This window comes from Xanthomonas cassavae CFBP 4642, from assembly GCF_000454545.1.
Taxonomy (GTDB): Bacteria; Pseudomonadota; Gammaproteobacteria; order Xanthomonadales; family Xanthomonadaceae; genus Xanthomonas; species Xanthomonas cassavae.
In genome coordinates this window covers 4,130,608-4,176,017 of the sequence record NZ_CM002139.1, presented here as the reverse complement: position 1 = coordinate 4,176,017, position 45,410 = coordinate 4,130,608, and the positions used below count along the sequence as shown (strand labels likewise).

Genomic DNA, 45,410 nt, shown 5'->3' with positions numbered 1-45,410 from the left:
TAAGGCAACGCTGATCAAGTCGGTCCCTATCGGAGAAAATATGCCCCTTCCTTCAAATCGGAACGACCGATGAAACAGCAGACATTGGCGATGGCGGCCGATCAGGGCAGTGGATTCGAGCAGCATCGTCGGCCGACGCGCCGGGATGTGTTCCTGTCGACGATGGAGCAGATCGTGCCGTGGTCGGCACTGTGCGCGGTGATCGAGCCGTACTATCCGAAGGCAGGCAATGGCCGGCCGCCGGTCGGCCTGGAACGGATGCTGCGGATGTATTTGGTGCAGCACTGGTTCAATCTGGCCGATGAGGCCTGCGAGGAAGCGCTACTGGACAGCACGGCGCTGCGGCGGTTCGTGGGGATCGACCTGGGCCGCGAGCGGGTTCCGGACGCGACGACACTGCTGAAGTTTCGTCGCCTTCTGGAGACGCACGAGCTGGGGGCGGAGCTGTTCTTGCAAGTGAACCGGGAATTGGAAGCACGTGGCCTGAAGGTGGGCACGGGCACCATCGTGGATGCGACTATCATCGGCGCGCCCAGTTCGACGAAGAATGCGGACAAGGCCCGCGATCCGGACATGCATCAGACCCGCAAGGGGCAGCAGTGGTACTTCGGGATGAAGCTGCACATCGGCGTGGATAGTCGTAACGGCCTGGTGCATAGCGCGGCGGTGACGGCGGCCAATGTGCATGACAAGCACCTGCTGGGAGACCTGCTGCACGGGGAGGAACGCCGGGTCTATGGAGACAGCGCCTACGCCAGCCAGAAGGCGCTGATCGGCACGCATGCACCGCACGCCCGGGACTTCACCAACCAGCGGGTTCGCAAGCGTGGCGAAGTGAATGAGGTGCAGCGCCAGCGGAACCGCAACAAGTCGAAGATCCGTGCCCGTGTCGAGCACGTGTTCGCGGTGGTGAAGCGGCTGTGGGGCTTTGCCAAGGTGCGTTATCGCGGGCTGGACAAGAACGCGAACCGCTGCTTCGTGGCCCTGGGCCTGGCGAACCTGTACCTGGCGCGGGTGCGTTTGGCGGGATAGTTGCGCCTGCGGGGCCGCAAAAGCGGCCCGCAGCGCCCGGAAACGGGCATGGAAGGACGGCTGATCGTAGATCCAAGTGCGTCATGAGCCGGATCGGCCAGTTCGCTGGCCGTTGCGACTACTTGATCAGCGTTGCCNNNNCGCCCGGAAACGGGCATGGAAGGACGGCTGATCGTAGATCCAAGTGCGTCATGAGCCGGATCGGCCAGTTCGCTGGCCGTTGCGACTACTTGATCAGCGTTGCCCTAGACCACACTGCTGCGAAGACACCTGCGCGCGATGGCGTGGGGCATCGTGCTTGTCGGTCTGCTGTGCCCGTGCATGCGGACTGACAATGGCAGGCAGCAGGGCAAGCCAAAGGAGGATGCGCATGGGGCGTGCTGCCGTCCTGGAGGCGTTACGCATGGTCGCCACAGCGGAAACAGGTAGTCGCGTGTCGAAAGTCATTGGCGCCGCGCCCTTGCAACGCTGCCGATCTGCAGACATCACCGATGCCGACACACCATCGTGCAATCGCATGGCCCAGACGCAAAAAACCCCGCCTGAGCGGGGTTTTTTGCGTTTTGCCGTGAGTCGTGGTGCCCAGGAGAGGACTCGAACCTCCGCGAAGTTGCCCCCGCTAGCACCTGAAGCTAGTGCGTCTACCAATTCCGCCACCTGGGCGACTCAGGGGGCGAATTGTGCAAGCTGCACGCGCGGCTGTCAACGCATCTTCCGCAGAAATATTTGCCGTCGCCGTCGCCGTCGCCGTCGCCGTCGCCCGCGCTGCGCGTGACCGGGACAGCGCCACCATCGGCGCAGGCGCGCAACATGCGTCCGCCGCTGCAGCCGCCGCTTACGGCAGCTGCGTGGCCTGCAAGGCGACCTCCACGCTCTGCACCGGTTCGCTGGCCGAGCGCGCCAGCTGCACGCGATACGTGCCCGCTGCGATCTTCCACTGCCGTGCCTTCGCGTCGAAATCGGCCAGCGTCTTCGGCTCGGCCACCACCTGCACGCGGCGCTTCTCGCCGGGCTTGAGCGTGAGCTTCTGCCAGCCGATCAGGCGCAGCGGGGTGGCGTGGCCCTCCGGCAGCACGAGGTAGAGCTGCGGTACCGTAGCGCCTTCGCGTTCACCGGTGTTCTCCACGTCGAAACGCGCGGTGAGCGTGCTGCCTGTTGCATCCACCTGCAGGTTGCCCATGTCAAAGCGGGTGTACGACAGGCCATGCCCGAACGGATAACGCGGGGTGAGCTTGCGTGCGGCAAACCATTTGTAGCCGACGTTGGCGCCTTCGATGGTGTAGTCGATGGTGTCCTCGCCGGGTTTGGCCGGCTTGAAGCCAAGGCCGGGAATCGACGGGCGTGGCAGCTGCGATTCGTCCACCGGCCAGGTCACCGGCAGGTGGCCGGACGGATTCACCGCGCCGGTGAGCAGGTTGGCGATCGCCTCGCCGCCGCCGATGCCCGGGTACCACGCCTGCAACACCGCCGGCACGCGCTCGGCCCAGGGCATGCGCACCGGCCCATTGGTTTCCAGGACCACCGTGGTTTTGGGGTTGGCCTTGGCCACCGTCTCGATCAGGGCGTCCTGGTTGTCGGGCAATTGCATGTCCGGCAGGTCCACCGATTCGGCCGCCCACTGGGTGGCAAACACGATCGCCACGTCGGCGGCCTTGGCCGCGCGTGCGGCAGCGGCGCGGTCGGCGCCATCCACGTAGTCGATCTGCACGTTCGGCAATGCGGCGCGCAGCGCCTGCAGCGGCGAAGACGGATGGATGATCACCGGGCCCGGCCAGGTGGTCGGGGTGAGGCCGGGCACCGCATTGCCGCCGTTGATCGTGTAGTCCACCCGCGAGGAGCCGCCACCGGACATCACGCCCTTGTCGGCATAGCCGCCGATGACCGCGATGCGGCGCACCTGGCTGGACAGCGGCAAGGTGGCCTGCTCGTTACGCAGCAGCACGCTGCCTTCTTCGGCAACCTGCTGCGCGGCCAGTTGCCCGGCCTTGCCATCGATGGGTTGGCGCTGAGTCGGGTGATCGAATGCGCCATGCGCGAACAGGCTGCGCAAGACCCGCTTGACCATGTCGTCCAGGCGCGCGCGCGGCACCACCCCGGCACTCACCGCCATGCGCAACGGCGCGTCGAAGAACACCGCCGCATCGAACACTTCGCCGGCCGATTGCTGGTCCAGCTCGGCCAGCGCGGCTCTGGAGCCGCTGTGCACGCCGCCCCAGTCGGACATCACGTAGCCGGGGTAGTGCCATTCCTGCTTGAGTACCTGGTTGAGCAGGTAATCGTGCTCGCAGCCGTAGATGCCATTGATCTTGTTGTAGGAGCACATCACCGAGGCGGGGTCGCCGATCTTGAGCGCGATCTCGAAGGCCAGCAGGTCCGATTCGTGCATGGCCTGCTCGCCGAGTTGCGCGCTGTGGAAGTTGCGCCGGGTTTCCATGTCGTTGAGCGCGAAGTGCTTCATCGTCGATAGCACATGCGCGCTCTGCACGCCGCGGATCGACTCGCCGACCATGCTGCCGGCCAGCAGCGGGTCTTCGCCGGCATATTCGAAATTGCGGCCGTTGCGCGGGTCGCGCTGGAGGTTGACGCTGCCGGCCAGTAGCACATTGAAGCCCTGCTGCCAGGATTCGCGGCCCATGGTCCGCCCGCCCTCAAAGGCCAGCTGTCGATTCCAGCTGGACGCGGTGGACGGGCCCGATGGCATCGCGGTGGCGTAGTCGCCCTTGCGGATGCCGCCGGGATTGGTCACGCCAACGCCGGCATCGGCCAGTTGCTGCGCCGGGACGCCCAGCCGTGGAATACCCGGCACATAGCCGGCCGAGCCCAGCGCGCCCTCGGGCTTGGGGATCTTGTCGGTGCCCAGGCCGAAGTAGCTGCGCAGCATCTGGAATTTTTCGTCTTCGCTCATCTGTGCGAGCAGCCGGTCGGCACGCTGGTCCGCCGTCAGTGCGGTATCCATCCACGGCTGCGGCGCGGCAGCCGTTTGCGCTACTGCCGCCGGTGCAGCCAGGGCCATGCCCAGGCTCATCACCACCGCCAGCACCAGCGGGCGCGAACGGGAGACGGGGTATGTAAACGTTTTCAGATCGGGATGTGGCACGGGGTGTCCTTTGTTGCGGGGTCATGTCAAAACAGGTCGGGCACCGCGGTGCCCGGATCGGAGGGCGCTCTGGCGCGCCTGGCCGCTCGCCGAACTGGCGGGGCCGTCAGAAGTCGGTCTGCGCGGTCCGCAGCACCGGATACAGCTGATAGCGCTCGTCCCAGGAGGAATGGCGCCGGGCGAAAAATTCCAGCCGCGCCTGCGGGTCGGCGGCAAAGGTCGTGTCGTTGGCCAGGCGCTGTTCGAACTGCGCCTTCAGTCCGGCATCGCGGGCCAGCATGTCGCGCGCCACGTCTTCGGCGACGTAGGCCTCCATGTATTCCTTGCGTTCGAAGGCGGTATTGAAAAAGCCCCACTGCAGCAACGAGTCCGGCGCCTGTGGTTCCAGCATCGCCATCACCAGGCGCGCCTTGGGTTGGGCGATGGGCACGAACAGCGAGCCGGCCGGGACGGCGCGGCGTTCCTCGCGCCATTGCCCACTGACTTCCACGGTTTGATGGCCTTCTTTGGAACGTGCCGCAAAACGGGTGTCTTCGGCACGGAAGCTCTGCACCGGGTAGTCGGCAGCACTGTCGATGGTGCGGAAGGCGACGCCGTGCAGGCGCAACTTCTCTGCGACGAAGGCGGCCTGCGCGGCCGGCACCAGATAGCCGCCGCGCGGCGCGTCGACCACCAGATCGGGGGCGATCTGATCGCGCAGCGGCACGTTCCAGATTTGCGGGGTGCTCTCGTCGTAGCGCGTCATCAATGCGCCGGAAATCGGCGAGGGCGTACGCGTGTACGCATAGCCGCGAAACGCCACGGTGCGCGCCTTGGGGCCGGCCGCAAAACTCAGTGGCTCGGACGTGCCGGCCAGGCGACTGGCGCGTTGGTCGGCAGCCAGCGCATCGGCGCGCCAGGCGGTGCCATGTCTGGCTGTCTGCTGCAGCACCGAGACGATGGCGTTGCGGGTCACCCGCACGCGCGTGGGGTAATCCTTCCACGAGTGCGTTTCCACCAGCATGCCGAAGCGATTGCGCAGCAGGAAATAGCCATGCGAGAAGCGCGGCGGCGACACGTCGTCGGCAAAGCCGGAGGTGGGATCGTCCTCGCGCACGAAGGAGGGGTAATACGGCAGCGGCAGCGAGCCCTGCTTGCGCAGGTCGGCCAGCACCGCATCGCGCCAACGGGTGCCGTCGCGCTGCAGGGCGGTGTCGCCCGCGTGCACCGGCTCCACCTGCACCGAGACGTCGTGCTCGAACTTGGCGCCGTCGGTGACGTGCAGGTCCACGACCATCAGCGGGTCCCATTGCTGCACCAGGCGCAGCATGGCCTGCATTTCCGGCGCGTCGGCCTTGAGGTAGTCGCGGTTGAGGTTGAGGTTCTGCGCGGTGGTGCGCCAGCCCATCTGTTCCGGCCCGCGCTGGTTGGGGCGGTTCAAGGCGCCGAAGCGCTCATGGCCATCGATGTTGAACACCGGCACGAACACCCACACCAGCTTGTCGAGCACGCCCTTGCCGGCCTTGCCGTCCAGCAGCTCGCGCAAGGCCAGGAAGCCGGCGTCCTTGCCATCGATCTCGCCGGCATGGATGCCGCCCTGGATCAGCACCACCGGCAGTTTGCGTTGCGCGGCGGCGTCTGCATCCAGCGCGCCGCTGGTGGAGACGACCAGCGCCTTCATTGGCCGGCCTTCGGGCGTGGTGCCGAACTGCATGCAGCGCACCGCCTGTGGATAGCGCTGCGCAAAGGCATCGCACAGCGCAATGACTTCGTCGTAGCGGCCGGTCTGCACGAACCCGCTGCGCTCGGCCACGCTGGTCAGCGGCTCGGCGGCAAGCACAGTGGAAACGGAAGTCGATAACAACAGGCCCAGGGCCAGGCGGGTGTAGCGGGGCATCCAGCAGTCCGGTGGTCCAGGAAAACGTTTGCAATGTAGCCGAGCCGGCGCGGCAGGCCAATCTGCACTGCGGCATGCGCGCATCGTTCGAGCGGCCACGACCACGTGCCGCGTCGCCAGCTGCGGGCGTTCGCTGCGCAGCGTTCTGCCGCCGCACCTGGTGCACGGTTGCAACCGGATGGATGCAGCACTGTGCAGCCGCATGGCGGCCAACCAGCTGGCGCCGGTACGATAGGGCCTGTCACCCGTTCGACCGGACCGCCTTTGACCACCACGACCTTGCCCGGCCCCACTGCCGGCGCGCGCCTGCCGCGCCAGATTCCTTTCATCATCGGCAATGAAGCCTGCGAGCGTTTCAGCTTCTATGGGATGCGCAACATCCTGGTGCAGTTCCTGATCACTTCGCTGCTGCTGCAGGAGATCAGCGGCCCCGGCCGCGAGGCCGAAGCCAAGCACATCCTGCACAGCTTCATGATCGGGGTGTATTTCTTCCCGTTGCTGGGTGGGTGGCTGGCCGATCGGCTGTTCGGCAAATACAACACCATCCTGTGGTTCAGCCTGGTCTACTGCGCCGGGCACGCGTGCCTTGCGATGTTCGAAGGCAGCCGCAACGGTTTCTTCGTCGGGCTGGGGCTGATCGCGCTGGGCGCGGGCGGTATCAAGCCGCTGGTGGCCTCGTTCATGGGCGACCAGTTCGACCAGTCCAACAAGCATCTGGCCAAGGTGGTGTTCGACGCCTTCTACTGGATCATCAATTTCGGCTCGTTGTTCGCCTCGCTGCTGATTCCGTTGGCGCTGAAGAACCTGGGGCCGTCCTGGGCGTTCGGCATCCCCGGCATCCTGATGTTCGTGGCCACGCTGGTGTTCTGGCTGGGGCGCAACCGGTACGTGCGGGTGCCGTTGCCGCCGAAGGACCCGCACGGATTCGGCGCGGTGGTGCGCACCGCGCTGCTGACGCGCGTGCCGGGGCAGGGCCGTCCGGGCCTGGTGCTGGCCTCGCTCTCGGTGGTGCTGGCGCTGGCGAGTTTCGCCTGGGTCCAGCCGCTGGGCATCGTCATCTGCCTGTGCATGGCGCTGGTGCTGTTGCTGGCCGGCATCGGCGGCGGCACCTGGTGGCAGCTGGATCGCGCGCGCGGCACGCATCCGGATGCGGCGGTGGAAGGGGTGCGTGCCTTGCTGCGGGTGCTGGTGATCTTCGCGCTGGTGACGCCATTCTTCTCGCTGTTCGACCAGAAGGCCTCGACCTGGGTGCTGCAGGGGCGCGAGATGACCATGCCGGCCTGGTTCACCGCGTCGCAGATGCAGGCGATCAATCCGCTGCTGGTGATGCTGCTGATCCCGTTCAACAATCTGGTGCTGTACCCGCTGCTGCGCCGGGTTGGCTGGGAGCCCACGCCGTTACGGCGCATGACCAGCGGCATCGCCTTCAGTGGCGTGGCCTGGATTGTGGTGGGGGCGATCCAGGTGGTGATGGATGGCGGCGAGCCGATGCATATCGCCTGGCAGATCCTGCCCTATGCCTTGCTCACCTTCGGCGAGGTGCTGGTGTCGGCCACCGGCATCGAGTTTGCCTACAGCCAGGCGCCGCCGTCAATGAAGGGTGTGGTGATGAGTTTCTGGTATCTGACCACCACGGTCGGCAACCTGTGGGTGCTGCTATCGAACGTGGCGGTGCGCAACGAGACGGTGACCGCGCATATCGCCGATACTGGACTCAGCGAAGCGGCGTTCCTGATGTTCTTCTTCGCGGCCTTCGCATTCCTGGCGGCACTGGCCTTCGGCCTGTATGCGCGCGGTTATCGCATGGTCGACAATTACCGTTCTGCCTGAGGTCCGCATGATTACCCTGATCTTGATCGCCATCACCGGCATCGTCTCCTGGATGGCGTTCAACAACCGCAAGTTGAACGACCGCCTGATCCTGTGGCCGCCGGCGGTGGACAAGCACAAGCAGTACGACCGGCTGGTGACCTACGGCTTCATCCATGCCGACCTGGGCCACCTGGTCTTCAACATGGTCACGCTGTTCTTCTTCGGCCGGGTGATCGAGAACGTGATGCTGCAGCTCACCGGCAGTGTGCTGACCTATCCGCTGTTCTATCTGGCCGCGCTGGTGGTGTCGATCCTGCCCAGCTACCTGAAGAACCAGAACAACCCCAACTATTTGAGTCTGGGCGCCTCCGGTGCGGTGTCGGCGGTGCTGTTCGCCTTCATCCTGCTGCAGCCGTGGACCATCATCCTGGTGCTGTTCATTCCGGCACCGGCGATCATCTATGCGGTGTTCTACGTGGGCTACAGCCTGTGGATGGACCGCCGCGGTGGCGATCGCATCAACCACAGCGCGCACCTGGCCGGTGCGGCCTTCGGGGTGATGTTCATGCTGATCATGGAGCCGCGGGTACTGCAGATCTTCCTGGAGCAGCTGTCCAACCCGCGCTTGGGCTGAGTGACAGCCCGCAACGGCGGGCGATGTCCCCCGGCGGGCGCGTGTCCCGGCGGCCTGGTGCGGGCCCGGGGTGCAGATGCCAGCCAGGCCAGGACCGCGGTGGTGCATGACGGGTCCTGGCCGATGCGGCAGTGTCGACCTCAGGCCGCAGTGCGTTCCTGATCGGTGGCGAGTGCCGAGCCGGACACTGCGCCGTAAGCCTGCTGCAGGCGCTGGTAGACCGTGTCGTTGAGCTGCGCGAAGTCGGGATTATGGGTGTCGCCGGCGATGGCGAACTGTAACAGCCCTTCCAGCAACGAGCTGTCGCTCTGCGCGTTGTTTCCTGCCGAATCATTGTGCATGCGGTGACTCCTCATAGGTAAGACGAGGGCGCCAGGCATGCCGGAGACCGGCTGCGGCGAGCGCCATCGAGTCAGCTATCGGCGCTGCTGCAGCGAACTTGAGCAGGTCATCGCCGAGCCGGGCGGCCGGTCACAGCGTGGATTCATTTTCACGCAGGCGCGGCGTCGCGCTGGTCACACTGGCGGTACTTGGAAGCGGTGCAGACCCTGATGAAGGCAGCGACAGTGCACGTCGACCATGACCCGACACAGCAGCATTTCGTCGTAGACACCGATGGACAACGCGCCGAGCTGGTGTACCGCCGCGACAGTGCAGGCATGACCATCGCCTACACGCTGGTGCCGGAGGCGATCGCGGGTCGCGGGATCGCTGCCGCGTTGGTCGAGGCCGCTCTGGAGTTTGCCCGGGCAGCCGGGCTGAAGGTGGTACCCGTGTGCAGTTATGCGCAGGCCTACGTGCGTCGACATCCACAGTTTCAGGATCTGCTGGCCTAACGGCCGCAGCAGCACGTCAATCAGGGGAGCGGGTGGGAATGGGGCGGTTGCTTGCAGGAAATGGGGTGCGGGGCCTGCTGATGCTGGCGCTGTTGACGGGTTGCACGCAGCGCGAACCGGCTACTGCCGAGCCGGCCGAACCGGTGGCCGATGCCGCTGTGGCAACGCCGCCGCCGGTCGAGCCGGCAATGGTGCAGAGCGGTCCGCTGGAAGACGTGATCGAGCATGCGCCTGCCTATATGGTGGGTATCAGCTACCCGCGCGGCCTGGATGCCTATCCGGAACTGACCGCGTTGATCCGCAGATACGCGCAGGACGCGCGCAGCGAATTGATGCAGGCCGTCTCCGGTCTCGGCAACGACAAGCCTGCCGCGCCCTACGAGTTGTCACTGGCATTCGAAACGGTGTTGCAGACCGCCGACCTGATCGTGATTTCCGCCGACGGCAGCCGCTATACCGGCGGTGCACATGGCGAGCCATTGGTCGCGCGTTTCGTGTGGCTGGTCAAGGAGCGCAAGCAGTTGACTGCGCAGGCGCTGATTCCGGATGCGGCAGGGTGGGGCAAGATCGGGAGTGCGGTGGCCGCACAGCTACACGCCGCTGCCACGCAGCGCGTGGAAGCCGACCGCGTGCCGATCGAAGAACAAGCCGAACAGGTGGCATCGGCCGATCGCATGATCGCCGAGGGCACTGCCGCGCAGGTGGACAACTTCGCGCAGTTCGTCCCGGTGTTGAATGCTGCCGGGCAGATCACTGCATTGCGTTTCGTGTTTCCTCCGTATCAGGTAGGGCCATACTCGGATGGCACGCAAACGGCCGACGTCACGGCATCCACATTGCTGCCGTGGGTCGCGCCGGAATATGTACATCTCTTCGCTCGCTGAGGTATCGCCCCGCAGTCGATGTGATTGAATGGCTCGACCATTCAGTAATGTACTCCAACAGGTGATATGAGTAGTTTCGATCCAACCGCAAACCGCGTGGACCACACCTGCGCGCGTTACCCGGAATTCCCGCGGGAACCGGCCGTCCTGGTGAGGTTGATCAAGCATCTCTACAAGCGAATGCACACGCAAAGCTGCGTGCGGCTCAAGCCGTACGGCATCAGCCCGCCGGAATACGACATCCTGATGATGCTCCACGGCACGCCGGAGCAGGCCATCACGCCCACCGAAGTGGCCGAGGCGGCCAGCGAGAAACCCGCCAACATCACCCGGCTCACCGATCAGCTCTGCGAGAAGGGCTTGATCGCCCGCGGTGGCAGTCCCGACGATCGGCGCAAGATCGTACTGACCTTGCAGCCGGCAGGGCTGGCCTTGATCGAAAGCCTGTTGCCGGAAGCGTGCACGCTGTTGGATGCGCAAACGGCCGGCATCAGCGATGCCGAACAGGTGCGCCTGGAGAAGTTGTTGAAGAAGCTGCTCGATGGCGTGGATACGGTGGAGCCCTAGCGGCGGTCAACGTGTCCTGGGTGGTTGGCGGGAAGGCGCGCGGCAGACGCGAGACGAGCGATACATGCCGACCTGACGGCCTTCGCCGCGCACTGGTGTTCGCCAGGCCCACCATGTCCGGTATGCGGCACGCCCCACGCCTGGGTATATCAAAAACGCCGCCCGGATCGCTCCGGGCGGCGTTGTGTTTGGAGCAAGGCTGCAGGCCGGGTTACGGCTTGGACTGCGGTGCCTCTGGTGTGGCGCCATCGCCACCCTGGGCGCTCAGGCCGCGCTTTTCGAGCAGCGGCTCGATCTGCGGCGCATGGCCGGCAAAGTTCTGGAACAGCTCCATTGCGTCCACGCTGCCGCCGCGCGAGAGCAGGGTCTTGCGGAAGCGGTCGCCATTGGCACGGCTCAGGCCACCATGTTGCTTGAACCACTGCTGGGTGTTGGCATCCAGCACTTCGGACCAGATGTAGGCGTAGTACCCGGCCGCGTAGCCGCCCATGATGTGGCTGAAATACGGCGTCTTGTAGCGCGGCGGCACCGGCGCATAGGCAATGCCATCTTGCTGCAGGGCCTTGGCTTCGAACGCCATGACGCCGGCCGCATCGGGCACGTCGCTGGCGCTGGCCTGGTGCCAGTTCTGGTCCAGCATCGCCGCACCCAGGTACTCGGTGGTGGCAAAGCCCTGATTGAACTTGGACGCAGCAATCACCTTGTCCAGCAAGGCCTGCGGCATCGGCGTGCCGTTCTGATAATGCTTGGCGTAGTTCTTCAGGATGGACGACTCGTCGGCCCACATCTCGTTGACCTGCGAGGGGAACTCGACGAAGTCGCGCGGCACGCTGGTGCCGGAGAAATACGGATATTTGACGTCGGAGAACATGCCGTGCAGCGCATGTCCGAACTCATGGAACATGGTGGTCACTTCGTCCCAGGTCAGCAGCGTCGGCTGGCCGGCCGGCGGCTTGGGGATGTTGAGGTGATTGGCCACCACCGGCTTGAACCCGGTCAGGTCCGACTGCGACACATAGGAGTTCATCCAGGCGCCACCGCGCTTGGATTCGCGGGCGTACATGTCGGCGATGAAGATCGCCAGCTGCTTGCCGTCGGCATCGAACACGTCATAGACGGTGATGTCGTCGCGGTAGGTCGGCAGGTCGGTGCGCTGTTTGAAGGTCAGGCCGTATTCCTGGTTGGCCGCATAGAACACGCCGTTTTCCAGCACGTTCTTGAGCTCGAAGTACGGCTTGAGCTGCGACTCGTCGAAGTTGTACTTGGCCTGGCGCACCTTCTCGCTGTAATACGCCCAGTCCCACGCTTCGAGCTTGAAGGTCGGCTTGCGCGCGGCCTTTTGTTCCTTGTCGATCATCGCCTGCAGGTCGGCGGCTTCGCGCTTGGCATTGGCAACCGCAGCCGGTGCCAGCTTGCCGAGCATCGCATTGACCGCTTCCGGAGTCTTGGCGGTCTGGTTTTCCAGCGAATAGGCAGCGTAGGTCGGGAAGCCAAGCAGCTTGGCCTTGTCGGCACGTAGCTTCATGATGCGCGACACCAGCGCGGTGTTGTCGTACTGGCCGCCATGGCTGCCGCGCGACACCGAGGCGTCGTAGATCTTCTTGCGCAGCTCGCGGTTCTTCAGCTGGGTCAGCGGCGGCTGGCCGGTGGTGTTGAGCAGCGCAATCACGTACTTGCCTTCGAGCTTGCGCGCCTTCGCCGCTTCGGCAGCAGCGGCGATCTGTTCGTCCGACAAACCATCCAGTTGCTTGACGTCATCGACAACGACGGCAGCGGCATTCACCTCGGCCAGTACGTTCTGGCTGAAGGTGGTGCCCAGCTTGGCCAGCTCGGCATTCATCGCCTTGAGCGTGGTCTTGTCTGCATCGGAGAGCTTGGCGCCGTCGCGCACGAAGTCGCTGTAGTACTTCTCGACCAGGCGCACACCTTGCGCATCCAGTCCCAGCTTGGCGCGTTGGTCGTACAAGGTCTGGATGCGCGCAAACAGCTTGCCGTTGAGCGAGATCGCATCGCGGTGAGCGGCGAACTTGGCCGAATAATCGGCCTGCAGCTTCTTGCGCGCATCGTTGGTGTCGGCACCGACCAGGTTGAAGAACACGGTGGTGGCGCGGTCGAGCGTGGCGCCGCTCTGTTCCAGCGCGATGACGGTGTTCTCGAAGCTCGGCTTGGCCTTCTGGCTGGCGATCCTGTCCACTTCCGTCAACTGCTCGGCCATGCCGGCATCGAAGGCGGGTGCGAAGTCGCTGTCGCTGATCTTGTCGAACTGCGGGTAGTGCAGCGGCAGGGTGCTGTCGGCAAAGAAGGGGTTGGCTTGGGTGGCGGCCTGCGTGGTGGCGGGCGCGCCGATGCTGTAGGACGGCATGGCAAGTCCCAGGGAAGCGGCCAGGGCAAAAGCGAGACGGGTGGTCAAGAGGGTTGCTCCAGAGTGCGAGCCGCCGAGGCTAACCCAGCCGGCCCGCATAGGCCTGTGACAAAAGGCATGCCCGGGCGGCGCTTGTGCATGGGGCAGGGCAAGCGCTGACGACCTGGCAAGGCGGGCGCGGCCTTGGGGCAGTGTGCTGCCATGGCGTTTTGCCGGGGTGGCATCGTGCGTGGACCGGCGTGGTGCAGTAGGCGTATCCGAGCATGCAGGGCGCAGCGCAGGGCGTGCCGCATGGCGACTACGGCATGACGCAGCTGCGCTGCAGCAACGCGGGCAGACGCGTTACCCTGCGGTCTTCCCACACATCGAGCCAGACATGCGCGATCTTTCCAGCTTCGAATTCACCGACCTGGACGGTCGCACGCAGGCGATGCGCGATTACCTGGGCAAGGTGGTGCTGGTAGTGAATGTAGCGTCCAGGTGCGGCTTTACCCCGCAATACGCCGGGTTGCAGGCGCTGTGGCAGCGCTACCGTGAGCGCGGGCTGGTGGTGATCGGATTCCCCTGCGACCAGTTCGGGCATCAGGAACCGGGCGACGAGGCGCAGATCCGGCAGTTCTGTTCGCTCGACTATTCGGTGGATTTTCCGTTGTCGTCCAAGATCGAGGTCAATGGCAGTGGAGCGCATCCGCTGTGGCAGTGGCTCAAGCACGAGCAACGCGGCGTGCTGGGGTCCGAGGCCATCAAATGGAATTTCACCAAGTTCCTGATCGGCCGCGACGGCGCGGTGCTGGAGCGTTACGCCCCGACCACCAAACCGGACGCGCTGGCTGCGGACATCGAGCGCGCGCTAGTTGAATCGTAGGAGCGCACCTGGGCGCGACGAGGCATTCTCGGGAACGCTTCATCGCGCCCGGGTGCGCTCCTACGACAGTGCATGCCGGCGTCGCGGTCTGCGTAAACGCCGCATCGCGCTGACGTCTCACGCGCGCCGCATCACTTCTCGACGAACGCACGCTCGAACACGTAATGCCCCGGCGTGCCGATGCGCGGCGAGGTCTGGAAGCCGCGTGCGTCCAGCAGCGTGCGCAGGTCGGCCAGCATCTGCGGGCTGCCGCAGATCATGAAGCGGTCGTTGGCCGGGTCCAGCGTGGGCAGGCCCAGCGTCTGCTGCATGCGGCCATCGGCCATCAGCTCAGTCAGCCGGCCCTGGTTGGCGAAGGCTTCGCGGGTCACTGCCGGGTAATACAGCAATTTGTCGCGCAGGATGTCGCCGAGGAATTCGTGCTGCGGCAGCTCGCGCTCGAAGTAATCGCGGTAGGCCAGATCCTGCACGAAGCGCACGCCCTGGGTCAGGATCACCTTGTCGAAACGTTCGTAGGTTTCCGGGTCCTTGATGATCGACAGCCACGGCGCCAGCCCGGTGCCGGTGCCCAGCAGGTACAAGTTGCGGCCCGGGTGCAGGTCGCCGATCAGCAGCGTACCGGTGGGTTTCTTGCCGACCAGCACCTTGTCGCCGGGCTGGATGTGTTGCAGCCGCGAGGTCAGCGGGCCATCGGGCACCTTGATGCTGAAAAACTCCAGCTGCTCTTCCCAGTTGGCACTGGCGATCGAATACGCTCGCAGCAACGGGCGCGTTTCGGTTTCCAGGCCGATCATCACGAACTGGCCGTTCTCGAAACGGAAACCGGGGTCGCGGGTGGTGGTGAAGCTGAAGTAGGCATCGGTCCAGTGACGGACCTCGAGCACCGTTTCGGCGCCAAAAGCGGAAGACATACCGGTGAGTGTCGTGGGAGGAGTACCGGGCAATTCTACCTCAAGCCCGCCAAATGAGATGAACTCTCATTTGGCGGGAATGGAGAATTGGGAATCGGGAATGGGGTGCAGTGCCGAAAGATCTGTGCCTCTTCAGGATCCGCAGGCTCAGTACCTGTCAGCCGCAGGAGCGCCGCTTCTAACGATTCCCGATTCCCGATTCCCAGCCTCACCGATACCCAGCCGCCTGCAGCTCGAACAACTCCGCGTAGCGCCCGCCCTGGGCCATCAGCTCTTCGTGGGTGCCGTTGGCCTCGATGCGCCCCGCCACCAGCACCAGGATGCGGTCGGCCATGCGCACGCTGGAGAAACGGTGCGAGATCAGCACCGCGGTGCGGTTGTCCGACAGCTCCTTGAAGCGCTGGAACACCTCGAACTCGCTGCGCGCGTCCAGCGCGGCGGTGGGTTCGTCCAGGATCATCAGCTGCGCGTCGCGCATGTAGGCGCGGGCGATGGCGATCTTCTGCCACTGCCCGCCGGACAGGTCCACGCTGTTCTTGAAGCGGCGCCCGATCAACTGGTCGTAACCCTGGGGCAGCCCGGCGATCAGCTCGCCGGCCATCGCGCGCTGCGCGGCGGCCTGGATGCGGCCGGTGTCGCCCATCGCATCCACCTGGCCCACGCCGATGTTCTCGCCCACGCTCAGGTGGTAACGCACGAAGTCCTGGAAGATCACCCCCAGATTGGCGCGCAGGTCGTCCAGATCGTAATCGCGCAGGTCGCGGCCATCGAGCAGGATGCGGCCTTCGTCCGGGTCGTACAGCCGTGCCAGCAGTTTCACCAGCGTGGTCTTGCCGGCGCCGTTTTCGCCGACCAGCGCCAGCACTTCGCCGGCGCGCAGTTCGAAGTCCAGGTGGCGCACCGTCCATTGCTCCGCCTCCGGGTAGCGGAAGCCCACGTCCTGAAACACGAAGCCCTGGCGGATCGGGCGCGGCACCGGCAACGCGTCCGGGCGCGAGCGGATCTCCGGTACGATTTTGAAGAACGAGTACAGGTCGTCCAGATACAGGGCTTGCCCGGCGACCTGCGAAAAGCCGATCAGCAACCCTTCCAGCAGCTGGCGCAGGCGCAGGAAGCTGCCGGCCAGAAAGGTCAGGTCGCCGATGCTGAAATCCCCGCGCACCGTGCGCCAGGCGATGTAGCCATAGGCGGCGTAATAGCCCAGCGTGCCCAGCGCCGCCAGCAGCGCGCCCCACAGCGCCCGCTTGCGTGCAAGCGCGCGGTTGGCCTGGAAGAACTTGTCGGCCAGCCGGCGGTAGCGCGCGATCAGGAACCGGTGCAGGTTGAGGATCTTGACTTCCTTGGCGGTCTCCACGCTGGCGCCTACCTGGCGCAGGTAGTCGAGCTGGCGCCGCTCCGGCGTCCACTGGAAGTTGAGCGAATAGCCCAATGCATTGAAATGTGCCTCGCCGATGAAGGCAGGAATCAGGGCGATTGCCAGCAACACGATCAGCCACGGCGCATACGCCACCAGGCCCACCGCCAGGCTAATCACGGTGATGGCGTCCTGCACCTGGCCGAACAGCTGGCTCATCAGGTTCATGCGATTCATGGCCTGGCGCCGCGCGCGGTCCAGCTTGTCCTGGCGGTCCGGGTCTTCGAAATCCTCCAGATCCAGCTGCGCGGCGTGTTCCATCAGGCGCACGCTGGCGGCGTTGTTGAACAACTCCGACAGCAGCGCATCGGCATAACCGACCATGCGGCCGAGCAGGTCCGAGCCGATCGCCAGTGCCAGCTCCAGCGCCAGCAATTCCAGCAGCCGGTTCAGGCGGCCGCTGCCCAGCGCCTGGGCGAATGAGTCGAACGCCGGCGGCTGGCCCACCAGGTGGACCGCCTCGTCGATGATCAGCTTGCCGATGTAGAGCGTGGCAATCGGCATCAGCGCGCGCAACACGCGCAAGCCGATGCTGCTGGCGCTCAGCCAGCGGCTGGTCTGCCAGATCTGGCGCAGGAACGGCGGCAGGTTGCGCAGCGCATCCAGGCGCTCGCGCAGGGTGGGGCCGGTACGGGGAGCGGGCGCAGTGGCGCCGGAGTGGGAAGCTGACATGCGCATAGTGTGCCGGGCGGAGCGTGCGCCGGGAGTGTTGGGCGTTGCCGGGAGAGCTGGTCGCCGCCGGGCAGGCCTGCCCGGCCCATGGTCTGGCAGGGCGATGGGCGCAGGGCAACGCCATAGCGCGCCCTTTCGCAGCGCAGCCTTCCCGCGGCCGCGCCGGTCTGGCCGGCGGTTTGCTCTAAAATGCCCGGATTGCCCCCCGCCAGCCGTAGAGCCAGCCGTGACCTCGATCAAGCAGGAAGACCTCATCCAGTCCGTCGCCGATGCGCTGCAGTACATCAGCTACTACCACCCGGTCGACTACATCAAGAATCTGTCCGCCGCTTACGAGCGCGAAGAATCGCCAGCCGCCAAGGACGCCATTGCGCAGATCCTGATCAATTCGCGCATGTGCGCCGAAGGCCACCGCCCGATCTGCCAGGACACCGGCATCGTCACCGTGTTCCTGGACATCGGCATGAACGTGCGCTGGGACGACGCGACGATGGGCGTGGAAGACATGGTCAACGAAGGCGTGCGCCGCGCCTACAACCACCCCGACAACAAGCTGCGCGCCAGCGTGCTGGCCGATCCGGCCGGCAAACGCGCCAACACCCGCGACAACACCCCGGCAGTGGTCAACACCAAGATCGTGCCCGGCCACCATGTGGAAGTGATCGTCGCCGCCAAGGGGGGCGGGTCGGAAGCCAAGAGCAAGTTCGCCATGCTCAACCCGTCCGACTCGATCATCGACTGGGTGCTCAAGACCGTGCCGACCATGGGCGCCGGCTGGTGCCCGCCGGGCATGCTCGGCATCGGTATCGGTGGCACCGCCGAAAAGGCGATGCTGTTGGCCAAGGAAGCGTTGATGGAGCCGATCGACATCGTCGACCTGCAGGCGCGCGGCGCTTCCAATCGCGCCGAAGAGCTGCGCCTGGAGCTGTACGAAAAGGTCAACGCGCTCGGTATCGGCGCACAGGGCCTGGGCGGCCTGACCACGGTGCTGGACATCAAGGTCAAGGATTATCCGACCCATGCCGCCAACCTGCCGGTGGCCTTGATCCCCAATTGCGCCGCCACTCGCCACGCCCACTTCACCCTGGACGGCAGCGGCCCGGTGATGCTGGACCCGCCGTCGCTGGAAGACTGGCCCAAGCTCACCTACAACCCGACCAACGCGCGCCGGGTGAACCTGGACACCATCACCCGCGAAGAAGTCGCCAGCTTCAAGCCGGGCGAAGTGATCCTGCTCAACGGCAAGCTGCTGACCGGCCGCGACGCTGCGCACAAGCGCATGATCGACATGCTCAACAAGGGCGAAACCCTGCCGGTCGACTTCACCAACCGCTTCATCTACTACGTCGGCCCGGTCGACCCGGTGCGCGATGAAGTGGTGGGCCCGGCAGGCCCGACCACCGCTACGCGCATGGACAAGTTCACCCGCCAGATGCTGGAACAGACCGGGCTGCTGGGCATGGTCGGCAAGTCCGAGCGTGGCGATGCGGCGATCGAGGCGATTCGCGACAACAAGGCCGTGTACCTGATGGCGGTCGGCGGCTCGGCGTACCTGGTGTCCAAGGCGATCAAGGCCGCACGCGTGCTGGCATTCGAAGACCTGGGCATGGAGGCGATCTACGAATTCGAGGTCAAGGACATGCCGGTCACCGTGGCGGTGGATTCCACCGGCGAGTCGGTGCACAAGACCGGCCCGCGGCAGTGGCAATCGCGCATCGGCAAGATCCCGGTGGTGGTGGAATAAGGGCGCTAGCCAGCGGGCCCGCAGTGGCGGGCCGTTGCATCGCGCAGTGCAACCAGGGTGCCAGGCAATGCCGCGCCGACCGGGCCGGCGAGCGCAGGTGCAGCGCCGCGGTGGCGCCGCGCTGCAACCGCTGCGACGATGTACGGAATCCGTCGCAGCGGGCCAACTGCCCCCGCGCGGGTCTTCGATGGCATCCACCAGGGCGAGGACAATCGCTGTGAACCACGCAGGCTCGCCTGCACCAACCGACTCAGGAACCCGTATGAGCGCCACGCTGTACCACACCCCCAGCACTGCCGCCCTGGTCGTGCACTGGCTGCTGATCGAGCTCGACGTACCGCACGTACTGCATCCGCTGGATTTCGAACGCGCCGAGCAGAAATCGCCGCAGTATCTGGCGCTCAATCCGGCCGGCGTGGTGCCGACCCTGGTGCTGGACGGGCAGGTGCTGACCGAAGCGGCGGCGATTGTCTTGCACCTGGCCGACCTGTACCCGCAAGCCGGGCTGGCGCCGCCGGTCGCCACGCCCGAGCGCGCGGCGTATTACAGGTGGATGTTCTTCTGCGCCAACACCTTGCAGCCGGCGTACCGGGCCTGGTTCTACCCCGACGAGCCGGCCGGTGCCGCGCATGCCGATGCTGCGCAGGCGCAGGCACGCGCCAGGCTGGAAGCGGCCTGGGCGCAGGTAGATGCGCAGCTGCAGGCGCACGGCCCGTACCTGCTGGGCCAGCAGCTGTCGGCAGCCGACTTCATGCTCACCATGTTGATGCGCTGGTCGCGCAACATGCCCCGGCCAACCGACACCTGGCCTGCGCTGCAGGCGCATGCGCAGCGTATGAAAGCCCGCCCGGCATTTCAGGAAACCTATCGCCGCGAGGGCCTGACGGACTGGACCTGAACCGGCAGCGCGCGGCAGCGAATTTCTGTGCGCATCATCTCCAGATGAGTCGTTCTGCGCGTCAAGTCACATAGTACGATCGCGGCACCAATCAGAGAGCAGGGGCTCGTCCATGTCGCATTCCGCATCTCGTCGAAAACTGCTGCAATGTGCCTGTTGTGCGCCGATCGCGGCCGCCGCCGCGTCACTGCCGTTCGCCGTAGGCGCGGCGCCGTCGAAGAAGACCGATCTCAATGCCGAGCAGGCATTGCAGGTGCTGCGTGACGGCAACGCCGCCTTCGTGGAAAACCGCCCCAAGAAGGTCATTTCCGACAGCAAGCGCCGTCTGGAACTGGCGCTGGGGCAGACCCCGTTCGTGATTCTGGTGTCGTGCTCGGATTCGCGCGTGCCGCCGGAGCTGCTGTTCGGGCGCGGCCTGGGCGAGATGTTCATCGTCCGCAACGCCGGCAATACCGTCGACACCACGGCATTGGGCTCGATCGAATATGCGGTGAGCCAGCTCGGCGTGCCGCTGGTGGTGGTGATGGGCCACGAGAGCTGTGGCGCCGTCGCCGCGGCGGTGTCGGTGGTGGAAAAGAACGCATTCTTCCCGGGCGCGATCGGCGCGATGATCGAGCCGATCGTCCCGGCCGTGCTGACCGCCAAGGCCAAGGGCGGCGACGATCTGCTGGCCGCCTCGGTCAAGGCCAACGTCAAGCGCACCGTCGACCGCCTGCGCGGCGCCTCCGAACCGGCGCTGCTCGAACCGCTGCGCGCGGGCAACGTCCGCGTTGTCGGTGCGTACTACACCTTGAAGGATGGCAAGGTCGATTTCTTCGACGTCTGATCGCTGCCAAAACCGCTTCATGAAGACAGCGCAGGTCGGTCGCCTGCGCTGTCTTTTTTATATGTGGGGAGTGTGCGGAGCAGCTTATATATGTGCGGGGCAGCGTGATCGTCAGCGCTGCGGAACCTGAAGCGGCTATCAAGCTGCTGCGTTTACCGCCAGGCAGGCGTGGGCCGTGTCCGGAATCGGCACGCACTGCAATTCCTGCGCGCCGAGCTGACGACTGCCTGCCACGTCTACCGCTCCAGGCCTGCAATCGGGACGCAAAAAAGCCGGCATGCGCGCATGCCGGCTTTTCAATGGTCTCGACGTTGCTCAGCGCAGCGGTGCGATGTGCTTAGAACCACTCCAGCAACGACACGCCCAGGCCGATGTAGGTGGCCTTGTGGTTGTGGTCGATCAGGCTTTCGCCGTAGCCATCGAACACCTGCACGTGGCCGCGCAGCAGATTGGTGATCGGAAACCCGTAGTCCACCTGCAACGAGCCGTGCGAGCGGTCGCCACCGCGCAGCGAGTGGCGCGCGATCAGCGCCACTTCGTGGCCGTTCTTGTTGTAGACCAGGGTGGCATCGCCGCGGCCCATGTAATCCTCGATGTCCGGATTGTTGTCGTCGGCACGGTCTTCCTTGATGCGGAACCACGGGCGCAGGGTCAATGCCCAGTTCTCGCGATCCAGCCCGATGTTGAGGATCACCCGGTTCCACGAGCGCGACAGCGGGTCGGCGCGGCCGTTGGACATGTGGTTGAGGCTGATGCCGCTCATGCGGCCCTTCCAGCCGAAGATGCTGTAGTTGTTGCGGAACACCAGCATCGCTTCGGGTTCGTAGTTGGTCTCGCGGAAGGGGCGCGAGGCCTCGGAGTTGTAGGCCTGCCAGCGCGAGCTCTGGGTGTAGCCCATCCAGATGTCGCCGTTGTCGCCGAACAGGTCCTCGGCCACCTTGGTCTTGAAGCTGAGCTGGAACTTCAGTTCCGCACTGTCCAGTTGCTGCGGCGTGGACACCGAGTTGGCCGGATTCGGCGACTGCGGGGTGCGGTTGGTGTCGCTGGTCCAGAACGCAGGCAGCAGGTACACCGGTTTGTAGCCGCGCAGCTGGAAAGTGCCCAGCTTGGAATCCTTGGCCAGTTCCCAGCGGCGGTCCAGCAACGAGCCGCGCCCGGCATTGGCCACGGCTTCTTCCTTCGACGGGTCCTGGCCATCGGCGCGGAAGAAATCGCCCACGCGGCTGAGCGTGCGGGCGTCGTCGGGCTTGGCGGCGGCCTGCTTGGCCAGTTGTGCGGCGGCGTCTGCTTGCTGCACGGCTTGCGGGGTATGGCCCAGCGCCCGGTCGTAACAGGCCAGGCGCGCCGCATCCGAGGTCACCGAGGTGCAGGCCTGCGGCGAGGCGGGTTGCGGTGCGATTTCCTGCGCGTGTGCCAATGGCGCAGCGGCCAGGGCAATCAACATCAAGGGTCGGGTACGGTGCGTGGACATTGCGGTCTGGCCGAAGTGAGGGCGCCAGGCCGGCGCGAAGATGCGCAGCTTAACGGTCGCGTCTGCATACGCCGTGTGTACACGGTGGCATAACATGCGGCGGGGAACGCAGTGCGCCACTCATTGCATCGCGCCGCACTGTGTATGACGGGCATCTGCCGATGCGTCTGCTGCGATCGCTCTTTGATATCGAAGAGCCAGGCTCGGAAGCGCGGTGATTCAGAAGAACCATGCGATCGCGAACACGCCCAGCATGCACAGGCCCAACGCCAGCTTGGTCGCCGTGCCCAGCACGATGCCCAGCCAGGTGCCGATGCCCACTTTTGTGGCCTGATCGGTCTTGCGGGTCTGGTAGTACTCGCCGATCCAGGCGCCGGCGAACGGGCCGACGAACAGGCCGATCGGCATGAAGAACATGCCGGCGATGGCGCCGACCACCGATCCCCACAACGCCATCTTGCTGGCGCCCACGCGCTTGGCGCCATAGACGGTGGCCAGAAAGTCGATCAGCAACGACAGTGCGGTGATCGCCCCCAGGATCACCAGCGCGACCCATCCCACGTGGGTGAACCCATCGGCCCAGGCCGCGAGCTGCAGCCCGGCAAACACCAGTGGCAGGCCCGGAAGGGCCGGCAGGATGACCCCGGCCAGGCCGATCAACACCAGCGCTCCAGCCAATGCGTAGTAGACGACAGTCGTGTCCATGATGATTTAGAAATGTCCTATTTCAGGCTTGACGGAAATACGCAAGGGGTGCTTGAAAATTCATTTTGTGCGGGTTAAGTTGCAGCCGCTGCTGTTTGCAAAGGTCACCGTGAATCGTGGCCTGATGCGGTAGATCCTCCGATCCGCTACATCCTTGTACCTCGCTTCCTCCTTGCAATCACAGCCACCACCGCCAGTCCATCACAGTGTCGTAGGGAGTCAGTCGAGATGTCCAACATCGAACGCGAGAATGGTGTCGTGAAGTGGTTCAACGATGCCAAGGGCTTTGGATTCATCAGTCGCGAAAACGGCGAAGACGTCTTCGTCCATTTCCGTGCGATCCAGATCCAGGGCTTCAAGAGCCTCAAGGAAGGCCAGAAGGTCAGCTTCACCGTCGTGCAGGGCCAGAAGGGCCTGCAGGCCGATGCCGTGCAGGTGGTCTGATCGGCCGCAGCATCGGCACACTGTGCAGACAGCAGAAAGGCCCGTCACCGGGCCTTTCTGCTGTCTGCCAGATGCGTGGTGCGCTGATCAGCGCAACACCACCCGTCCGTTGACCACGCGCACGTATGCGTTCTCGCGCACGCCGGCCAGGTCGCGCTGGTTCACCACGATCACCCGGCCGTCGTCCATGCGCACCTGCACATCGAAGCTGTCGCTGGTGACATTGTTCTGGATGGCGTTGCCGGCCAGCGCACCAGCCGCGGCGCCGGCCACGGCCGACACATTCTTGTTGCCCTTGCTGCCGCCGGTTTCCTTGGAAATCTGGCGGCCGGCCACTGCGCCGACGATGCCGCCGAGCACGGCGCCGGTGCCGGTAGGTGCGGTGCGGGTGGGGCCGACTTCATCGATGCGGGTGACGATGCCGCAGTCCACGCAACGCGGGGCCTGCTGCGAATACCCCTGGTCATAACCACGGTCGCCGCGGTAGCTGCCGTACTGGGGCTGGGACGTGGCGCAGCCGACCAGGGTCGCAGTTGCAGCCAGGCCGATAACGAGCAGTCGGGTCTTCATGAGGTGTCTCCGGATGTTCTGAAGGCGGTCGGGGCCGCGGCGAGGTCATCCTCTGATGGTCCAGGTGAACGGTTTGCCAACTGGATCACTCCAGGCTTAACGAAACCAGAGGGTAATCCCCCCGCCCATTAGCAGACGCCAGAAGTGGAATTTTCTCGTACCCTTTCCCGAGGAGGTTCCATGAAGAAGTCCCGCTTTACCGACAGCCAGATCATCGCCGTNGAGTTGAACCTGCGGATCAAGCCGAAGAAGCGGCTGGTGCGTGAGCGGCCCGAGCCTCTGGCGGTGCCGGAGGCCATCAACCAGGTCTGGTCGATGGACTTCATGCACGACCAGTTGGCCGACGGCCGCAGCTTCCGGCTGTTCAATGTGCTCGACGACTTCAATCGCGAGGGGCTGGGGATCGAGGTGGATCTGTCGCTGCCGTCAGCCCGGGTGATCCGGTCGCTGGAGCAGATCATCGAGTGGCGCGGCAAGCCCGCTGTGATCCGCTGCGACAACGGCCCTGAATACATCAGTGGCGCGTTGCTGTCCTGGGCGCAGCGGCATGGCATCCGGGTCGAGCACATCCAGCCGGGCAAGCCACAGCAGAACGCCTACGTTGAACGCTACAACCGCACCATCCGCTACGCCTGGCTCGCCCGAACCCTGTTCGACACCATCGACCAAGTGCAGGACAAAGCCACCCGCTGGCTATGGACGTACAACCACGAGCGCCCGAATATGGCGCTCGGCGGCATCACACCAGCGATGAAGTTGGCGATGGCCGCTTAGCTCCACTTCTGGCGACCGCTAGAAGTGGGGGGATTACCAGAGCATCCCGTTCATCGAAAGTCACGGTGGCAGGCGTCGCAGGCGTCGGAAATCGGCGTGGTCAAGCTCGCAACTGCCGCGCAATCGGCGGCTGGCGCGCGGTCCAGCGCCGTGCGTAGCCCCTCGGTATGTTCCCCAAAGCGGCGGTCCTCGCCGAGGTTCGCAAATGCGGGCTCCAGTTCGTCGGCGAGCAGGCGGAGCGAGCGCAGGCGCGCCTGTTGCTGCTCTGGTGTGCAGGTCGAGCCAGGCGGCGGCTGCAGCGCGCGCAATTGGTAGGCCATGACCTGCATCAGGCTGTCGGGGACCGGATCACGTCGGGCCTGCAGCACCCGCGCCACCATCACCGTGGTTACCAGCCCGATCAGCACGCCCAGCACCAGCATGAAGGCGTAGCGCGCCGCGCGCGATTGATTGGCAGAGGAGTCGGTCATGACGAATGCTCCGGCAGCAAGGCGTGCAGTTGGGCGGACGCGCCGCGGATGGCGCGCGTAAAATAGGGCGATGAAAGCACAATGGCGTGAACGGTTTGCCGGTATCGACCGGCTGTATGGAGTCGGCACGGTGGAGCGCCTGGCGGCCTGCCGCGTGGCGGTGGTCGGCATGGGCGGGGTGGGCTCGTGGGTGGTGGAGGCGCTGGCGCGCACCGGCGTGGGCCATCTGCGCCTGATCGATGCAGACGATCTGTGCGTGTCCAATACCAATCGGCAGTTACCGGCACTGGCTGGGCAGTACGGACGCAACAAGGCGCGTGCGATGGCCGAGCGCTGCGTGGCGATCAACCCCGAGATCGAGGCCGATGCGGTGGAATCCTTCCTCACCGCCGGCAACATCGACACGCTGCTGGGCGACGGCTTCGATCTGGTGATCGATGCCTGCGACAGCTTCCGGGTCAAGGTGGAAACCATTGCCTGGTGCCGCCGACGCAAGCTGCCGCTGCTGACCGTGGGTGCTGCCGGCGGGCGCACCGATCCCACGCTGGTGCGGGTACGCGATGTTTCGCGTACCGAGCACGATGCGATGCTGGCGCTGATCCGCAAGAAGCTGCGCAGCGAGTTCCACTTCCCCAAGAATCCACAGCGCTATTTCGGTGTGCCGGCGGTGTATTCGCTGGAGAACGTCAAGTATCCGCAGGCCGACGGCAGCGTGTGCGGCATCCGTCCGCAGCTCGACGCCGATGCCACGCTCAAGCTGGACTGCGGCGCCGGGCTGGGCGCAGCCACGCATATCACCGGCACCTTCGCGTTCGTGGCGGTCGGCAAGGCGCTGGAGATGCTGCTCACGCCCAAGGCCGGTGCCGCCAAGCCGGCGGCCGCGATGGCCGTGGCCTCGTAATCGCACCAGGCATGCCGCCCTGCGCGGCGTGTGGGGCAGTCAGCTGGGCGGCAGCCCGAACAGGCGGTGTGCGTTGGCGGTGGTCTGCGCCGCGATGACCGTGGCATCTTCCCCGCGTAGCTGGGCGATGCAGTCCAGTACCGTGCGCAGCCGGGCCGGCTCGTTACGCTGGCCACGGATGCTGGCGTCGGGCTGATCGGGAGCGTCGGTTTCCAGCAACAGGTGCTGCAGCGGCATTGTCGCCGCCAGCCCGCGCAGGCGATGGGCGCGCGGATAGGTCACCGGCCCACCGAGCCCGATCATGAAATCCAGATTCCACAGCTGCCGGGCCTGTTCGGGACTGCCGGCAAAGCTGTGCACCACACCGCGCAGGCCGCCGATGGCCTTGATGCGGGCGATGACTTCTTCGGTGGCGCGGCGCGCGTGCACGATCAGCGGCAGGTCGAAGCGCTTGGCCAGCCGCAACTGGCCATCGAAGTGGTCACGCTGCGCCTGCGCATCCAGCCCCTCCAGATAGAAATCCAGCCCGCACTCGCCGATGGCGCAGGGGCGCTCGCGCTCGATCCAGTCCGCCAGCGCCTCCAGATGTTCGGGGCGGTGCTGGTCCAGAAAGATCGGATGCAGCCCGTAGGCCGGATGCAGCCCGGGTGCCTGGGCGCACACCTGGCGCAGGCCCGGCCAGCTGGCCGCGGTGATGGCGGGCACCACCTGCTGCATCACGCCGGCAGCATGTGCGCGGGCAATGACCGCAGCGCGGTCATGGTCGAATTCGCCGGCATCCAGGTGGCAGTGACTGTCGATCAATTCCATCAGGGGCGGCGCGCCGGTGTCGGCAGCGGTGCCTTGCGGGTCTTCCAGTTCGCCAGCAACAGCGTGGTCAGCCCGAACAGCAACTCGTCCAGGAAGGGAAGCGGATCGGGCAACAACAGGTCCACCGCAAACAGCACGGCCGCCAGTTTGAATAGAGTGGGATAGCGCAGCTTGCCGGCCCATTCCAGCGCGCATGTGGTCAGAGGATTTCGCATGCGTCGGCTCCTGCTGTTAGAAGTGCATGAAGTAACCGCTAGCTGAACTTAACCGCGCCATTCATGAGCGAGGGCGTTTTCGTTCAGGGTTCCCGTGCTGGAATCACGCCGTCAACAACGCGGCGCGTCCGCAGGGAGCTGGTGATGAAGAGCAATACGACAACTATACTGGTCGCTGCTGGCGCCTTGCTGGTTGGGGGGGTGGCCACAGCCGCCTTCATGAACAACCGTCCGTCGTCCGGCGACTTCGTCGCCAACGGCCAGCCGGCGCCGCGCGGCCTGGAATACGCCGATGTGATCAAGGTGGCGCCGATCACCCAGCGCGAGCCGCAGTACGCGCAGGTCATCAACAGCAACGCGATCCGCGAAACCACCACCAGTTCGTCACCGCGTGAAGTGTGCCGCGACGTGGTGGTGCAGGAGCGCCTGCCCGAGCGCGATGGCAATGTCGGCGGCACCGTGGCCGGTGCGGTCATCGGTGGCCTGATCGGTAATCAGGTCGGCGGCGGCAACGGCCGCAAGCTGGCGACCGCCGCTGGTGCGGTGGGCGGCGGCTTCATCGGTAACCGGGTGGACCGCAACCATGTCGGCGGCCGCGTGGTGGATCGCACCGAGCGCCAGTGCCATACCGAAAATGCCAATTCCTCGTCCTCGCGCGTGGTTGGGTATGACGTGACCTACCGCAATGCCGATGGCACCACCGGCACCATGCGGATGGACAACAAGCCCGGCGAGCGCATCTCGCTGGGCGACGCCGACAATGTGGTGGCCTACGACGTGACCTACCGCTACGACGGTTTCGAAAAGACCGTGCGCATGGACGACAAGCCGGCCAGCGATCGCCTGGCGGTGGTTGATGGCCAGCTGGTGACCCAGACCGCTTCGACGGCTGGCGATGCCGGCGTTCGTCAGGACGCGATGAGCAGCCGCCAGTAATCGACTGCGGCGCAGCGTTTAAAAAAGAGCCGGCATTGCCGGCTCTTTTTTTGTGGCTGGCCAATGCGTCGACACGGCGATATCGCGCCGGCAACTGGCAGATAATTGCGGTTTCTCTCCTGGCTGGAAGCGACGATGCCGCTGCGTCCTGACGATCTTTTCGATGTACGTGCATTGCTGACCGACCAAGAGCGGGCGGTGCAGGATGCGGTGGCGCGCTTCACCGACGAGCGCGTGCTGCCGGCGATCGGCGCTGCCTTCGATGCGGGGCGCTTCCCGCACGAATGGGTGCCGGAACTGGCCGGATTGGGGTTGCTCGGTGCCAGCCTGCCGGTCAGCGACGGCGGTGCGGGCCTGGGCGCGGTGTCTTACGGACTGATCTGCCAGGAGCTGGAGCGCGGCGACAGCGGCCTGCGCAGCTTTGTCAGCGTGCAGTCTTCGCTGTGCATGTATCCCATCCACGCCTATGGCAGCGATGCGCAACGGCAGCGCTGGTTGCCGGAGATGGCGGCCGGCCGGGTGATTGGCTGTTTCGGCCTGAGCGAGGCGCAAGGCGGCTCGGACCCGGCGGCGATGTCGACGCGCGCGGTGCGCGACGGCGATGGCTGGCGTTTGAACGGCGCCAAGATGTGGATCACCAACGGCAGCATCGCCGCGCTGGCGATCATCTGGGCGCATACCGACGATGGCGTGTGCGGCTTTCTGGTGGAAACCGACAGCCCCGGCTTCAGCGCGCAGGACATCGCGCACAAGATGAGTCTGCGCGCCTCGGTCACCTCGGCCTTGTTCCTGGACAACGTGTTCGTGCCCGAGCAGATGCGGCTGCCGAACGCGGCCGGGTTGAAGGCGCCCTTGGGATGCCTGAGCCAGGCGCGTTACGGCATCGCCTGGGGCGCGATCGGCGCGGCGGTGGCCTGCCTGCGCGAGGCGCTGGACTATGCCGGCGAGCGCATCCTGTTCGGGCGGCCGCTGGCTGCCACGCAGAGCGCGCAGATCAAACTGGCGGAGATGGCGCGGCGGATCTCCACCGCGCAGCTGCTGGCGCTGCAGCTCGGTCGCCTGAAAGAGGCGGGTACGCTGCGGCCGGAGCAGATCTCGCTGGCGAAATGGAATAATTGCCGCATGGCGCTGGACGTGGCGCGCGAGTGCCGCGATCTGTTGGGCGCGGCCGGCATCACCACCGACCATGTGGCGATCCGGCATGCCCTGAACCTGGAATCGGTGATCACCTATGAAGGCACCGAAACCGTGCATCAGCTGGTGGTGGGGCGTGCGCTGACCGGACTCAATGCGTTTTGACGAGGAGCAGGTGTTGATCAGCAAGGATGTGATGACGCGGGTGCCCGGCGTGGTCCGGGCGCTGTGGGTGATGTGGGCACTGGCCGCCACGGCGATTGCGCCGGCGCTGGCGAACGAGGCGCCGACCATGGCGCCTGCGCCGGCCTGGGTGGTGGCCGATGCGGTGCCCGACAGCGTGCCTGGCGCAGGCGGGCTGCGCTATGAGCTGGTCTCCGATCAGATCGATCTGACCGGGCGCGCCGCGCGTGCCTACCGGCGGCTGAGCTATACCGTGCTGCGCGCCAAGAGCCTGGACGAGGCCGGGCAGATTTCGATCGACTACCAGCCGCAGTACCAGACGCTGGAACTCAACAGCCTGGAAGTCTGGCGCGATGGCAAACGCATCGACATGCGCAACCGCGCGCATTACGCCAGATTGCGCCGCGAAAGCGGATTGGAAGACGGCCTGATCGACGGCGCGCTGACCTTGTCGATCACCCTGCCGGATCTGCGTGTCGGCGACCGGGTGGACTATGGCGTGACCATCACCGGCAGCAATCCGGTATTGGGCAAGGGCTATTACGACGTGTTCGATGCGCGCTACGGCGTGCCGTTGGGCGAGCGCCGGGTCCGGCTGCGCTACCCGTCCGGCCTGGCGCTGCAGTGGCGGATCAGCGCGCCGGGTTTCAACCGCAGCGTCGACAGCGCCGATGGCATCACCACGTTGAGCATCGCCGCGAGCCGCATCGCGGCCATGCAGCAGGAAAGGGATGCCCCCGACGATGTGGACCCGTACGGCCTGATCGAAGTGTCCACCGCCGGCAACTGGGCCGCCGTGGCGGACTGGGCGGCGCAGCTGTATCCGGATGCCTTCAAGGACCGGCAGGTGGCGGCCGGCATGGTGCAGAGCCTGCAGTTGCGTCGCGACGACCCACAGGGCGCGTTGCTGCGCGCGGTGGCCTTCGTGCAGGGCGAGATCCGCTACGTCGGCCTGGACATGGGCGAGAACTCGCACGCCCCGCATGCACCGGAAGTGACCTTGCGCAACCGCTACGGCGACTGCAAGGACAAGGCCACGCTGTTGATCGCGCTGCTGCAGCTGGCCGGTATCCGGGCCGAGCCGGTGCTGGTCAGCAGCGACAAGGGAAGCGCGCTGGACAAGCGCCTGCCCAGCCCGTACGCGTTCGATCATGTGGTGGTGCGTGCGCACCTGCCGCAGGGCGAGGTGTGGGTGGACGCCACCCGTGACCGCGAGGACGGCCCGCTGGCGCAGCGCCGGCCGCTGCCGTTCGTGCGTGGATTGCCGGTACTGGCCGGGCAGAACGCGCTGGTCGCAGTGCCCTCGCCAATGCCGGCGTTGCCGCAGGTCGAGGTGAACGAAGACATCGTGATCTCGCTGCGCAGGCCGCAGCGGGTGGCGACCTTCAGCGTGGACACCGTCTACCGGCAGGGGCGCGGCGAGCGCGTTGCAGCCAGCTTCGAGAACGACGGCGCGGAGACGATCGGCGCGCGGTATCTGGAATTCATGCAGCAGTACTACACCGCGCTGACCCAGGTGGATGTGCCGACCATCGACGCGACCGATCCGTTGAACGTGCGCACGCGCGAGCGCTATCGCCTGCAATGGCCGGCAGAGGAGGGCGACGAGCTCGGGTTTGCGTTGTTCCAGCTGAGCGACTGGATGGACAGCTTGCCCAAGCAGGTGCGCAAGAGTCCCCTGGCGCTGGGCGGCCCGCGGCTGGCGCGGCAGACCGTACGCGTGCAGGTGGACCCGCCGGTGCAACTGAAGGCGGACACCCAGATCGTCTCCAACCCCTGGTTCCGCTTCACGCGCACGGTCTCGCAGCGCGATGGCCGCATCGTCATCGTCGGCGAATGGCAGCGCTTCAGCGACCGCATTCCCGCCGATGGCGTGGCGCGTGCGGCAGCCGACATGGAGCGCGCGCGCGAGCTGGTGTACTTCGATCACGACCTTGAGCCACAGCGCAGCAGAAAGCCAACCGACTGGCGCGCGCTGGGCTTTCCGCTGGCCGCGTTGCTGGCGCTGCTGGTAGCAGTGCTCGCCTGTCTGCCCTGGTGGCGCCGCGGTGGACTGGGCGGGATGCTGTTCGACCCGCACGCGACGGTGCAGCGAATGCCGCAGCAGGGCAGCCTGCGTCGCGGCGCCTGGGTGGTGTTCGCACTGACCACGCTGGTGTCGGCATGGCTATGGTTGCAGGCGCTGCCGTGGTGGCTGCAGGTTGCCGGCGCCATCGCGGTGGCGGCGCTGCTTGCGTTGGGCTGCGTGTTGCTCATGTACGTGCTGCGCTGGATGGGCAGTGCAGCGCAGGTGCAACGCCTGTTGCCGGCGATGGCGGGTAGCGTGCTGCCCTGGCTGGTGTGCGTGTTCGCCGCACTGGTGGCGTTGAAGGGCCGGGTGGCGTTGCTGCAGACCGGGGCAAGCGATCCGGCCGGCATGGCGCAGTTGGCGATGTGCATCCTGCTGTTGCTGCTGGGCGGGCTGTGGTGGTCGGTGTGCTCGGTGCAGGCGGTTGCCGGCGCCACCGGCTGCGCGCGGTCCCGCGCCTTCGGCGCCTGGGCCTTGGCGCTGTCGCTGCTGGGTATGGTGAGCGCGGTGCTGGGGGTGCCGGTGGCCATCGTCGCGATGGGCTAGGGACTGGCGAGAGATCCACGCCGCCCGCACTGCAGCCCGGTCGCGGTGGCGACCGGCCGCTGCCGCTGCGCACAGGGCTTTGCAAAGGCGCACGGGGCTGTGACACTGCCAGCCCCTCGTCGCTGCCGCGGAGCCAGCTTGATGTCGACCGTGCGTCCCCCGTTAACCGTCCATGGCATGTCCAGTTCCGGCAACTGCTACAAGGTGCGCTTGCTGCTGGAGCAACTGGGCAGCCGCTATCACTGGGTCGAGGTCGACAGCGTGGCCGGGCAGACCCGCACGCCCGAGTACCTGTCCAAGAATCCCAACGGCAAGGTGCCGATGGTGGAGCGCGACGACGGCCGCGTGCTGACCGAATCCAATGCGATCCTGTTCTGGCTGGCCGAAGGCACCCCGTACCTGCCCACCGACGCATGGCAACGTGCGCAGGCGCTGAGCTGGATGTTCTTCGAGCAATACAGTCATGAGCCGTATGTCGCGGTGGCGCGGTTCATCAGCCTGTGGACGCCGCGCGATGCCGCGCGCCGTGCCGAGCTGCCGCAGCTGCGCGCCCGCGGCGAGCAGGCGCTGGCCGTGATGGAACAGCATCTGCGACAGCACCGCTGGTTTACCGGCAGCGACTACGGCATCGCCGATATCGCGCTGTTTGCCTACACCCATTGCGCCGAAGACGGCGGCTTCGACCTGGAACGCTGGCCGACGATCGGCGCCTGGCTGCAGCGCGTGCAGGCAGTACCCGGTTTTATCGCAATGCCGGCGCCTGCGCCCGGCGCGGCGACGGCATGAGCGGCATGCGCTGCGGGCAGGAGCACTGACGATGTGCGGATTGGCTGGACTGCTGCTGGCCTCGCCACGCATGCATGGCGAACAACTCGATGCGCTGGTGCGACCGATGGGCGCCGCCTTGCGCCATCGCGGCCCCGACGATGCCGGCAGCTGGTGCGATGCGCAGGCCGGCGTGGCGCTGGCGCATCAACGCTTGAGCATCCTGGATCTGTCGCCGCTGGGCCATCAGCCGATGCGCTCTGCCGATGGCCGTTATGTGCTGGCCTACAACGGCGAGGTGTACAACTTCGCGCAGCTGCGTGGCGCGCTGGCCGCGCTGGGGCATCGTTTCCGCGGGCATTCCGATACCGAAGTGCTGCTGGCGGCGGTGGTGGAGTGGGGGCTGGACGACACCCTGACCCGCTGCAACGGCATGTTCGCCCTCGCATTGTGGGACGAGCGCGACAACTGCCTGTATCTGGCCCGCGACCGCGTCGGCAAGAAGCCGCTGTACTACGGCTGGGCCGGCGACACCCTGGTGTTCGGGTCCGAACTCAAGGCGCTGTGGCAGCACCCGCACTTCGACAACGGGATCGATCGCAATGCGCTGACCCTGCTGCTGCGGCTGGGCTACATCCCGGCGCCGGCCTGCATCCACGAGCGCACCTTCAAGCTGATGCCGGGCCGGGTGCTGCGCCTGGATGCGCAGACCGTCGCCGCCGGTGCGGCCGCGCATCGGCCCGATCAGGCACAGCAACCGTTCTGGAATGCGCGCGAGGCGATGCAGCGCGCGCTGGCAACGCCGTTCACCGGCACCGATGCGCAGGCCGAAGGCCAGCTGGACGGCGTGCTGAGCGATGCGGTGGCGCTGCGTATGGTGGCCGATGTGCCGGTGGGCGTGTTCCTGTCCGGCGGTACCGATTCGTCCATCGTCACCGCGATGATGCAGGCGCAGAGCACCCAGCCGGTGCACACCTTCAGCATCGGCTTCGAAGGCTCGCACCACGACGAGGCGCCGCTGGCGCGCGAAGTGGCCACGCATCTGCATACCGACCACACCGAGCTGTACGTCAGCGGCGCCGACGCGCTGGCGGTGGTTCCGAGCCTGCCTGACATGTTCGACGAGCCGTTCGCCGATGCCTCGCAGGTGCCCACGGCGCTGGTGGCGCGGCTGGCGCGCGGTGGAGTGACGGTGGCGCTGTCCGGCGATGGCGGCGACGAATTGTTCTTCGGCTATGGCCGTTACCAGCGCGCGCTGCGTAACTGGCGCATGCATGGGCTGGTGCCCGGTCCGCTGCGTCGGCTGATGGCGCTGGCGGCGCGCAGCAAGGGCGAATCCTCGCGTACCGGTGGGCTGGCCGCGCTGGTGGCCGAGGCCGGTGCACGCGGCATCGGCGACATCTACCGCAACCGCATCTCGCGCTGGCGCGATCCGGCCGCGGTGGTGCTGGGCGCCACCGAGCCGGAAAGTTTTTACAGCCTGGCCGATCCATTGCACGGGTCGGGTACGCCTGCCGACGCGATGATGCTGGCCGATTTCGCCGCGTATCTGCCCGACGATCTGCTGTGCAAGGTGGATCGCACCACCATGGCGGTGGGACTGGAGGCGCGCGCGCCGCTGCTGGACTGGCGCGTGGCCGAATTCGCCTGGTCGCTGCCGCTTTCGCTGAAATACCGCGACGGGGTCAGCAAGTACCTGCTCAAGCGCGTGCTGTGCCGGTATCTGCCCGACCCGATGGTCTACCGCGGCAAGCGCGGCTTCGGCGCGCCGGTCAGCGCGTGGCTGCGCGGCGATCTGCATGGCTGGGCCGATGATCTGCTGGCGCATGGCACGCTACAGCGGGAGGGCGTGTTTGCCGCCGATACCGTGGCCGGCTTGTGGCGCGACTTCAACGGCGGCGAACGCAAATGGCATACCCACCTGTGGACGGTGCTGATGTTCCAGGCCTGGCAGGCGCACTGGCGCGAACAACGCGCAGCCATCACGCGCTGATCGTGGTTGTGGCGACGCGTAGTGGTCAGGTGGTGAAGATGGCGCTGCGGTGCGCGCAGTGTTGCTGTGGCTTGTCGCTTCGGCTCGGACATCGGACCGGGAAGGGCTCAGCGCACTGCATGCAGTTGCGGCGCAGCGGCCGGATCCGGGCGCCGCTTCACCAGCCCTGAGCACGCTGCTGGGTAGGGTGGGGCCCTGTTTCCACGGAGCGTATCCATGAGCAAGCTCACCATCGCCGTGCTGGTCGGCAGCCTGCGTGCAGAATCCTATAACCGCCAGCTGGCGCGCGCGCTGGCGCATCTTGCTGGCGACAAGGCCGTGTTCGAGTATGTGGAGATCGGCGATATCCCGCTGTACAACCAGGACCGCGACGGCGATTTCCCGGCCGAAGGCACGCGCCTGAAGCAACAGATCCGCGCCGCCGACGCAGTGCTGTTCGTGACGCCCGAATACAACCGCTCGATCCCCGGCGTACTCAAGAACGCCATCGACACCGGCTCGCGGCCGTATGGCGACAGTGCGTTTGCCGGCAAGCCGGCGGCGGTGGTCGGCATCTCGGTCGGTGCGATCGGCACCGCGACCGCGCAGCAACACCTACGCAACGTGCTGGCCTATCTGAACATGCACGTGCTCGGCCAGCCCGAGGTGTTTTTGCAATACAAGGACGGCCTGTTCGGCCCGGACGACACCATTGCCAATGCCGACAGCCGCAAATTCCTGCAGGGCTTCGTCGACGCCTTCCTGGGCCTGGTCGAGCTCCTGAAGCATTGAGTTGATCACAGCCTGCGGCGCCCGCACGGCGCGCGCCGCAGGCCGCGGCGGGAGCGGGCAAACCCAGGCAGGGCAAGGGTCGCGGCCGATGCGACAGGGCCGGCGTAGAAGAGTGCTGCACCGGCTGTCCACCAGTTATCCACAGAGTTGTGCATGGTCGTCGGCGTCGCCGATGACTATGCTTCCTGCCCTCGTGTCCCCTGCGTCAGGTCTGTTTGTCCATGTCCGCTCGTCCTGGTTTCCGTTCCAAGCGCAATCGCGATCGCGACGACGGCGATTACGATCGTCCCGAGCCGCGCCTTGATCAGCTGCGCGTGCCACCGCATTCGGTCGAGGCCGAGCAGGCCGTGCTCGGCGGGCTGATGCTGGCGCCGGACGCGTTCGACCGCGTCAACGACCAACTGACCGAAAACGACTTCTACCGCCGCGACCACCGGTTGATCTACCGCGCGATTCGCGAATTGAATGAGAAGGATCGCCCGTTCGACGCAGTGACCCTGGGCGAATGGTTCGAATCGCAGGGCAAGCTGGAGCAGGTGGGCGATGGCGCCTACCTGATCGAGCTGGCCAGCACCACGCCGTCGGCAGCCAACATCGCCGCGTATGCGGAAATCGTACGCGACAAGGCGGTGCTGCGGCAGTTGATCGAAGTGGGCACCACGATCGTCAACGATGGCTTCCAGCCAGAGGGCCGCGACAGCGTCGAGTTGCTGTCCTCGGCCGAAAAAGCCGTGTTCAAGATCGCCGAAGCCGGCGCGCGCGGGCGTACCGATTTCGTGGCGATGCCCGGCGCCTTGAAGGACGCGTTCGAAGAGCTGCGCAACCGCTTCGAGAACGGCGGCAACATCACCGGCCTGCCAACCGGCTATAACGATTTCGATGCGATGACCGCCGGCCTGCAGCCGACCGACCTGATCATCCTGGCGGCGCGTCCGGCCATGGGCAAGACCACCTTCGCGCTGAACATTGCCGAATACGCCGCGATCAAGTCCAGGAAGGGCGTGGCGGTGTTTTCGATGGAAATGTCGGCCTCGCAGCTGGCGATGCGCCTGATCTCCTCCAACGGCCGCATCAATGCGCAGCGTCTGCGTACCGGTGCGCTGGAAGACGAGGATTGGGCACGCGTGACCGGCGCGATCAAGATGCTGAAAGAAACCAAGATCTTCATCGACGACACGCCGGGCGTGTCGCCGGAAGTGCTGCGCTCCAAGTGCCGCCGGCTCAAGCGCGAACACGACCTGGGCCTGATCGTCATCGATTACCTGCAGCTGATGTCGGTGCCGGGCAACAGCGAAAACCGCGCGACCGAAATTTCGGAAATCTCGCGGGGTCTCAAGGGCCTGGCCAAGGAACTCAACGTGCCGGTGATTGCGCTGTCGCAGCTCAACCGCTCGCTGGAAACCCGCACCGACAAGCGGCCGGTGATGGCCGACTTGCGCGAATCCGGCGCAATCGAGCAGGACGCGGACATGATCGTCTTCATCTACCGCGACGATTACTACAACAAGGAAAATTCGCCGGACAAGGGCCTGGCCGAGATCATCATCGGCAAGCACCGCGGCGGCCCGACCGGCTCGTGCAAGCTCAAGTTCTTCGGCGAATACACCCGTTTCGACAATCTGTCGCACGATTCGGTGGGCAGTTTCGAATAAACCTTCTGCATGAGGCCGGGCGGCAATGCGTCGCTGCGGCATCGCGCCATCCTTGCATCTGCTGGCTTATGCTGCGCGCCTCATCGCCGCTGCCGAGCTTGTATGTCCTACGCCATCGTCTGGTTCCGTCGCGATCTGCGCCTGCATGACAATCCGGCCTTGCAGGCTGCGCTGGATGCGGGACATCAGCCGATTCCGCTGTATATCGATGCGCCGCACGAAGAGGGCGAGTGGACACCGGGCGCGGCCTCGCGCAGCTGGCGGCATCGCTCGCTGGCGGCGCTGGATGCAGGCTTGCGCGCGCTGGGCAGCGGCCTGGCGATTCGCGCCGGCAACAGCGCGCAGGTGCTCGATGAGGTGATCGCGCAAACCGATGCGGTGGCGGTGTACTGGAATCGCAAGTACGAGCCGGCCACCCAGCCGCGCGATGCACAGATCAAACGCAGCCTGCGCGAGCGCGGCATCGAGGTGCAGAGCTGCAATTCGGCGCTGCTGTTCGAGCCCTGGCAGCTGAGCACCCAGCAGGGCGGGCCGTACAAGGTCTTCACTGCGTTCTGGCGCAACGCGCTGACCCAGTTGCAGTTGCCCGACCCGGTGCCGGTGCCGCGCAGCCTGCCGCCGCTGCCGGCCAAGCTCACGGGCGAGGCGCTGGACACTTTGGGACTGGTGCCGACGCTGAGCTGGGACCAGGGTTTCTGGGAGCACTGGCAGCCGGGCGAGGCCGGCGCGCACGAGATGCTGGAAATCTTCATCGATGGCGCGCTCTCCGGCTACCGCGAAAATCGCGACCGTCCCGATCGTGTCGGCACCTCGCAACTGTCGCCGCACCTGCACTTCGGCGAGATCGCACCGTGGCGGATTGCCGCTGCGTTGAACGCACAGCGCAATGCGCGCAACGGTGCAGAGATCGATGGCTATATCCGGCAGCTGGGCTGGCGCGATTTCGCCTATCACCTGCTGCACCATTTTCCGGAGACCACCAACCAGAATCTCAATCCGCGCTTCGAAGGCTTCGACTGGGCCAAGGCCGATCCGGTGACATTGCAGGCCTGGCAACGGGGGCGCACCGGCATTCCCATCGTCGATGCCGGCATGCGCCAGCTCTGGCATACCGGCTGGATGCACAACCGCGTGCGCATGATCGTAGCCAGTCTGTTGTGCAAGCATCTGCGCGTACACTGGGTCCAAGGTGCGCGCTGGTTCTGGGACACGCTGGTGGATGCGGACCTGGCCAACAACACCATGGGGTGGCAATGGGTGGCTGGCACCGGCGCCGATGCCGCGCCGTATTTCCGCGTTTTCAATCCGGTGACACAGGCGGAAAAATTCGATCCGCAAGCGGCCTACATCACGCGCTGGGTGCCCGAGCTCGGCAGGTTGCCAGTGAAGGAGCGCTTTGCGCCGTGGCAGCATCCGTTGTCGCTCGCACGCCTGGCGCCGGAGTATCCGCGTTCACCCATCATCGGGCTGGCCGAGGGGCGCGATGCGGCCCTGGCAGCGTATGCAAAGACACGCGGGTAGCGCATCCGCGCCGCATGCGTGCGTTGCCGCGGGTACGCATGCACCTGCCTGCCACATCGATCTGCGCGAGTCGGTGCAGCTGGCTTGATCGGTGTGTGACTGGGCTCCGGTGTGGTCGTGGCGCACTCTACCCTCTCGACGATGCGTGAGGTCAGCATGCTGTCTGGAGTGCCGGCGTTCCACCGCCGAGGTTTTTCTGCGTCGGTTCTGTTGTCGGGTGGCTGCGGGCACGCGCACTGCTGATCGGCTTTTCGCTCCATGTCGCCGAAAACGTTTTCCTGAATGGTGAGCCTGCCGCGCGCCTCCAGCCCGTGCCTTCATCATGTGCCAGTGGCGTGGCGCTGGTTATCCTCGCCGACACGATTGAGTGCCGGACGATCCGGCGATAGGAGAACACCATGTCCTCAGCAGCCACCAAGCCTCTTGCCGTCGCGCTGGCCAGCGCCATCGCGTTGTCCGCCTGCGCTACCGGCGGTTCGTACGTGCAGCGCGATCAGTACGGCGAGCAGACCCAACAGCAGAATCGCACCGGGCGCAACGCGCTGATCGGTACCGCCATCGGTGTGGCTGCCGGCCTGCTCACCGGCGACAGCGCCACAGAGCGTCGTCAGCACGCGATGATCGGCGCCGGCATCGGTGCGCTGAGCGGTGCGGCCGTGGGCCAGTACCAGGATCGCCAGGAACGCGCGCTGCGTGAGCGCACCGCCAACACTGGCATCGACGTGCAGCGCCAGGGCGACAACATCACCTTGAACCTGCCGGACGGCATCACCTTCGACTTCGGCAAGTCTGCGTTGAAGCCGCAGTTCTACAGCGCGCTCAACGGCGTTGCCTCGACGCTGCGCGAGTACAACCAGACCATGGTGGAAGTGGTGGGCCACACCGACAGCGTGGGCAGCGATGCGGTGAACCAGCGTCTGTCAGAAGAACGCGCCGGTGCCGTGGCGCAGTACCTGACCGCGCAGGGCGTGCAGCGCGAGCGCATGGAAACCATGGGCGCCGGCAAGCGCTATCCGATCGCCGACAACAGCACCGATGCCGGCCGCGCGCAGAACCGTCGCGTGGAGATCCGCTTGATCCCGTTGCGTGCCGAAGGCACTGCCAGCAATACCGGCATGCGTTGATGTGATGCAGTGAATCATGGCGGGACGATTGACTCGCCCGCGATGTATTGAAAAACAGGCCGCGAAAGCGGCCTGTTTTTTTTGCGGCACTGCATGCTTTTTCCTGATTAGCCCCGACTCTCAGCCATGAAAATTGCTCGCTGCACGTAAAACCGGCTCTGGGCATGGTGTGGATTGCATCATGGCCGTGGCAAGTCGTGGCAGCATCTCGCGCAAGCGGAATCGACGATTAAAACGATAGGCCGCTTCTCCCAGGTAACGCCTTGCGTATTTGCCTTGCGCGATGGCGTGATACACGCCACTGATGGCGCGTTTGAGATTGCCCAGCACCACGTTGAGCCAACGTGCACCGGCCGTTTCGGTCGCGGCACGACCACCGCCAGTGTCCAGCGTGGTGTGCGCGTGGCCGGCGTCTTCTAGCCGGCGGAAGCAGGCCAGCCCATCGGTGTAGACCTCGCATTCGGGCGCCAAGCGACGGGCAATCCAGTCCTGCAGCGAGGTGTTGTCGAAGCTGCGCACCGGCTCGATCACCACAAAGCGCGGCGCGGTGAAGGTGGCATCGGTCTGCACCGCAATCAGGAACGCTTGTTTGTTCTCCGATCCGCGTCCGGCCTTGCCACCGTTACGCTCGCCGCCGAGATAGGCATCGTCGATCTGCACGAAACCCGCCAGTTTCCGCATGGATTCGCGCTCGGCCATAACCTGCATGATCTTGTGTTTCATCCGCCAGGCCGTCTTGTAGTTGACGCCCAGATGCCGCATCAACTCCAGCGCGGCCATGTTGGTTTTGGTCGAGGTCAGCAGGTGCAACGCCAGCATCCAGGTGCGCAGCGGCAGCTTGGTGCCTTCGAACATCGTGCCTGCAATCAGGCTGGTCTGATGCCGGCACGCGCTGCATTGGTAGTAGATCGCAGCACCCCGCTTGAAACGCGAGCGCACGCGTCCGGCACAAACAGGGCAACGAAAGCCTTGCGGCCAGCGCCACTTGTAAAGCGCGCGATAGCACTTGGCTTCGGTGCCGTAGGACGCGAAGAACTCAGGCATCGACAATCCCGCTTGGAACTGCACGGCATTGATACTCATCACGCCACCTCGTTGGCTTCAGGTGACAGCAGCATCCACCCAGCGCGGCGCAGATCCTGCGACAGGCGGCTGATGGTCAGGGCTAATCAGGNACGGCATTGATACTCATCACGCCACCTCGTTGGCTTCAGGTGACAGCAGCATCCACCCAGCGCGGCGCAGATCCTGCGACAGGCGGCTGATGGTCAGGGCTAATCAGGTAAATCTTTAAAAGAATCATCGGTAAAAGCTTCTTTAGAAAGATGAATGTTGCAGGGCGATGCGTAACTCGCAAAGCTTATGCGAGTTAACTTGCTAGTGCCGTATTTTTAGGGTTACAATATAAACAAGGGGGCCTTAGCCCCCTACCTTCTTGGTGCCAAACGCGGCGCATAGGGAGGCGCAGTTCGAGTCCCAGTTTGGGTTGCAGACTTCCCTGGTGGTCAAAGCATCTGTCATCACTAAGGAGCTGAATATGACTTCAAACACACACATTGAATACGTTGTTCCACACGCTGTAGACGAAGGATGCATGGGTGCTCGTAAGAGTGCCGAAGTGGTCTTGAATGGGCAGCAAGCTAGGGTAAGGAGCGAGACGCATGGATTGCGCCTCGATTTGTCCATTCGCGGGTGGTTCAAGAGTGCATTGTGGTCTGGTTGGTTGGTGGCGTGCCTCTCGCGGAGCCCAGTTGGGGAAGAGCTACAACCCAAGTTGAAGGACGAATGCGCTTAACTTTGATGATCGTGACCAAGGGGAGGCTAGAAGGTTCGAGTCCTTCTCTCCGCGCCAATTTATTAGACGTTGCTTTATATTTATGACGTCAGATTATCTCGGTGCCGCTGAGCACCGAGGTCAAAAGTAGTCAGCCTGACAATGAAGGCTGTGGGGGTAGCCTGGTTGCGTGTCGCGCCGGGCCTCCAAGTAAACGCGGCACGTCCATCCAAGGCATGTCAACGTGCAAATCAATTTCTGGCAAATCACTCCGTTCAGCGATTACTTATTCCTCCGTGAATATTTGATTGATGGAGGCACCATCGAGCATGCGCTAAAAATTGTGGATCAGGTATCACGCGACTCGCAGGCAAGTGGTCTGTCCGATCCAGTGGCGCTGGCGTATGTCTCCGATGAAGCAGCGATACTGCACTACTGCATGTCGGCTATCGACTATCGCTCGCTCGACGCCCAGATGGCAGTCATTCGCGATGACTGTAAGAGTAAATACACGTCTGCTTGGCAAACGTGTTCCCGTGTCAAGGACTGGGCGAATTCAGTGGTGGGCGCTTTTGCGCAGCTTGAGCGTTCCTACGTGTATGACCAGACAAGTAAGCTGCTGCTTAATCGGACTGGGATACTTCGCTTTAGGTTTGGCGGTGCGTTTCGCTGGCTGACTCAACTGCAGGAGTTGCTTGAAGTCAGGGAAGACGAAAGCGATTTTCGTGCGACGTCGCAGCGATGCTTAGCTATCGCTCAGTTGCTAAATGAGAACTTGCTTGAGGCGTCCGTTCGAGCACACTCGATGATCGAGAGGACCTATAAGGATGTGCCAGTCGTGCAGGAACTCAACAGCTATGAGGTCGCCGCAGGCAAGTTCGCTGACTACTTGCAGGCGCTCAAAGAAATTGGCGAAGTTCCGTTGATAGGGATCGTTGAGGCTGCCGAAGAATTATCTGCCTGGTGCGACTATTTGGATGGCTATTGTGCACGCTTCAAGGCCATACTTGACAGAGCCTATGAAGGCTATATTCCATGTCTTATCGCGCGCGCAAGCTTCTGGGAAGAGCACGTGCGGCCAAAGCTCGAAAGTGCCTGATCTCACTTTCCTGCAGTATCAACTCGGCTAAAAATGGCGAATGTAGCATCTACCCTGCGGGAGGATTGATTAGATCAATCCGCCTTGCATAGGTTCTAATGCTGTTTTCTCCGTCGGATTGCTCAAGAGCATCTTGCTATAATCCTCACGGCTACGCAGGACGATAAGCTGATCCAGCGCAGTCGCTGGGCAACGCAGCAGATCCATCCGGTCCTGTTTCGACCCATCAGCAAATGTAAGGTTTGCTTGGATCTTCGCCTCGCCATTTATCCGATCCAGATCCGTGGGGTAGGGCGCGGCTAGCCAACGACCATAGTCCAGCGCCGCGCGTGAAGCGTGCAGGCTTCCACCTTTAAGGTCTGATTGAACCATGACGACGCCTTGGGCAAGGCCTGCCTGAGTTCGATCTCGTTTGACAAAGAACTCAGGACGAGGCTCTATTCCAAACCTGTATTCGGAGACCAAGGCCCCGCCCTTGTTGAGGATGTCCTCCGCCAACCGTGCATTGGTCTTGGGTGCTACGGTATGCAGGCCATGGGCCAAGACAGCGACCGTATGCCCGTCATGGTCGAGCGCCGCCCGGTGCGCGATGGCATCACATCCTTTAGCTAGTCCGCTGACCACGCTCCACCCTTGCTCGGCCAGATATTGAGCAATCCTTTCGGCGATGAGAGCGCCATGCTTAGTTGGCTCACGTGTGCCAATGACTGCCACCGACTTAGCTGCTTCAGGTGCGAGCGAGCCGCGCACAAACAGTAAAAATGGATCGTCTTTCGTAGCTGCAAGCAAGGTGGGATAGTCCGGGTCGAGGGGCGAAAGAATTCGAGCGCCATGTCGCTCTGCCTGCTCGACCTGCTTCTCTGCCCCGTCTAATGCGTGCTTCCAGGCCAGGCTGTCGCGCAAGATGGTAGAGTTTGCCGGGAACTGATAGGACATGCTCTCGGCTGTAGCGCTCTCGAAATTGGCCATACTTGCCATCTTGCGCAGCGTGGCAGGCCCGATACCTTTGAGCATGGACAGCGCCAGTAATTTGCCGGTGGTTGGTGAGATCTCGCTCATTGATATTTCAAGGGGTCTGATACGGTCTGGGCCAGGCTGAAACAGTCTACGGAACTAGCACCTGCGTCGGTGAGGTATTTTTTGGCATACAACAGGGTTGATCCGGTGGTTGTCACGTCATCGATGACTAGGAACCTCTTGCCTTGCACTTCCGCTGGATTGGCAACGTAGAGGTGATCACGAACGTTGGCGAAGCGCGCCTCCTGCTTTAGATGATCGTGGCTTTGAGACTGCACCCCCGGCCGGTAGCCGAGCACATTGGGGTTGAATGTCAATCGCAAGCGGTTGAGTCTGGGGTTAATGCCATAGGACGCCTGTAGCTGTGCTAACAGATGTGCAAGTCGGTGCGGCCGGTCAGGCCTAGCAGGGATGACCGTGATGACCAATTCTGGACCGGTTCCGCTGAAGGGCAATACAGAAGTGAGGATGAGGTAGTGGAAGGCGATAAAGCTTCGGATTGTTTCGATCCATTCCGAGGGAAAGATCACTGCATCTTTGTTGTTTTGGATAGACTGAGATAGGTGATGCCATTCCCTTCGATACTTCAAGGCCTCGCAGGAGGTGAAGTAGCGCCCGGCTGCATGCACGACATGCCGTGCCTTCTCGCCGGGAAAGAACTTGGCAATCTCATCGAAACGCGGCTTTCCGGTGGCTGGCATTCCGGCTTCCAGTAGGCGTTCCAAGTAGGGCAGCCCAGGCAAGGGATCTTGTAGACAGGTTTGAACTTCTTTCTGATCTCCTACCACCACGTCCGGGAGCAATGAAAGACTACGCCAATGCGTTTTCTGATAGCTGTGTGGCCAACCCTTCTTGAACAGTGCTACGCGGCACCCCGCGTTATAAGCCGCTTTAATGTCTACGTCCCCGTCACCCACGAGGAGAACATAAGGGAGCTGATCTGTGTCGTTCATGCCTACCGCAATCATGGACCTATGAACGCCCTCGCCGTCGGGCTTGTAGCGCTGCACATCCTCATACGCAATCACGATGTCCCAGTTGATTGACGCGTAGGCTTCGGCTAAGACCACATCCACATAGCGCCTCGGCGATCGGGTAAACACGCCTAACTTTAATCCGGGAATTGTCAGAAGCAGCATGCGCAGCGTCATCTCATCAATGAGATGACGAGCGCGGCTCCTGAAAGCAGCCAACACCTCGCCCACGTAAGCTGCGTCGGTGCGATTCTTGCCGGCCTCGCGGAGTTCTTTCATGTCCTCAGTGTCGACCAGCGTCTGGTCAAGATCGAATATACAAAGCCGGATCATCCTATTCCCCTACAAGTCCATTTACCCGAAGACACTATCTCAAAGGTCTGGCGCACGGCAACAGCAGTGAGGAGGGTCTGGGCGCGTAATCGCAAACGCAAGTCTCTAGCCCTTAACAAGACTTCCGAGGGTCCCGGGGGGGGAGAGTGATGAGCAGATCAAAGTGGCCAAGTGGTGATTCATGTGCCTGTCCGGGCTGCTGTCACAAGCTGCCTACTACGCATCCCGGTTTTCCCATGCCTTTGCACTGCCAGGCGCTTGACCAACGTGAGCGTATTGCGGCTTGCAAGTCGTCTGTGGTTCTTGACCGCGCATAGGGCATGTGCAATTCTCGACATTGGCAATAGCCAGGGGTCCATACCCCGAGTTGCTGCGGGCTCACTACGATCTGATGCTCCTTGTTTTGAACGGGGGCCTTGGGGAAACCGCAGTCAAGGTCCAGAACTACCGTCAAAGCACATCGGAGCCAGAGATGACATCAAGATTCCGCAGCTGAGGCTGCTAGGGCTTTTCTAGCCCCGTCCATTGCAAATGACCAGCTGCATGCGCCATTGGCGCATCGCAGTAGCTCGCTGCGCCCAAATTAAGGAATATCTTATGACCAGCTTTGACCGGCAGGCCGTGCTGCGCCTGTCCGAAACGCTTCATAGTGCTTGTAGTGAGCACTTCAGTATCAGTCCGCATCGCATTCGCGAAGCCACGATTCGCGCCTTTGGCTTCAATAGCGAGG

The 45,410-nt window shown here is 64.5% G+C and carries 38 protein-coding genes, 1 tRNA gene and 1 pseudogene (1 of these 40 running past the window's edge); 24 read left to right on the top strand and 16 right to left on the bottom strand.

The annotated features are described in order from the left end of the window. Window positions 1-69 precede the first annotated feature (69 nt). Window positions 70-1,032 (top strand): IS5 family transposase, encoded by a 963-nt coding sequence (locus tag XCSCFBP4642_RS0118410; protein ID WP_029218204.1) that lies wholly within the window; start codon window positions 70-72, stop codon window positions 1,030-1,032. Window positions 1,033-1,608: 576 nt separating this feature from the next. On the opposite strand, the gene XCSCFBP4642_RS0118405 is transcribed toward XCSCFBP4642_RS0118410, so the two are convergent. The 3 genes from XCSCFBP4642_RS0118405 to XCSCFBP4642_RS0118395 all read right to left on the bottom strand — a co-directional run bounded on the left by XCSCFBP4642_RS0118405 (window position 1,609) and on the right by XCSCFBP4642_RS0118395 (window position 6,005). Further along, window positions 1,609-1,695 (bottom strand) — tRNA-Leu (locus XCSCFBP4642_RS0118405). 172 nt (window positions 1,696-1,867) lie between these two features. Then, window positions 1,868-4,057, bottom strand: a complete 2,190-nt coding sequence (locus XCSCFBP4642_RS0118400; protein WP_029221066.1) for a beta-glucosidase family protein — start codon at window positions 4,055-4,057, stop codon at window positions 1,868-1,870. 178 nt (window positions 4,058-4,235) lie between these two features. Continuing rightward, window positions 4,236-6,005: a M14 family metallopeptidase gene (locus tag XCSCFBP4642_RS0118395; RefSeq protein WP_029221065.1), complete on the bottom strand. Its 1,770-nt coding sequence runs from the start codon at window positions 6,003-6,005 to the stop codon at window positions 4,236-4,238. A gap of 264 nt (window positions 6,006-6,269) precedes the next feature. Between XCSCFBP4642_RS0118395 and XCSCFBP4642_RS0118390 the strand changes: the two genes are divergently transcribed. Together XCSCFBP4642_RS0118390 and XCSCFBP4642_RS0118385 are read left to right on the top strand one after the other, a co-directional pair. Then, complete coding sequence (locus tag XCSCFBP4642_RS0118390) at window positions 6,270-7,835, top strand: POT-type proton-dependent oligopeptide transporter (RefSeq protein ID WP_029221064.1); 1,566 nt, start codon at window positions 6,270-6,272, stop codon at window positions 7,833-7,835. Between the two features lie 7 nt (window positions 7,836-7,842). After that, window positions 7,843-8,451 (top strand): rhomboid family intramembrane serine protease, encoded by a 609-nt coding sequence (locus XCSCFBP4642_RS0118385; RefSeq protein ID WP_029221063.1) that lies wholly within the window; start codon window positions 7,843-7,845, stop codon window positions 8,449-8,451. Window positions 8,452-8,591: 140 nt separating this feature from the next. Here the strand turns inward: XCSCFBP4642_RS0118385 and XCSCFBP4642_RS0118380 are convergent, their stop codons facing one another. Further along, the gene (locus XCSCFBP4642_RS0118380) at window positions 8,592-8,792 is read right to left on the bottom strand and encodes a hypothetical protein (RefSeq protein WP_029221062.1); all 201 of its coding nucleotides are present in this window, start codon (window positions 8,790-8,792) and stop codon (window positions 8,592-8,594) included. A gap of 210 nt (window positions 8,793-9,002) precedes the next feature. On the opposite strand from XCSCFBP4642_RS0118380, the gene XCSCFBP4642_RS0118375 reads away from it, so the two are divergent. The 3 genes from XCSCFBP4642_RS0118375 to XCSCFBP4642_RS0118365 all read left to right on the top strand — a co-directional run bounded on the left by XCSCFBP4642_RS0118375 (window position 9,003) and on the right by XCSCFBP4642_RS0118365 (window position 10,738). Next, the gene (locus XCSCFBP4642_RS0118375) at window positions 9,003-9,287 is read left to right on the top strand and encodes a GNAT family N-acetyltransferase (RefSeq protein ID WP_033898527.1); all 285 of its coding nucleotides are present in this window, start codon (window positions 9,003-9,005) and stop codon (window positions 9,285-9,287) included. A gap of 38 nt (window positions 9,288-9,325) precedes the next feature. Continuing rightward, window positions 9,326-10,171, top strand: coding sequence for a DUF3298 and DUF4163 domain-containing protein (locus tag XCSCFBP4642_RS0118370; protein WP_029221060.1), 846 nt, complete (start codon window positions 9,326-9,328; stop codon window positions 10,169-10,171). Between the two features lie 66 nt (window positions 10,172-10,237). Then, window positions 10,238-10,738, top strand: a complete 501-nt coding sequence (locus XCSCFBP4642_RS0118365; protein ID WP_029221059.1) for a MarR family winged helix-turn-helix transcriptional regulator — start codon at window positions 10,238-10,240, stop codon at window positions 10,736-10,738. 211 nt (window positions 10,739-10,949) lie between these two features. Here the strand turns inward: XCSCFBP4642_RS0118365 and XCSCFBP4642_RS0118360 are convergent, their stop codons facing one another. Further along, on the bottom strand, window positions 10,950-13,148 hold the full coding sequence (locus tag XCSCFBP4642_RS0118360; protein ID WP_029221058.1) for a M3 family metallopeptidase: 2,199 nt from the start codon (window positions 13,146-13,148) through the stop codon (window positions 10,950-10,952). A 328-nt stretch (window positions 13,149-13,476) separates the two neighbouring features. On the opposite strand from XCSCFBP4642_RS0118360, the gene XCSCFBP4642_RS0118355 reads away from it, so the two are divergent. Next, window positions 13,477-13,965: a glutathione peroxidase gene (locus XCSCFBP4642_RS0118355; protein WP_029221057.1), complete on the top strand. Its 489-nt coding sequence runs from the start codon at window positions 13,477-13,479 to the stop codon at window positions 13,963-13,965. 131 nt (window positions 13,966-14,096) lie between these two features. Here XCSCFBP4642_RS0118355 and XCSCFBP4642_RS0118350 read toward each other — a convergent pair whose 3' ends face one another. Beyond that, window positions 14,097-14,876 (bottom strand): ferredoxin--NADP reductase, encoded by a 780-nt coding sequence (locus XCSCFBP4642_RS0118350; protein WP_029221056.1) that lies wholly within the window; start codon window positions 14,874-14,876, stop codon window positions 14,097-14,099. A 208-nt stretch (window positions 14,877-15,084) separates the two neighbouring features. Next, window positions 15,085-16,962 carry an ABC transporter ATP-binding protein gene (locus tag XCSCFBP4642_RS0118345; protein WP_029221055.1) on the bottom strand — a complete coding sequence of 626 codons (1,878 nt, stop codon included), beginning with the start codon at window positions 16,960-16,962 and terminating at the stop codon, window positions 15,085-15,087. A gap of 226 nt (window positions 16,963-17,188) precedes the next feature. Between XCSCFBP4642_RS0118345 and XCSCFBP4642_RS0118340 the strand changes: the two genes are divergently transcribed. The 3 genes from XCSCFBP4642_RS0118340 (at window position 17,189) to XCSCFBP4642_RS0118330 (ending at window position 20,430) form a co-directional block, all read left to right on the top strand. Next, window positions 17,189-18,706 carry a fumarate hydratase gene (locus XCSCFBP4642_RS0118340; RefSeq protein WP_029221054.1) on the top strand — a complete coding sequence of 506 codons (1,518 nt, stop codon included), beginning with the start codon at window positions 17,189-17,191 and terminating at the stop codon, window positions 18,704-18,706. 262 nt (window positions 18,707-18,968) lie between these two features. Continuing rightward, window positions 18,969-19,604, top strand: coding sequence for a glutathione S-transferase family protein (locus tag XCSCFBP4642_RS0118335; protein WP_029221053.1), 636 nt, complete (start codon window positions 18,969-18,971; stop codon window positions 19,602-19,604). 187 nt (window positions 19,605-19,791) lie between these two features. Next, complete coding sequence (locus XCSCFBP4642_RS0118330; protein ID WP_029221052.1) at window positions 19,792-20,430, top strand: carbonic anhydrase; 639 nt, start codon at window positions 19,792-19,794, stop codon at window positions 20,428-20,430. A gap of 337 nt (window positions 20,431-20,767) precedes the next feature. Here the strand turns inward: XCSCFBP4642_RS0118330 and XCSCFBP4642_RS0118325 are convergent, their stop codons facing one another. Together XCSCFBP4642_RS0118325 and XCSCFBP4642_RS0118320 are read right to left on the bottom strand one after the other, a co-directional pair. Beyond that, window positions 20,768-21,901 carry a phospholipase A gene (locus tag XCSCFBP4642_RS0118325; RefSeq protein WP_029221051.1) on the bottom strand — a complete coding sequence of 378 codons (1,134 nt, stop codon included), beginning with the start codon at window positions 21,899-21,901 and terminating at the stop codon, window positions 20,768-20,770. 219 nt (window positions 21,902-22,120) lie between these two features. Next, on the bottom strand, window positions 22,121-22,606 hold the full coding sequence (locus XCSCFBP4642_RS0118320; RefSeq protein WP_029221050.1) for a DUF456 domain-containing protein: 486 nt from the start codon (window positions 22,604-22,606) through the stop codon (window positions 22,121-22,123). A 228-nt stretch (window positions 22,607-22,834) separates the two neighbouring features. Here XCSCFBP4642_RS0118320 and XCSCFBP4642_RS0118315 point away from each other — a divergent pair, with 228 nt between their 5' ends. After that, window positions 22,835-23,050: a cold-shock protein gene (locus tag XCSCFBP4642_RS0118315; RefSeq protein WP_003483561.1), complete on the top strand. Its 216-nt coding sequence runs from the start codon at window positions 22,835-22,837 to the stop codon at window positions 23,048-23,050. Window positions 23,051-23,137: 87 nt separating this feature from the next. Here XCSCFBP4642_RS0118315 and XCSCFBP4642_RS0118310 read toward each other — a convergent pair whose 3' ends face one another. After that, window positions 23,138-23,620 carry a glycine zipper 2TM domain-containing protein gene (locus XCSCFBP4642_RS0118310; RefSeq protein WP_029221049.1) on the bottom strand — a complete coding sequence of 161 codons (483 nt, stop codon included), beginning with the start codon at window positions 23,618-23,620 and terminating at the stop codon, window positions 23,138-23,140. A 222-nt stretch (window positions 23,621-23,842) separates the two neighbouring features. Between XCSCFBP4642_RS0118310 and XCSCFBP4642_RS0118305 the strand changes: the two are divergent. Then, window positions 23,843-24,394 (top strand): annotated as a pseudogene (locus tag XCSCFBP4642_RS0118305) (IS3-like element ISXac2 family transposase); the annotation flags it as partial. 50 nt (window positions 24,395-24,444) lie between these two features. Here XCSCFBP4642_RS0118305 and XCSCFBP4642_RS0118300 read toward each other — a convergent pair. Then, on the bottom strand, window positions 24,445-24,864 hold the full coding sequence (locus XCSCFBP4642_RS0118300; protein ID WP_029221047.1) for a hypothetical protein: 420 nt from the start codon (window positions 24,862-24,864) through the stop codon (window positions 24,445-24,447). A 70-nt stretch (window positions 24,865-24,934) separates the two neighbouring features. On the opposite strand from XCSCFBP4642_RS0118300, the gene XCSCFBP4642_RS0118295 reads away from it, so the two are divergent. Then, window positions 24,935-25,765 carry a tRNA threonylcarbamoyladenosine dehydratase gene (locus tag XCSCFBP4642_RS0118295; RefSeq protein ID WP_029221046.1) on the top strand — a complete coding sequence of 277 codons (831 nt, stop codon included), beginning with the start codon at window positions 24,935-24,937 and terminating at the stop codon, window positions 25,763-25,765. A 39-nt stretch (window positions 25,766-25,804) separates the two neighbouring features. Here the strand turns inward: XCSCFBP4642_RS0118295 and XCSCFBP4642_RS0118290 are convergent, their stop codons facing one another. Then, on the bottom strand, window positions 25,805-26,575 hold the full coding sequence (locus tag XCSCFBP4642_RS0118290; protein ID WP_029221045.1) for a TatD family hydrolase: 771 nt from the start codon (window positions 26,573-26,575) through the stop codon (window positions 25,805-25,807). Further along, window positions 26,575-26,790, bottom strand: a complete 216-nt coding sequence (locus tag XCSCFBP4642_RS0118285) for a DUF6116 family protein (RefSeq protein ID WP_029221044.1) — start codon at window positions 26,788-26,790, stop codon at window positions 26,575-26,577. Before XCSCFBP4642_RS0118285 ends, XCSCFBP4642_RS0118290 begins: the two co-directional genes overlap by 1 nt. Before the next feature lie 144 nt (window positions 26,791-26,934). Here XCSCFBP4642_RS0118285 and XCSCFBP4642_RS0118280 point away from each other — a divergent pair, with 144 nt between their 5' ends. From XCSCFBP4642_RS0118280 to XCSCFBP4642_RS0118240, 9 genes are all read left to right on the top strand, one after another. Beyond that, a complete protein-coding gene (locus tag XCSCFBP4642_RS0118280; protein ID WP_029221043.1) occupies window positions 26,935-27,726 on the top strand; it encodes a glycine zipper 2TM domain-containing protein in 792 nt (263 codons plus the stop codon). 123 nt (window positions 27,727-27,849) lie between these two features. Further along, on the top strand, window positions 27,850-29,025 hold the full coding sequence (locus XCSCFBP4642_RS0118275; RefSeq protein WP_029221042.1) for an acyl-CoA dehydrogenase family protein: 1,176 nt from the start codon (window positions 27,850-27,852) through the stop codon (window positions 29,023-29,025). Window positions 29,026-29,095: 70 nt separating this feature from the next. Next, window positions 29,096-31,657, top strand: coding sequence for a DUF3857 domain-containing transglutaminase family protein (locus XCSCFBP4642_RS0118270; protein WP_053329645.1), 2,562 nt, complete (start codon window positions 29,096-29,098; stop codon window positions 31,655-31,657). Between the two features lie 141 nt (window positions 31,658-31,798). Further along, window positions 31,799-32,443, top strand: coding sequence for a glutathione S-transferase family protein (locus XCSCFBP4642_RS0118265; RefSeq protein ID WP_029221040.1), 645 nt, complete (start codon window positions 31,799-31,801; stop codon window positions 32,441-32,443). Window positions 32,444-32,474: 31 nt separating this feature from the next. Then, the gene (gene asnB, locus XCSCFBP4642_RS0118260) at window positions 32,475-34,415 is read left to right on the top strand and encodes an asparagine synthase (glutamine-hydrolyzing) (RefSeq protein ID WP_029221039.1); all 1,941 of its coding nucleotides are present in this window, start codon (window positions 32,475-32,477) and stop codon (window positions 34,413-34,415) included. 216 nt (window positions 34,416-34,631) lie between these two features. Then, window positions 34,632-35,186 carry an NADPH-dependent FMN reductase gene (locus XCSCFBP4642_RS0118255; protein WP_029221038.1) on the top strand — a complete coding sequence of 185 codons (555 nt, stop codon included), beginning with the start codon at window positions 34,632-34,634 and terminating at the stop codon, window positions 35,184-35,186. A gap of 221 nt (window positions 35,187-35,407) precedes the next feature. Then, on the top strand, window positions 35,408-36,838 hold the full coding sequence (locus XCSCFBP4642_RS0118250) for a replicative DNA helicase (protein ID WP_029221037.1): 1,431 nt from the start codon (window positions 35,408-35,410) through the stop codon (window positions 36,836-36,838). Between the two features lie 102 nt (window positions 36,839-36,940). Further along, complete coding sequence (locus XCSCFBP4642_RS0118245) at window positions 36,941-38,359, top strand: cryptochrome/photolyase family protein (protein WP_029221036.1); 1,419 nt, start codon at window positions 36,941-36,943, stop codon at window positions 38,357-38,359. Between the two features lie 398 nt (window positions 38,360-38,757). Further along, window positions 38,758-39,483, top strand: a complete 726-nt coding sequence (locus XCSCFBP4642_RS0118240) for a YiaD family glycine zipper/OmpA-like lipoprotein (RefSeq protein ID WP_029221035.1) — start codon at window positions 38,758-38,760, stop codon at window positions 39,481-39,483. A 120-nt stretch (window positions 39,484-39,603) separates the two neighbouring features. Here the strand turns inward: XCSCFBP4642_RS0118240 and XCSCFBP4642_RS0118235 are convergent, their stop codons facing one another. Then, entirely contained in the window at window positions 39,604-40,566 is a 963-nt protein-coding gene (locus XCSCFBP4642_RS0118235) for an IS1595 family transposase (protein ID WP_006448937.1), read from the bottom strand. Window positions 40,567-41,501: 935 nt separating this feature from the next. Between XCSCFBP4642_RS0118235 and XCSCFBP4642_RS0118230 the strand changes: the two genes are divergently transcribed. After that, window positions 41,502-42,356, top strand: a complete 855-nt coding sequence (locus XCSCFBP4642_RS0118230; RefSeq protein ID WP_029221034.1) for a hypothetical protein — start codon at window positions 41,502-41,504, stop codon at window positions 42,354-42,356. A gap of 69 nt (window positions 42,357-42,425) precedes the next feature. Here XCSCFBP4642_RS0118230 and XCSCFBP4642_RS0118225 read toward each other — a convergent pair whose 3' ends face one another. Continuing rightward, window positions 42,426-43,415, bottom strand: coding sequence for a DNA-processing protein DprA (locus XCSCFBP4642_RS0118225; RefSeq protein ID WP_017165100.1), 990 nt, complete (start codon window positions 43,413-43,415; stop codon window positions 42,426-42,428). After that, window positions 43,412-44,626 (bottom strand): HAD hydrolase-like protein, encoded by a 1,215-nt coding sequence (locus XCSCFBP4642_RS0118220; RefSeq protein WP_223866269.1) that lies wholly within the window; start codon window positions 44,624-44,626, stop codon window positions 43,412-43,414. The genes XCSCFBP4642_RS0118225 and XCSCFBP4642_RS0118220 overlap by 4 nt, the downstream gene beginning before the upstream one ends. A gap of 651 nt (window positions 44,627-45,277) precedes the next feature. Between XCSCFBP4642_RS0118220 and XCSCFBP4642_RS29280 the strand changes: the two genes are divergently transcribed. Further along, window positions 45,278-45,410, top strand: the 5' portion of a protein-coding gene (locus XCSCFBP4642_RS29280; protein ID WP_160170392.1) for a hypothetical protein. Its footprint extends 905 nt past the window's final position; the window shows 133 of its 1,038 coding nt (coding positions 1-133); the start codon lies at window positions 45,278-45,280; its stop codon lies beyond the right edge, outside the window.

What these genes read in the sequence shown, in the direction of transcription:
- XCSCFBP4642_RS0118410 (WP_029218204.1), top strand. Translation starts at nt 70, where the DNA reads ATGAAACAGCAGACATTGGCGATGGCGGCCGATCAGGGCAGTGGATTC.
- XCSCFBP4642_RS0118400 (WP_029221066.1), bottom strand. Translation starts at nt 4,057, where the DNA reads ATGAGCCTGGGCATGGCCCTGGCTGCACCGGCGGCAGTAGCGCAAACG.
- XCSCFBP4642_RS0118395 (WP_029221065.1), bottom strand. Translation starts at nt 6,005, where the DNA reads ATGCCCCGCTACACCCGCCTGGCCCTGGGCCTGTTGTTATCGACTTCC.
- XCSCFBP4642_RS0118385 (WP_029221063.1), top strand. Translation starts at nt 7,843, where the DNA reads ATGATTACCCTGATCTTGATCGCCATCACCGGCATCGTCTCCTGGATG.
- XCSCFBP4642_RS0118380 (WP_029221062.1), bottom strand. Translation starts at nt 8,792, where the DNA reads ATGCACAATGATTCGGCAGGAAACAACGCGCAGAGCGACAGCTCGTTG.
- XCSCFBP4642_RS0118375 (WP_033898527.1), top strand. Translation starts at nt 9,003, where the DNA reads ATGAAGGCAGCGACAGTGCACGTCGACCATGACCCGACACAGCAGCAT.
- XCSCFBP4642_RS0118370 (WP_029221060.1), top strand. Translation starts at nt 9,326, where the DNA reads ATGGGGCGGTTGCTTGCAGGAAATGGGGTGCGGGGCCTGCTGATGCTG.
- XCSCFBP4642_RS0118365 (WP_029221059.1), top strand. Translation starts at nt 10,238, where the DNA reads ATGAGTAGTTTCGATCCAACCGCAAACCGCGTGGACCACACCTGCGCG.
- XCSCFBP4642_RS0118355 (WP_029221057.1), top strand. Translation starts at nt 13,477, where the DNA reads ATGCGCGATCTTTCCAGCTTCGAATTCACCGACCTGGACGGTCGCACG.
- XCSCFBP4642_RS0118350 (WP_029221056.1), bottom strand. Translation starts at nt 14,876, where the DNA reads ATGTCTTCCGCTTTTGGCGCCGAAACGGTGCTCGAGGTCCGTCACTGG.
- XCSCFBP4642_RS0118345 (WP_029221055.1), bottom strand. Translation starts at nt 16,962, where the DNA reads ATGTCAGCTTCCCACTCCGGCGCCACTGCGCCCGCTCCCCGTACCGGC.
- XCSCFBP4642_RS0118335 (WP_029221053.1), top strand. Translation starts at nt 18,969, where the DNA reads ATGAGCGCCACGCTGTACCACACCCCCAGCACTGCCGCCCTGGTCGTG.
- XCSCFBP4642_RS0118325 (WP_029221051.1), bottom strand. Translation starts at nt 21,901, where the DNA reads ATGTCCACGCACCGTACCCGACCCTTGATGTTGATTGCCCTGGCCGCT.
- XCSCFBP4642_RS0118320 (WP_029221050.1), bottom strand. Translation starts at nt 22,606, where the DNA reads ATGGACACGACTGTCGTCTACTACGCATTGGCTGGAGCGCTGGTGTTG.
- XCSCFBP4642_RS0118315 (WP_003483561.1), top strand. Translation starts at nt 22,835, where the DNA reads ATGTCCAACATCGAACGCGAGAATGGTGTCGTGAAGTGGTTCAACGAT.
- XCSCFBP4642_RS0118310 (WP_029221049.1), bottom strand. Translation starts at nt 23,620, where the DNA reads ATGAAGACCCGACTGCTCGTTATCGGCCTGGCTGCAACTGCGACCCTG.
- XCSCFBP4642_RS0118300 (WP_029221047.1), bottom strand. Translation starts at nt 24,864, where the DNA reads ATGACCGACTCCTCTGCCAATCAATCGCGCGCGGCGCGCTACGCCTTC.
- XCSCFBP4642_RS0118295 (WP_029221046.1), top strand. Translation starts at nt 24,935, where the DNA reads ATGAAAGCACAATGGCGTGAACGGTTTGCCGGTATCGACCGGCTGTAT.
- XCSCFBP4642_RS0118290 (WP_029221045.1), bottom strand. Translation starts at nt 26,575, where the DNA reads ATGGAATTGATCGACAGTCACTGCCACCTGGATGCCGGCGAATTCGAC.
- XCSCFBP4642_RS0118285 (WP_029221044.1), bottom strand. Translation starts at nt 26,790, where the DNA reads ATGCGAAATCCTCTGACCACATGCGCGCTGGAATGGGCCGGCAAGCTG.
- XCSCFBP4642_RS0118280 (WP_029221043.1), top strand. Translation starts at nt 26,935, where the DNA reads ATGAAGAGCAATACGACAACTATACTGGTCGCTGCTGGCGCCTTGCTG.
- XCSCFBP4642_RS0118270 (WP_053329645.1), top strand. Translation starts at nt 29,096, where the DNA reads ATGTGGGCACTGGCCGCCACGGCGATTGCGCCGGCGCTGGCGAACGAG.
- XCSCFBP4642_RS0118265 (WP_029221040.1), top strand. Translation starts at nt 31,799, where the DNA reads ATGTCGACCGTGCGTCCCCCGTTAACCGTCCATGGCATGTCCAGTTCC.
- asnB (WP_029221039.1), top strand. Translation starts at nt 32,475, where the DNA reads ATGTGCGGATTGGCTGGACTGCTGCTGGCCTCGCCACGCATGCATGGC.
- XCSCFBP4642_RS0118255 (WP_029221038.1), top strand. Translation starts at nt 34,632, where the DNA reads ATGAGCAAGCTCACCATCGCCGTGCTGGTCGGCAGCCTGCGTGCAGAA.
- XCSCFBP4642_RS0118250 (WP_029221037.1), top strand. Translation starts at nt 35,408, where the DNA reads ATGTCCGCTCGTCCTGGTTTCCGTTCCAAGCGCAATCGCGATCGCGAC.
- XCSCFBP4642_RS0118245 (WP_029221036.1), top strand. Translation starts at nt 36,941, where the DNA reads ATGTCCTACGCCATCGTCTGGTTCCGTCGCGATCTGCGCCTGCATGAC.
- XCSCFBP4642_RS0118240 (WP_029221035.1), top strand. Translation starts at nt 38,758, where the DNA reads ATGTCCTCAGCAGCCACCAAGCCTCTTGCCGTCGCGCTGGCCAGCGCC.
- XCSCFBP4642_RS0118235 (WP_006448937.1), bottom strand. Translation starts at nt 40,566, where the DNA reads ATGAGTATCAATGCCGTGCAGTTCCAAGCGGGATTGTCGATGCCTGAG.
- XCSCFBP4642_RS0118225 (WP_017165100.1), bottom strand. Translation starts at nt 43,415, where the DNA reads ATGAGCGAGATCTCACCAACCACCGGCAAATTACTGGCGCTGTCCATG.
- XCSCFBP4642_RS0118220 (WP_223866269.1), bottom strand. Translation starts at nt 44,626, where the DNA reads ATGAAAGAACTCCGCGAGGCCGGCAAGAATCGCACCGACGCAGCTTAC.